Origin of the sequence: Paraburkholderia sp. BL21I4N1, assembly GCF_002973525.1 — a bacterium.
Classification (GTDB): domain Bacteria; phylum Pseudomonadota; class Gammaproteobacteria; order Burkholderiales; family Burkholderiaceae; genus Paraburkholderia.
Window position 1 is genome coordinate 1 of the sequence record NZ_PVEN01000014.1, and the last position, 57,671, is coordinate 57,671.

Annotated in this window: 37 protein-coding genes (1 of these 37 running past the window's edge); 26 read left to right on the top strand and 11 right to left on the bottom strand. The window is 64.1% G+C overall.

Features of this window, described 5'->3' with window-relative positions:
* Positions 1-246 precede the first annotated feature (246 nt).
* The 3 genes from B0G83_RS27820 to B0G83_RS27830 all read right to left on the bottom strand — a co-directional run bounded on the left by B0G83_RS27820 (position 247) and on the right by B0G83_RS27830 (position 2,938).
* The gene (locus B0G83_RS27820; RefSeq protein WP_105510609.1) at positions 247-843 is read right to left on the bottom strand and encodes a hypothetical protein; all 597 of its coding nucleotides are present in this window, start codon (positions 841-843) and stop codon (positions 247-249) included.
* 33 nt (positions 844-876) lie between these two features.
* On the bottom strand, positions 877-1,434 hold the full coding sequence (locus B0G83_RS27825; protein WP_105510610.1) for a hypothetical protein: 558 nt from the start codon (positions 1,432-1,434) through the stop codon (positions 877-879).
* Positions 1,435-2,044: 610 nt separating this feature from the next.
* Entirely contained in the window at positions 2,045-2,938 is an 894-nt protein-coding gene (locus B0G83_RS27830) for a LysR family transcriptional regulator (RefSeq protein WP_105510611.1), read from the bottom strand.
* A 126-nt stretch (positions 2,939-3,064) separates the two neighbouring features.
* Here B0G83_RS27830 and B0G83_RS27835 point away from each other — a divergent pair, with 126 nt between their 5' ends.
* Entirely contained in the window at positions 3,065-4,060 is a 996-nt protein-coding gene (locus tag B0G83_RS27835) for an alcohol dehydrogenase catalytic domain-containing protein (protein ID WP_105510612.1), read from the top strand.
* Positions 4,061-4,162: 102 nt separating this feature from the next.
* On the opposite strand, the gene B0G83_RS27840 is transcribed toward B0G83_RS27835, so the two are convergent.
* Together B0G83_RS27840 and B0G83_RS27845 are read right to left on the bottom strand one after the other, a co-directional pair.
* Entirely contained in the window at positions 4,163-5,215 is a 1,053-nt protein-coding gene (locus tag B0G83_RS27840; protein WP_105510613.1) for an AI-2E family transporter, read from the bottom strand.
* Between the two features lie 184 nt (positions 5,216-5,399).
* The gene (locus B0G83_RS27845) at positions 5,400-6,743 is read right to left on the bottom strand and encodes an epoxide hydrolase family protein (protein ID WP_105510614.1); all 1,344 of its coding nucleotides are present in this window, start codon (positions 6,741-6,743) and stop codon (positions 5,400-5,402) included.
* Between the two features lie 430 nt (positions 6,744-7,173).
* Here B0G83_RS27845 and B0G83_RS27850 point away from each other — a divergent pair, with 430 nt between their 5' ends.
* Complete coding sequence (locus B0G83_RS27850; RefSeq protein WP_105510615.1) at positions 7,174-8,085, top strand: LysR family transcriptional regulator; 912 nt, start codon at positions 7,174-7,176, stop codon at positions 8,083-8,085.
* Positions 8,086-8,097: 12 nt separating this feature from the next.
* Here B0G83_RS27850 and B0G83_RS27855 read toward each other — a convergent pair whose 3' ends face one another.
* On the bottom strand, positions 8,098-8,862 hold the full coding sequence (locus B0G83_RS27855) for a sulfite exporter TauE/SafE family protein (RefSeq protein WP_105510616.1): 765 nt from the start codon (positions 8,860-8,862) through the stop codon (positions 8,098-8,100).
* A 187-nt stretch (positions 8,863-9,049) separates the two neighbouring features.
* Between B0G83_RS27855 and B0G83_RS27860 the strand changes: the two genes are divergently transcribed.
* The 11 genes from B0G83_RS27860 to B0G83_RS27910 all read left to right on the top strand — a co-directional run bounded on the left by B0G83_RS27860 (position 9,050) and on the right by B0G83_RS27910 (position 36,970).
* Entirely contained in the window at positions 9,050-10,393 is a 1,344-nt protein-coding gene (locus B0G83_RS27860) for a PLP-dependent aminotransferase family protein (protein WP_105510617.1), read from the top strand.
* A 236-nt stretch (positions 10,394-10,629) separates the two neighbouring features.
* On the top strand, positions 10,630-12,144 hold the full coding sequence (locus B0G83_RS27865) for a sugar ABC transporter ATP-binding protein (RefSeq protein WP_105510618.1): 1,515 nt from the start codon (positions 10,630-10,632) through the stop codon (positions 12,142-12,144).
* 16 nt (positions 12,145-12,160) lie between these two features.
* Positions 12,161-13,186 carry an ABC transporter permease gene (locus B0G83_RS27870; RefSeq protein WP_105510619.1) on the top strand — a complete coding sequence of 342 codons (1,026 nt, stop codon included), beginning with the start codon at positions 12,161-12,163 and terminating at the stop codon, positions 13,184-13,186.
* Positions 13,187-13,273: 87 nt separating this feature from the next.
* A complete protein-coding gene (locus B0G83_RS27875) occupies positions 13,274-14,215 on the top strand; it encodes an ABC transporter substrate-binding protein (RefSeq protein ID WP_105510620.1) in 942 nt (313 codons plus the stop codon).
* A gap of 120 nt (positions 14,216-14,335) precedes the next feature.
* Positions 14,336-15,640, top strand: coding sequence for an L-fuconate dehydratase (locus tag B0G83_RS27880; protein ID WP_105510621.1), 1,305 nt, complete (start codon positions 14,336-14,338; stop codon positions 15,638-15,640).
* Between the two features lie 297 nt (positions 15,641-15,937).
* The gene (gene gspI / locus B0G83_RS27885) at positions 15,938-16,330 is read left to right on the top strand and encodes a type II secretion system minor pseudopilin GspI (RefSeq protein WP_258168350.1); all 393 of its coding nucleotides are present in this window, start codon (positions 15,938-15,940) and stop codon (positions 16,328-16,330) included.
* A complete protein-coding gene (locus B0G83_RS27890) occupies positions 16,314-16,976 on the top strand; it encodes a type II secretion system protein J (protein ID WP_105510623.1) in 663 nt (220 codons plus the stop codon). The genes gspI and B0G83_RS27890 overlap by 17 nt, the downstream gene beginning before the upstream one ends.
* Before the next feature lie 198 nt (positions 16,977-17,174).
* Entirely contained in the window at positions 17,175-19,421 is a 2,247-nt protein-coding gene (locus B0G83_RS27895; protein WP_105510624.1) for a tetratricopeptide repeat protein, read from the top strand.
* A gap of 51 nt (positions 19,422-19,472) precedes the next feature.
* A complete protein-coding gene (locus B0G83_RS27900; RefSeq protein WP_105510756.1) occupies positions 19,473-21,737 on the top strand; it encodes a tetratricopeptide repeat protein in 2,265 nt (754 codons plus the stop codon).
* Positions 21,734-24,097, top strand: coding sequence for a tetratricopeptide repeat protein (locus B0G83_RS27905; RefSeq protein WP_308701493.1), 2,364 nt, complete (start codon positions 21,734-21,736; stop codon positions 24,095-24,097). The genes B0G83_RS27900 and B0G83_RS27905 overlap by 4 nt, the downstream gene beginning before the upstream one ends.
* A 195-nt stretch (positions 24,098-24,292) precedes the next feature.
* Complete coding sequence (locus tag B0G83_RS27910) at positions 24,293-36,970, top strand: filamentous haemagglutinin family protein (RefSeq protein ID WP_105510626.1); 12,678 nt, start codon at positions 24,293-24,295, stop codon at positions 36,968-36,970.
* Between the two features lie 173 nt (positions 36,971-37,143).
* Here B0G83_RS27910 and B0G83_RS27915 read toward each other — a convergent pair whose 3' ends face one another.
* Both B0G83_RS27915 and B0G83_RS27920 read right to left on the bottom strand, forming a co-directional pair.
* Complete coding sequence (locus B0G83_RS27915) at positions 37,144-38,460, bottom strand: substrate-binding domain-containing protein (protein ID WP_258168352.1); 1,317 nt, start codon at positions 38,458-38,460, stop codon at positions 37,144-37,146.
* 123 nt (positions 38,461-38,583) lie between these two features.
* Positions 38,584-39,894: a substrate-binding domain-containing protein gene (locus B0G83_RS27920; protein ID WP_105510627.1), complete on the bottom strand. Its 1,311-nt coding sequence runs from the start codon at positions 39,892-39,894 to the stop codon at positions 38,584-38,586.
* 319 nt (positions 39,895-40,213) lie between these two features.
* On the opposite strand from B0G83_RS27920, the gene gspF reads away from it, so the two are divergent.
* The 5 genes from gspF (at position 40,214) to B0G83_RS27945 (ending at position 44,493) form a co-directional block, all read left to right on the top strand.
* A complete protein-coding gene (gene gspF, locus B0G83_RS27925; RefSeq protein ID WP_105510628.1) occupies positions 40,214-41,431 on the top strand; it encodes a type II secretion system inner membrane protein GspF in 1,218 nt (405 codons plus the stop codon).
* A 9-nt stretch (positions 41,432-41,440) separates the two neighbouring features.
* Positions 41,441-41,998: a type II secretion system minor pseudopilin GspH gene (gspH, locus tag B0G83_RS27930; protein WP_105510629.1), complete on the top strand. Its 558-nt coding sequence runs from the start codon at positions 41,441-41,443 to the stop codon at positions 41,996-41,998.
* Between the two features lie 174 nt (positions 41,999-42,172).
* The gene (locus tag B0G83_RS27935) at positions 42,173-42,922 is read left to right on the top strand and encodes a secretin and TonB N-terminal domain-containing protein (protein WP_105510630.1); all 750 of its coding nucleotides are present in this window, start codon (positions 42,173-42,175) and stop codon (positions 42,920-42,922) included.
* Positions 42,923-42,928: 6 nt separating this feature from the next.
* A complete protein-coding gene (locus B0G83_RS27940; RefSeq protein ID WP_105510631.1) occupies positions 42,929-43,480 on the top strand; it encodes an RNA polymerase sigma factor in 552 nt (183 codons plus the stop codon).
* Positions 43,481-43,491: 11 nt separating this feature from the next.
* Positions 43,492-44,493: a FecR domain-containing protein gene (locus B0G83_RS27945; RefSeq protein WP_105510632.1), complete on the top strand. Its 1,002-nt coding sequence runs from the start codon at positions 43,492-43,494 to the stop codon at positions 44,491-44,493.
* A gap of 204 nt (positions 44,494-44,697) precedes the next feature.
* On the opposite strand, the gene B0G83_RS27950 is transcribed toward B0G83_RS27945, so the two are convergent.
* Entirely contained in the window at positions 44,698-45,531 is an 834-nt protein-coding gene (locus B0G83_RS27950; protein WP_105510633.1) for a hypothetical protein, read from the bottom strand.
* A gap of 243 nt (positions 45,532-45,774) precedes the next feature.
* On the opposite strand from B0G83_RS27950, the gene B0G83_RS27955 reads away from it, so the two are divergent.
* A complete protein-coding gene (locus tag B0G83_RS27955) occupies positions 45,775-47,415 on the top strand; it encodes a type II toxin-antitoxin system Phd/YefM family antitoxin (RefSeq protein WP_105510634.1) in 1,641 nt (546 codons plus the stop codon).
* Between the two features lie 27 nt (positions 47,416-47,442).
* Here B0G83_RS27955 and gspK read toward each other — a convergent pair whose 3' ends face one another.
* Both gspK and B0G83_RS27965 read right to left on the bottom strand, forming a co-directional pair.
* The gene (gene gspK / locus B0G83_RS27960; protein WP_105510635.1) at positions 47,443-48,441 is read right to left on the bottom strand and encodes a type II secretion system minor pseudopilin GspK; all 999 of its coding nucleotides are present in this window, start codon (positions 48,439-48,441) and stop codon (positions 47,443-47,445) included.
* Between the two features lie 32 nt (positions 48,442-48,473).
* Positions 48,474-49,058: a hypothetical protein gene (locus B0G83_RS27965; RefSeq protein ID WP_105510636.1), complete on the bottom strand. Its 585-nt coding sequence runs from the start codon at positions 49,056-49,058 to the stop codon at positions 48,474-48,476.
* Positions 49,059-49,448: 390 nt separating this feature from the next.
* Between B0G83_RS27965 and B0G83_RS27970 the strand changes: the two genes are divergently transcribed.
* The 7 genes from B0G83_RS27970 to B0G83_RS28000 all read left to right on the top strand — a co-directional run.
* Positions 49,449-50,612, top strand: coding sequence for a TIGR03032 family protein (locus tag B0G83_RS27970; protein ID WP_258168353.1), 1,164 nt, complete (start codon positions 49,449-49,451; stop codon positions 50,610-50,612).
* Between the two features lie 387 nt (positions 50,613-50,999).
* On the top strand, positions 51,000-52,586 hold the full coding sequence (locus tag B0G83_RS27975) for a ShlB/FhaC/HecB family hemolysin secretion/activation protein (RefSeq protein ID WP_105510638.1): 1,587 nt from the start codon (positions 51,000-51,002) through the stop codon (positions 52,584-52,586).
* Positions 52,587-52,691: 105 nt separating this feature from the next.
* Positions 52,692-54,443 (top strand): DUF2341 domain-containing protein, encoded by a 1,752-nt coding sequence (locus tag B0G83_RS27980; protein WP_258168368.1) that lies wholly within the window; start codon positions 52,692-52,694, stop codon positions 54,441-54,443.
* 19 nt (positions 54,444-54,462) lie between these two features.
* Positions 54,463-54,873: a biopolymer transporter ExbD gene (locus tag B0G83_RS27985; protein ID WP_105510640.1), complete on the top strand. Its 411-nt coding sequence runs from the start codon at positions 54,463-54,465 to the stop codon at positions 54,871-54,873.
* Between the two features lie 9 nt (positions 54,874-54,882).
* Complete coding sequence (locus B0G83_RS27990; protein WP_105510641.1) at positions 54,883-55,584, top strand: energy transducer TonB; 702 nt, start codon at positions 54,883-54,885, stop codon at positions 55,582-55,584.
* A gap of 144 nt (positions 55,585-55,728) precedes the next feature.
* Positions 55,729-57,546: a putative porin gene (locus B0G83_RS27995; protein WP_105510642.1), complete on the top strand. Its 1,818-nt coding sequence runs from the start codon at positions 55,729-55,731 to the stop codon at positions 57,544-57,546.
* An 11-nt stretch (positions 57,547-57,557) separates the two neighbouring features.
* Positions 57,558-57,671, top strand: partial view of a hypothetical protein gene (locus tag B0G83_RS28000; protein WP_105510643.1) — the 5' end (the start) only. 576 nt of this gene lie beyond the right edge of the window; the window shows 114 of its 690 coding nt (coding positions 1-114); its start codon is at positions 57,558-57,560; its stop codon lies beyond the right edge, outside the window.

The following is a 57,671-nucleotide window of genomic DNA, read 5'->3' on the forward strand; positions in this document are numbered from 1 at the left end:
TTGCGGTCATCGCCTTCAACGAATCGCTTCATGAGTCACCCGATCTCAGTGCGTTGATTCAGTTTAGGCGATCAATACGTTTTCACACACTCTGGGTCGACATAAGACTGCCGACTCGAAAACTCGAGTAGCCGACCCGCGGCCAGCACTCCACTTCCAAATCCAGCTATCTCCCCCCGTTTCACAGCCACCCACGGATAGACGCCCGGTTATCCGAGCATCCCTCCATCTGTTCTCGCGCGTCGGTTACTGGCGAAGTTCAGGCGAATCCTGCATCGCCGACTGCATCTTCTGAACGGCGTCGAGGGTGGCGCGTTGAGCGGCCAGCCCGAAGTTGCGCTTGAACTCACTGAACTCGGCATGACCCGAGCCGGTTACAGCCTTCTTCGTGATGAGCTTGCCGCTCGGGTCGGTCACCGTGCATTCGAGCGTCACCGTGAAGTCGGTCGGCGGCCAGGTGAGCAGGCTAGGCGAAGACGAGGTCGTCGTGATCGTCGGCGTCACGATATAGCTCAGATTCTTCGTCTGCGAGGTCGCGGCGTCGGGCACCGAGTTCAGCTTGACGACGTCCTTGAAGAGATTGCTGAGTTCGAGGTAGATCGGCAGTTCGAGGTCGTGATAAGGCTTATAAGCGACCTTGTCGCCGCCGCCGCCCGGAGAGACAACTTCCTTGTTGCGCTCTTCATCGGTAATGATGAGACCCACCGTCTTATTGATCGGCGGAGTCGTTTTCGAAGCGAGTGCGGCGTTGTCGCCGGAGATTGTGATGTCGTGTGCGCAGCCGGAAAGAAACGCGATTACGCCAGCGGCGCATGCCGCGCGCAGTACATTGCTGAGTTTCATAACAAATGTTCCTGATTAGATTACCGTGTGGAATTAGCGGATGGCGCTGATGAACGCCGGGTCCGAATACAGTGAGCCGAGCAGCTTTTGCACGACGAGCGGATATTGTTGAGTCGCCTTCGGCACGGCGATCGCTGCCGCGAATGACGAATCCCATTCGCTACGCACGGTTTTCACCTGGTCGTAGCGCACAGTGCCGTCGCGTTTGACGACGAAACGCGCCGATATCGTCCCCACACCCGTGCCGACGCCGGCATCGACATTGTTCTGAAGGAGTACGCCGCCGATCTCGACCGATGCTGACGGTGAGAGCGTGCCGGCGAGCGTGAGCTCCTGCGTAACGGCGTTCGAAAGATAATCTGCGAAGGACTTGCCAACAGGAGAGCGCATTACGTTTGCGCGTACCTGCAATGGGTAATGGTTGTCGCCGCCATCCTGATTGCGAAAGTCACCAATACGCGCTTGCACGGGGGAAGCGTCTTTGAGCGTCTGGATGTTTTCAACCGATGGGGAGTAAGGCGTCGCGACGACCGAGCATGCGGCAAGCATAGTCAGCGGAACGAGGATCGAAAGTCTTCTCGAATAGGTCATATTGTTCTGGTCGTTATGATAGTAAATGTAGGGGGTTAGAAAGCGTGGCGCGGCGCCCCCCATTGTTATATCGGCAGCGAGTCTGGAAATTTAAGTGTCGGCTGGCGATGTTATTGAGCGGCCGCTATCGAGCAGGAAATTTCGTGGGTGTGGATACAGGTGGCCGCGGCCGTGAGATGTCGGATGCTATGTCGTCCACGCCAGCATTCGTTCTTCTAAAAGGCGGCTGACACGCGTATAAAGTATCCCGCGCAGCGTTGATTGAACGAGCGGAATGGATGCCGCTGTCGCGAGAGGCGAGAGGCACTGATCGATTTGTTCGAGAAGGTGGTCGGACGTTCAAGCTCGCCGAATGTTCATCGCTATGTACCGCTGACCGCTTCCGGGCATCCTTTGCAACCGCTCGGGAAGCGTGCGATGGCGTTTGCGATTTTGAGGAGGGCTAGGGTTGCGTATGCTGATTGAATGGGATGGTAGAAGGCGAACAGCGCCGGTCGACTTCGGGCTCAGTTCGGCCACTACGAAAAATTCGAACGGAACAAATAGACCACACGATAATTCCCCGTGTCGGCCCCGGCCCACTTACAGCCACAGCTAACGAAACTGCATTTCAAAGTGCTGAACGCGCAAACGCCGAAACAAGATATTCAATGAACACGCGAACCCTCATCGGAACCCGTCGACCCGCCGGATAAACAAGGTGAATAGGCACACGCTCAGGTTGCAAATCGTGCATTAACACCTGGATCTTGCCGGATTGGATTTCTTCCTCCATGAGCCAAAACGGCGCCTGAGCAATGCCAAGGCCGCACAGCACGGCCGCGCGAATGTGCTCCGCATCGCCAGTGAGCAGCGAGCCGTGCGGCACATAAGAGACGCGCTCCTTACCCACCCTGAGCGACCACGGGTAGCGCTCCCGGCCATTCGCAAAGACGATGCAAGTGTGATTATCGAGGTCCGCAAGCCGTGTCGGAATACCGTGAGCCGCCAGATAGCCTGGGCTCGCCGCAAGCACGAAGTCTGTCTCCGACAGCTTCCGCGCGGTGAGGGACGAGTCCACCAGTCGCCCATGACGAACCGCCAGATCGACGCCGTCGCCGACGAGGTCGACATGTCGCTCCGACACCGACAATTCGATCGCGACGTCGGGATACTGTCGGAAGAACGCTGGTAGCAGCGGCGTGATGCAAAGCCGGCCATGGGCCGGCGCCGTGTTGACCCTGACCACGCCTCGTGGCGACTGCTGGCGATCGCCTACGGACGACTCGAGCGCATCGAAGTCATCCACCAGTTGCCTCGCCGAATCGTAGAAAGTTTGTCCTGCGTCCGTGATCACCACCTGGCGCGAGGTCCGCAAAACGAGCTGCGCACCCAGATGCCGTTCCAGCGCGCCGATCTGTTTGCTGACCGCAGGCTGTCCAATCCCTTCCTCGCGCCCCACGGCGGAAAAACTGCCGCATTCGACCAGGCGTACAAACAGGCGAATCGCGTTCACTCGGTCCATAGGGGCTATCCGCATCAATTCCAGAATGGAATAGATGGTATGTCCCGAGACAGCGTTTCGGCAATGAGTGAAGTTGCTTATCGTACGGGTCATGTAATCACCGACCTGAACCAGAGGAGTTGAACGATGAAAGCAATTTGTGTAACGCCTGACCGTGAGCTTGTTGTTCGTGACATCCCGACTCCGGACACGCCTGCGCCGGGTCATGTGCTGATCGACATGGACGCGTCGGCGATCAACCACGGCGACAAAACGTTCCTGAGGATACCCACGGCAGCCGGTCAAGCCTTCGCATTGGGTCAGCATGGCGTATGGGGTGCGTCGGGGGCCGGACGCGTGGTCGCGGTGGGTGAGGGCGTGCCCGTGGAATATACGGGCAAGCAGGTGGCGATATACCGATCGCTCGACAGAAGCCCGGAGAGTATCGGGCTGTGGTGCGAACGGGCACATGTACCTTATCCGGCGTGTTTGATCCTGCCGGACCGTGTCCGTGCACGCGACTATTGTGGCTCGCTCGTCAACGTCATGACGGCTTACGCCTTTCTCGAAGAAATCGCTGACGCGGGCCACAAGGGCGTCATCGTCACCGCCGGGAATTCGGCGACCGGCCACGCGCTTGCTTCGCTTGCACGCAGCAGAAATATACCGGCGATTTTTCTGGTGCGGACCACGGCTGCGCGGGACGCGCTGCTCCGTTCGGGCGTGGAGCATGTCCTCGTCACCACCGAGGGCTTCACCGACGTCCTTGGTGTGCCGTCCACCGAACTGGGGACGACGGCGGTATTCGATGGGGTCGGCGGCGACCTGCTAACAACAATCGCGCCTGGTTTGCCGATGAATTCGACGATCTATCTCTACGGTTTTTTGGGCGCTGCAGCGCCGGTTTCCATTCAGTCCGCACTGTTCATGATGAAGAACCTGAGCATGAAGCGGTTCAGCAATTTCGAAAGCCGGACGGTGAAGGAGCCGGCGAAGCTTGTTGCCGCGCTGAAAACGCTGGAAGGCTTGATCGACGATCCGATGTTCACGACCAGAATCGGCGAGGAATTCCGTCGCGATCAGATCGAACTCGCGATGACTTACGAGTCTGCGGACGGTGCGAAAGCTGTGCTCGTCACGTGAGTGGGACGCAGACCCTCCAACGGCCATTGTAGAAAACGACGAATAGCCGATGGAGGCTTCAAACCCGGTATGACGGCGGTGGTCAATCCTTGCACCCCCGCTTCATCTGCCAGGCAATGGCGCATCCACCGCATCCGGCACGCCATCGTGCGACATCAAAATCGCTAGCCAGCGAGTACTCTCAAACTGCGCTGCGATCACCATCATCAGCACGGTCAAGGGCGTTGCGAGAATGGCGCCCGGCACGCCCCACAGAAGCGTCCAGATTCCCAGCGCGAAGATCCCGATAAGCGGGTCCGTATTGGTGCTCTTGGCCTGGACTTTCGGCAGGATGAGGTTGTGTGCGATCTGGAACACCGCCAGCACGATCACGAACACACCGAGCGGCACCGCGACCGATCCGCTGTGGATCGCCGCGAATACCGCAGGCACGACGCTCGCCACGAAAGGTCCGACCACCGGCATGAAGGCCAGAAGAAACACCGTCACCGACCAGAACGCCGTATCGGGCAATTCAGCAAAGCGGAACACCCCAGCGGAAATCGCGGCAATCGCCAGGTTGATCGCCGTCTGGGAAACCAGGTACGCCTGTACCCTGCGTGTGATTTTGGACAGCACCACGCGCTGCGAGTTTGCTCGCGCTTCGTTGGTGGTTGCCTTGATTATCTTGGGATCGGCGTCGCTTCCCGGTCCCAGCAGCATGAACACAAAGAAGAACAACGTCAGGAATGCTTTCGACACGGCGTCGCCCACGCCGGCCGCGAGACCATGCTCCAGCGCTGGGAAATCCACCAATCCCAGCACGCTCGCCAGATCGAACTTGCGGCCAAATCCCACGCTAACCGATCGAATGAGACTGTCGAGTTGAGCCGGGAGCACAGGCGCCTGTTTGATGAGGTCGCTCATGCCCTGAAGGATCACGATAAAAATGCTGTAGGCGCTGAAGCCGACAATCGCCGCGGTCGCGACGAGTATCAGCCATTTAGGCGCGCGGGGCAGCAGCCGGACAACCAGCGAGACGATGCCGGCAATCAGAATCCGGAGCAACACCGCCAGAAAGAACGGAACGAGCACCGGCCGCAAAAAATAGAGGATCGCCAGACCGGCCGCTACGCCGGTAGTGGTTTGCGCGACAGAGCCCGGTGTTGTCGTCATGATTTATCTTCTCAATGGTTCCAGCCAGCAAGCGCGCACTAGAGGTCGTGCGTCTTTTCCGTCGGCGAGGATATCAGGAATGGCCTGATAGGAGGGCGCCCGGCTGACAGCGAAAGCGCCTTCCCATGCCTCACATCCGGTTGGCCGCGCTGCGGCATGAACCATTCGACGGCGGCTTTTCTATTCAGGCATGCCGGCGCAACGGCCTGAACGCCGCGCGGAGCTCTTCGGCGAAGAGTTGCGGTTGTTCCCATGCAGCGAAGTGGCCACCTTTATTGACCTCGTGGAAATAGCTGAGCTTGCGATAACTGCGTTCGGCCCAGCTTCGCGGCGCCCGATAGATTTCGCCGGGAAACACCGTCACGGCAACCGGGACCGAGATCTCGGCGGTCTGCTGCTCTGCGGCGTTGAAATTGTTGTTGTTGTTCTCCCAGTAGAGCCGCGCCGACGAGGTCGACGTATTCGTGACCCAGTAGAGCGTGATGTCGTCGAGCATCTGGTCTTTGGTGAGTGCTCGCTCGGGGTCGCCGCCGCTATCGGTCCAGGCCGCGAATTTGTCGTACATCCAGGCGGCCTGACCCGCCGGCGAATCGGCCAGACCATAGCCTTCGGTCTGCGGACGAGTAACCATCATGGCCGCATAGCCGGCGCCTTTCTTGTACAGATCGGCGAGTGACGCATACGCCGCCTTTTCTGCATCGGAGAGTCCGGCCGGCGCCGGTTCACCGTGGTTGAGCGCCTTCGCGACGTCCGGCGGCACCGTTGCGGGCATATTGACGTGAATGCCCAGCAGCCCCACGGGAGCCTGACGCCCCATCGCGTCCGCCACCACGGAACCCCAGTCGCCGCCCTGAGACACATACTGTTTGTAACCCAGACGTTTCATCAGCACGTCCCACGCCCGCGCGATGTGGTCGGGATCCCAGCCCGTGCCGGTCGGTTTGCCGGAGAAACCGTAGCCAGGCATCGCGGGGATAACGACATCGAAGGCGTCGCCCGCGCGGCCGCCATAGGCGGTAGGGTCGGTGAGCGGACCGATGGCCTTCTCGAGTTCCAGCGGCGAGCCCGGCCAACCGTGAGTGATGATCAGCGGCAGGGCATTGCGATGACGGGATTTCACGTGGATGAACTGGATGTCGACGCCGTCGATCGTGGTTACGAACATCGGCAGCGCGTTCAGCCGTGCCTCCGTTTTACGCCAGTCGTAGTCCGTGCCCCAGTACTGCACGAGCGCCTGAATTCTGGCTTCCTGCACGCCTTGAGATTGATCGGCGACCGTTTCCTTATCGGGCCACCGCGTCGCGTCGATACGGTGGCGCAGGTCGACGAGTGTTTCGTCCGGAACGTGGATATGGAAAGGCCGGATCGAGTCGTCGTCAACCGTGGTGCGAGATGTCGCGGAAGACTGATCCGCAGGCGGTGCGGCATGCGCGTAGCTGAAGACAGCGGCCAGCAAAAGGCCGAGTATGGGCGCGGCGGCACCGGTCAGCGGACTGCACCGGGTGTGCGATGGGAAAGCGATAGGCATGATGTTTTTTCTCAAAGAAAAATGAGCGGCTTTGCAGCGCCCTTTGGGAATGTGTGCGTGATCTACGGGCATGCAGTTCTGATCAGTCTTCGTTCAGATCGCCCGGCAGTTCGGCCAGCTTCAGCTTCGCGTCGCGGGTCTGGAAGCCGCGACGCATCGCGGCCTGAATCCGGCTTTACGCCTCGGGGTTTCGTACACCCTCGCCAGACAGATCGGAATCGCGACGGAAGTCCTCGACCGGCGCCAGCCTGAACAGAACAGCCTCTTTACGGTGAACGGTGAACGGTGAGCGTGTCGAAATGCATGCGTGGACCTCAAACGTTGAGTCATGTGCCGTCGGGTGAGCCGGGCTTAAAGAACAATTTATTCCCTTCCTCATTGGCCGAATAGACGATAGATTTGAGAGGTGGCCTTCCATGAGTGAAACGCTATGGATCGACTTGAAGCTATCACCATCCTGCTTGCGGCCGTCGACAACGGAAGCCTCTCCGCAGCCAGCCGCCAGTTGCGTATTCCGCTGGCAACGGTGAGCCGCCGCGTCTCGGAACTCGAAGATCACCTCAAGATGCGCCTGCTTTTGCGCGGTAATCGGAAGCTCGCGCTCACCGAGGCGGGGCGTACTTATGTCGCGTCATGCCGCCGGATCATGGACGACCTCGCGGAAGCCGAGCGCACGGCCGCCGGCGAATACCACGCGCCGCAGGGCGAGTTGACCATCAGCGTGCCGCTCGTGATGGGACGCGCGCATGCGCTCCCGGTTATCGTCGACTTTTTGCACGCGTACCCCGACATCCGCATACGGGTGCAGTTCGTGAATCGGAACGTGAGTCTGCTGGAGGAGCAGGTGGACGTGGCCATGCGCGTCGGCGAGTTACCCGACAGCAGCATGATCGGCACGCGCGTGGGCTTGATCCGGCAGGTGCTGTGCGCGAGCCCGGCCTACCTGAAAGTCAGGGGCACGCCGAACTGCCCGGCGGATCTGATGGTTCACGACTGCGTGGGCTACGAACACTTCACGGCAGGCATGAACTGGGAGTTCCGCCACGAGGCGGGTTTCGAGACTATTCCGATCCGCTGGCGCCTCGTCGTCAATTCGATCGAGGCGGCAGTGATCGCGGCAGCCGCGGGCGCGGGCATTGCCCGAGTGTTGTCGTGTCAGATCGACGAACAGGTCAAGTCGAAAACGCTCGTGACCGTGCTGAGCAAATACGAACTGCCGCCTATTCCGGTCAGTCTGATTTATCCCAGCCAGCGCCAGGTGCCGCTGAAATTGCGAGCGTTCCTGGATTTTTCGATTCCACGCCTGAGGGAGCGGCTTGGCGCGAGAGGTCAGTCTGAATGAGCGCGATGGAAATCACGCGAGATAACCGGAAACGCCGTCCCATAGCAGCTTCAATGCGGTGACGACGAGCAGTCCGTAGCAGATGCGATAGATCTGTCGCTGGTCCAGCGAGCCGTGAAGCCGCCAACCGGACATAACGCCCGCCGGAATCGCCACGAGACACACGGCCATCAATACCCAGACGTTCGCGGTCGGCTTCACGATCAGCAGCCACGGCACCGCCTTGGTCGCGTTGCCCACGGTGAAGAACATGCTCGTCGTTCCCGCGTACATTTCCTTGCTGAGACCGAGCGGCAGCAGATACATCGCGAGCGGCGGTCCGCCCGAGTGCGCCACCATGGTCGTGATTCCGGAGGCAAGGCCGGCCGTGACGGCCTTCGGCGACGAACGCGGACGGCGGCTCAATTCCGCGCCGGCAACGAACCACAGGCCGACGAACATCAGCGTGATCACCGCCATCAGAATCTCGATGGCGCGATGGTCGAGGTAGCGGAATGCCAGGTAGCCGAAGCCGATGCCGGTCACGAGTCCCGGCAGAAGCAGCGCAAGGTCCGGCTTCGACCAGGTCGACGGCTTCCAGTAGCGCAGCGCGAACAGATCCATCGCGATGAACAGCGGGGCGAGCAGGCCGCCGGCGGTGACCGGATCCATCACGCACGACAACAGCGGAATGCCGATGATCGCGAACCCGCCGCCGAACGCGCCTCGCATGAACGCGATCAGAAAGACGCCGGCGAGGGCGACCAGGATCGTGATGAACGTCAGTTGCAGGCCCATGTTGCTTCTCCGATGGCGGTTCCATGGCGTGGCGCCGCAGCCGGGGCAGTCGGCGTTGACGCTCGTCGAGCAAAACGCGGGAGGGGGCCACGAAAGCTTTTTGAGTCCCGGTACAATCGACTCGACGTGAATAGAATGAACCGACATTTATATCGGTGCAATATAAACATTGACCTCGGTGCAATCCATGTCGAAATCCGACTATCTACAACTGGCCGACGCGATCGCCGCGCAAATCGCGGACGGCACGCTCAAGCCGGGCGACCGGCTGCCGCCGCAGCGCAAGTTCGCGGACCGGCAGAAGATCGCCGTATCGACGGCGAGCCGGGTCTACACGGAGCTATTGCGCCGTGGTCTGGTGGTCGGCGAAGTAGGCCGGGGCACCTTCATCTCGGGTGAGGCGAGACGCGGCGTGGCGGCGCCGGGTGAACCGCGCGGCGTGAGGATCGACCTCGAGTTCAATTACCCCATCCTCGCCGGGCAAAGTGCCCTGATAGCCAGGAGTCTGAAAGAGTTGCAGATGCGGACTGAACTCGACGCCGCCTTGTCGCAGGCGATCAGCGTCGGGACACCGGCACTGCGAAGCGCCGCGGCCGCGTATCTGTCGCAGGATGCATGGTCGCTTGCACCCGACCAGCTCGTGTTCACCGGCAACGGACGGCAAAGCATTGCCGCGGCCATTGGCGCGGTCGTTCCCACGGGGGCGCGCTGCGGCGTGGAGGCGTTGACCTATCCGTTCATCAAGGGCATCGCCGCGCGGCTGGGTATTTCGCTGGTGCCGCTGGCAATGGATGAAGACGGGGTACGGCCTGACTCGGTGCAGAAGGCGCATCGCGAGGCCCGGCTCTCGGCGATTTACCTTCAGCCGGCCATTCAGAATCCATTGGGCATGACGATGAACGCCGGCCGCCGGGCCGATCTGCTGCGGGTCGTCGACAAGCTCGGCATTCCCGTGATCGAAGATAACGTCTACGGCTTCCTCGACGATGAGCCGCCGCTTGCCGCGCTCGCACCGGACGCCTGCATCGTCATCGACAGTCTGTCGAAACGGGTCGCGCCTGGCCTGACCTTGGGCTTCATTGCTTCGCCGCCTCGACTACGTGAAAGCGTCATAGCCTCGGTGCGCTCAGGTGGATGGACCGCATCGGGATTTGCGATGGCGGCTGGGCAGCGGATGATGCGCGACGGCACCGTTGCCGAGCTTGCGCGACTGAAGCGCCTCGACGCGAGCGCGCGTCAGACACTGGCGGCCGACCGGCTGGCGGGTTTCGATATCCGCACCAACGGAAAATGCTATCACCTGTGGTTGACGCTGCCGGCGCACTGGCGCTCCCAAGCGCTGGTTGCTGCCGCGGCCAGGCGTGACATCGGGCTGACGCCGTCTACTACCTTCGCGGTGTCGTCCGGGCATGCACCGAACGCCGTCAGACTTGCGCTGGCAGCGCCGACCATGGATCAGCTCGACGCGGGCCTGAGCACGCTGGCTGCGATGCTGAATGCAGCCGAGGACGATTTCGATTCGACGGAGTGAACGCGGCGCCGGGTTCCCGGCTGTGGCGATGCCGCGTTAACCTCCGGGAATGCCCCGCCTTGAGCCTCCACCGCGCACCGGCGTAGAATCGTCGCACATCGATTTGGGAGCCCAGCAATGCGCCTGGTTTCTCGTTGCGATTTCCTTCACTCAACCCGGTCACAGCCGGTGTTTTCTCGACCCGCCTCTCGCGCCGAGATTCGCGGTCGTTGCGGATTTGTCGCCAGATCCGCGCCATGATCCCACTCATTTCCGTAAAAAAGCTCAGCAAGAGCTTCCCCGGCGTGCGAGCGCTTCACGAGGTTCAGCTGGAACTCGTGACCGGCGAAGTCCACGCCCTGATGGGTGAAAACGGCGCTGGCAAATCGACGCTAATGAAAATCCTCGCCGGCGTGTACACGCGCGACACCGGCGAAATCCTCGTCGACGGCGAGCCGGTCGATTTCCAAAGCCCGCGCGACGCACAAGCCGTCGGCGTCGGCATCATTCATCAGGAACTCCAACTGATGAACCATCTGAGCGTCGCGCAGAACATCTTCATCGGCCGCGAGCCGCGCGGGCGCCTCGGCATTTTCCTCGACGAAGATCGGCTCAACGCACAGGCCCGCGAGATTCTCGGCCGCATGCACGTGAGCATCGACCCGCGCGCGCTGGTCGGTTCACTGACCGTGGCCAAACAGCAAATGGTCGAGATCGCCAAGGCGTTGTCGTTCGATTCGCGCGTGCTCATCATGGACGAACCGACCTCGGCACTCAACGACGCCGAGATCGCCGAGCTGTTCCGCATCATCCGCGAACTGAAGAGCCGGGGCGTGGGCATCGTCTACATTTCCCACAAAATGGACGAACTGAAGCAGATCGCCGACCGCGTGACCGTATTACGCGACGGCGAATACGTGGCCACCGTCGCGGTCGCGGACGCCAGTGTCGAGACGATCATCGGCATGATGGTCGGGCGCACCCTGACCGACGTCGAGCCGCCCAACAACGCTGCGGACAAGGGCGACATCGCGCTCGAAGTCAAACACCTGAACGCCGGCCCGCTGGTTAGAGACGTGAGCTTCACGCTACACAATGGCGAGATTCTGGGTTTCGCCGGCCTGATGGGCGCCGGTCGCACCGAGGTCGCGCGTGCGGTGTTCGGCGCCGATCCGATCGAATCCGGCGAGATCGTCGTGCGAGGGAAGAAAGCGACGATCCGTCAGCCGAGCGATGCCGTCGCGCACGGCATCGGCTACCTGTCGGAAGACCGCAAGCGCTACGGCCTCGCGACCGGCATGGACGTCGAGTCGAACATCGTCATGTCCAATCTCGGCAAATTCCTGTCGCTCAATTTTTTCCTGCGACGTGCACGGATTCGCCGCACCGCCGGTCATTTCATCAAGCTGCTCGCGATTCGCACGCCGTCCGCGACGCAGCCGGTGCGTCTGCTATCCGGCGGCAATCAGCAGAAGGTCGTGATCGCCAAATGGCTCGAACGCGACTGCGACGTGCTGTTTTTCGACGAACCCACGCGCGGCATCGACGTCGGTGCCAAAACCGAAATTTACAAGCTGTTGCGCGCGCTTGCCGCGCAAGGCAAGGCGATCGTGATGATTTCGTCGGAACTGCCGGAAATCCTGCGCATGAGCGACCGTATCGTCGTGATGTGCGAGGGTCGCATTACCGGTGAACTCTCAGCCGCCGAAGCCTCGCAGGAAAGCATCATGCATCTCGCGACGCAGCGCGACACCCTGAAAGCAGCGGCATGAACCTCGAGAGGTCTGAATGAAGTTGCCATCGGAAACGTCGGCGTTAGCGAACGACGGACACGCCTCCGGCCTGAGAGCGCGCCTCTTCGCGCCGGCCGCGCTGCAGAAGATGCTGGCGTTCGCGAGCCTGATCCTGCTGCTGGTGTTTTTCAGTTTCGCGTCGCCGGCGTTCATGCAGATCGACAATATTCTCGGCATTCTGCAGGCCACGGCCGTCAACGGCGTGCTGGCGATTGCCTGCACGTTCATCATCATTACCGGCGGCATCGATCTGTCGGTTGGCACGTTGATGACCTTCACGGCCGTCATTTGCGGCGTGTTTCTGACCTACTGGCATCTGCCGATGTGGACCGGCGTACTCGCGGCGATCGGCGCCGGCGCGCTGTGCGGGACCATTTCCGGAACCCTCATCGCCAAGATGAAAATCCCGCCGTTCATCGCGACGCTCGGCATGATGCTGCTGCTGAAAGGGCTCTCGCTGGTGGTCTCGGCCGACAAGCCGATTTACTTCACCGACACCGAAAACTTCTATCTGATTTCGCAGGATTCGCTGATCGGTTACGTGCTGCCGAACCTGCCGGTGCCGAACGGCGTGCTGATTCTGTTCTTCCTCGCGATCGTCAGTTCGCTGACGTTGAATCGCACCGCGCTTGGCCGCTACACGTTCGCGCTCGGCAGCAATGAAGAAGCGGTGCGTCTGTCGGGTGTCAACGTCGACCGCTGGAAGATTGCCATTTATGCGCTCGGCGGCGCCATTTGCGGCATTGCCGGCTTGCTGATCGCGTCGCGGCTGAATTCCGCGCAACCGGCGCTCGGCCAGGGCTATGAACTCGAAGCGATCGCCGCCGTGGTGATCGGCGGCACCTCGCTGAGCGGCGGGGCGGGCACCATTCTCGGCACGATCATCGGCGCGTTCATCATGAGCGTGCTGACCAACGGGCTGCGCATCATGTCGGTCGCTCAGGAATGGCAGATCGTCGTGACGGGGCTGATCATCATTCTCGCGGTGTATGCCGATATCCTGCGGCGCAGCAAGCGCTGACGCGCCAGAAGACGAAATCAAAAAGGGGAGCGCGAAAGGGCTTCCTCATCAATGAAGGCGGTGGTCCACCTTAGGAGGAGAGTAGCCATGTTGAATCGAAAACTATTCGGTGTCGTGGTCGGCGTGGGCGCGCTGGTCGGCGTGACGAATCTTGCCCGCGCAGAAGAACCGTATATTCCGCTGATCTCGAAGGGCTTCCAGCATCAGTTCTGGCAAGCCGTCAAATCCGGCGCGGAGCAGGCGGCGAAGGAACAGAAAGCCCGCATCACGTTCGAAGGCCCCGAAACCGAGGCCATGGTCGACAAGCAGATCGACATGCTGTCGGCGGCGCTGGCCAAGAAACCGCAGGCGCTCGGCATCGCCGCGCTCGACAGCAAGGCAGCCATTCCGCTGCTGCGCCGCGCGCAGGCCGCGAAAATACCGGTGATCGCGTTCGACTCGGGTGTCGACAGCGACATTCCGCTCACCACCTGCGCGACCGACAATCTCGCCGCGGCCGCACTCGCCGCCGACAAGATGGCGGCGGCCATCGGCGATTCGGGTGAGGTGGGTCTGGTGGTGCACGACCAGACCAGCCGCACCGGTGTGGACCGTCGCGATGGCTTCCTGAACGAGATGAAGGCGAAGCATCCGAACATCAAGATCGTCTCCGTGCAGTACGGCGGCGGCGACCACCTGAAATCCGCGGAAATCGCCAAGGCGATGATTCAGGCCAATCCCAACCTGAAGGGAATTTTCGGCTCGAATGAAGGCTCGGCGGAAGGCGCCGCGATCGGCGTCAAGGAGTCGGGCAAGAAGCTCGTGCTGATCGGCTACGACTCCGGCAAGGAGCAGAAAGACGACATCAATTCCGGCCTGATGCTGGGTGCGATCACGCAAAACCCGGTCGGCATCGGCAAGTGCGTCGTTGATTCGGCGATGAAGGCGCTGAAGGGCGAAAAGCTGCCGAAGAAGGTCGACACCGGCTTCTACTGGTACGACAAGAGCAATATGAGCGATCCGAAGATTGCCGCCGTGCTGTATGACTGAGTTGCGCCGAAGGCGCGATGGGAGAGGCCGCGCGCGTGGCGCCGGTCTCTCTCTTTCTGGTTCCGTCGGGCGGGGTGGAACAGGCGGACATCGACAGCTGTCGCTCAGGAGCGTGCGCAAGTGACTACGATCACCAACCTGTCCGTGCGGGACATCCGCTTTCCGACCTCGCGTTCGCTGGACGGCTCCGACGCGATGAACGCGGCGCCGGATTACTCCGCCACCTACGTGACGCTCGAAACCGATTCGACGCAGCCGCAAGGGCTCACGGGTCATGGCCTGACGTTCACGATCGGACGCGGTAACGAGATCTGCGTGGCGGCGGTGAAGGCGCTGGCGCCGCTGGTGGTGGGCAGGACGCTCGAAGAGATCGCGGCGAACATGGGCGCGTTCTGGCGCGCGCTGACGTCGGACAGTCAACTGCGCTGGATCGGTCCGGACAAAGGCGCGATCCATCTGGCGACCGCCGCCGTCGTCAATGCCGCCTGGGACCTGTGGGCCAAGGCGGAAGGCAAGCCGGTGTGGAAGCTGCTGGCCGACATGAGCCCGGAAGACCTCGTGCGGTGTCTCGACTTCCGTTACGTGACCGACGCGATCACGCCGCAGGAAGCCATCGCGATGCTGCATCGTCATGCGTCGACACGCGGCGAGCGCGAAGCGGAGATGCTTGCGCAAGGCTATCCGGCGTACACGACATCGGCCGGCTGGCTCGGTTACGACGACGACAAGATTCGCCGACTCGCGCGCGAAGGCGTCGCGCAGGGCTGGACGCATTTCAAGCAGAAAGTGGGCGGCAATCTCGACGAAGACATGCGCCGCGCGCGCATTCTTCGGGAAGAGATCGGCGAAAGCCGCAAGCTGATGATGGATGCGAACCAGGTCTGGGACGTCGACGAAGCGGTGGCGAACATGCGACGCCTCGCGCAATTCGACCCGTGGTGGATCGAAGAGCCGACCAGCCCCGACGACATTCTCGGCCACGCGGCGATCCGTCAGCGGCTCAAGCCGATCGGCGTGGCGACGGGCGAGCATTGCCACAATCGGGTGATGTTCAAACAGTTGCTGCAGGCGCGGGCGATCGACTTTTGTCAGGTCGACAGTTGCCGGCTGGGCGGGTTGAACGAAGTGATCGTGGTGCTGCTGATGGCGGCGAAATTCGGCGTGCCGGTGTGTCCGCATGCGGGCGGCGTTGGTTTGTGCGAGTACGTGCAGCATATTTCGCTGTTCGACTATCTCTGCGTGTCAGCGTCGCTGGAGAATCGGGTGCTCGAGTACGTGGATCATCTGCACGAGCATTTCGTGGATCCTGTCGTGATCCGCCATGGCCGTTACATGCCGCCGCAGCGTCCGGGCTACAGCATCGAAATGCACGCGGCGTCGCTCGAGCGCTATCGTTTTCCCGACGGCGCCGCCTGGACGACCTGAGCGCGCGTTGGTCCGGCGGCCAGCTCCGCCACCTCGGCGTCAAAAATGGTCCGTAGCATTCGACACGCCGATGCCACAGGCGGCCGTTACCGTCAGCGGACTGCTTCCCGTTCCACCCTGCTGTCCGATGCGAATGCGGCATCGTCGCGCCGCCGGCGGCGCGTGACCGCTTGGCGCAAACCGGCCACGCGGCGGGGCGCGACGTGCTCGCCTGTTCCGATCGTTTCTTCTGCGGGGAATCCGATGAGTGTCCGTCCGATAGGGCACGCGCCCGTCGTCTGGTCATGGCCGCGGCCGATGCGTGCGCGCGCAACGACCGGCGAATCTGCTGGCTTTACGCTCATCGAAGTGCTGATCGCGCTGGCGATCGTCGCCATTGCGCTGGGCGCGGTGCTGCGCGCGATCGGCTCACTCGCGTCGGACACCGACAGCGCCCGCGCCCGTTTGCTAGCGCTGTGGAGCGCCGACAATGCACTGGCGGCCATTCGCATTTCATCCAGTTGGCCGCCCGTGGGACGCAGCACGTTCGCCTGTCCGCAGGGCCAGTATCCGTTCGTCTGCCGTCAGGTGGTGACGGCATTCGAAAGCCCGCTGGTGCGTCAGGTGACGGTAAGCGTGTTGCCGTCCGCGTCGAGTCGCAGCGTCCTCGCCGAAGTCGTGACCGTGGTGCAGGATGAAGCGCGCCACTAGCCCGCGCGGCGCGCCGCGAGCGAAGGGCTTCACGCTGATCGAGATGCTGGTCGCGATCACACTGCTCGCCGTGATTGCGCTGCTGTCGTGGCGCGGCCTCGACGCGACGATTCGCGGCCGCGACGACATCGCCGCGAACCTCGGGCAGACGCGGCTGATCGGCCGATACTTCGCGCAGATGCAATACGACCTGCTGAACCTCGTCACCGCCGACGAGGTGTTCGGGCCGCCTTTGCGAATCCGGCCCAATGAACTCGTGCTGGTTCGGCATCTCGGCATTGGCAGCGGGCCGACCCAGGTGCAGGTGGTGCGCTATCAGTTGAAGGGCCGCGAACTGACACGCAGCGCTTCACAGCCGCTCAGCTCGCTCGCCGATCTCGACGACGCACTGCGGCACATCGATCAATTCGCGCGCATTGTTGTCAGCGACAACGCGCGCTCCATGCAACTCGCGGTGTGGATCGCACCGGACGGCTGGACCTCCAGTCAGCCTGCCGTCGAAGCGGCGTACACGCGTTTTCTGGCGCAGCACGGCATCAGCAATATCACGTCGCTCGGCATGCCGTTGCCGCGTGGCCTCAAGTTCACCGTCGCGCTGGGTAGTCCGCCGGTCGAATTCGTGCGGATGATTCCGATCGGGCAATGAGGCGTGCATTAGCACCCGACCTCGGTTCAATGCGCCGTTGCAGCTCGCATTTCGCTCAATTCGATGCGTTAGGCATAGTCGAGGAAATGTTCCGTAACTTTCGTCATACGCCTGTTATCGCCCGTCCCTAGTCTCGGTATGAAGCAGCCGCTTTCAAAGATCGTGTCACGCGATCGACGTGAGGGCGCGTAGCGCAACATGACGAGGGGAGCGAACGTGGAGGCGGGATATTCACAAGACACGCGAGCGGGCGCGCGGGGCGACGACGCGCCGGCCACGCAGCGACCCGTGGCGAATCTGTCGCGCGCCAAGGATTGGCATGCGGCCGGGCGCTTCGACGAAGCGGCACGCGAGTACGCAACGCTTCTAACCAACGACCCCGACAACCCGGAACTGCTGCATCTCTACGGCGTGCTGCACTATCAGCGCGGCGCGGTGGGCGACGCCGAGTCGTTGCTGCGCCAGTCGATTGCGTTGGTGCCCACGGCGCGCGCGCTGTCCGACCTCGGCGCGGTGCTGGCCGAATCCGGGCGGGCCGACGCCGGCCTCGCGCAGTTCGATGCCGCGTTACGGCTCGATCCGCTCGACATCCCGACGCTGGTGCGCAAGGGCAATACGCTGACGGCGCAGCGTCGCCATGCGGCGGCGCTCGATGCGTTCGACCGCGCGCTGGCGATCTCGCCGCTCGTGCTCGACGCGTTGTGTAATCGCGGCGGCGCGTTGCGCGCGTTGGGACGGCGCGAGGAAGCGGTCGATACGTACGATCGCGCGCTGGTCGTCGATCCGGCTTCGTTCGAATCGTGGTTCAACCGTGGTCTGGTGCTGCGCGAATTGCAGCGTACCGCCGAGGCGCTGCAATGCTTCGAGCGCGCGCTTGCGATCCAGCCCGGCCATGCGGCAATGCTGTCGATGCGCGGCCAGTGCCTGGTCGACCTCGGCCGCCTGAGCGAAGCGCTCGCGGCCTTTAACGAAGCCATCGCGGCCGAGCCCGGCATGATCGAGGCGCTCTATAACAGCGCGGTCGCGCTCGACCGTCTTGGGCGATCCGAGGAAGCGATTGGCCGCTGCGCGCGGGTCTTGGCGTTGGACCCGCAACATGCGCGCGCGTTGACCTGCCGCGCCAACGCGATGCTGCAATTGAAGCGCTACGACGCGGCGTTGTCGAACTACGACCTCGCGCTGGCAATCGAGCCCGACGCGGCCGACATTCACTGCAACCGCGGTACGGCATTGCGCTATCTGAAGCGCTACGCCGACGCGCTCGCGAGTTACGACGCAGCGCTCGCGCGCGACGATCGTTTCGGCGAGGCATGGACCAATCGCAGCAATGTGCTGCAGGACCTGCATCGTTACGACGAAGCGATGAGCGCGCTCGACACGGCGATGCTTATCCGGCCGGATCACGCCACCAATTTTTTCAATCGCGGCAATCTCCACTACGACACTGGACGTCACGATGCGGCGCAAGCCGCTTACGACCGCGCGATCGAACTGAAAGCCGATTACGTCGACGCTCATTTCGCGAGGGCGTCGCTGTATCTCGCGCAAGGCGACTTCGAGCGAGGCTGGGCCGGCTACGAATGGCGTCTGCGGGACGCCGAACTGGCGCGGCACTACCGCCCGTTCACGCAACCGTTGTGGCGCGGCGACGAGCCGCTCGACGGCAAGACGATCCTGATTCACGCCGAACAAGGCTTCGGCGATACGTTGCAGTTCTGCCGCTACGCGCCGCGGTTGGCGGCGCTGGGCGCGCGCGTGGTGCTCGAAGTACAGCCGGCCTTGCGCAAGCTGATGACGACGCTGCCAGGCCCCGCGCAGGTGCTCGTGCGAGGCGAGCCGCTGCCGGCCTTCGACTATCAGTGTCCGCTGCTGAGCCTGCCGTTTGCGCTGCGCACGGAACTCGCGAGCATCCCGCGTCACACGCCGTATCTGCGCGCGGACCCGGAGCGCGCGCGGCAATTCGCCGAACGGCTCGGCAACGGGCGTCGTCCGCGTATCGGGCTGGCGTGGTCCGGTAATCCGGCGCATCGCAACGATCACAACCGGTCGATCGATTTCGCGCAACTCGCGCCGCTGTTCGCGCTGGACGTCGAGTGGATCAGCCTGCAGAAGACCGTGCGCGAGCAGGACGAAGCCTTGCTCGACGACTCGCCTCTCATCCGTCTCGACGACGAACTCGACGATTTCGCGGACACCGCGGCGCTGATCGTGTCGCTCGATCTGGTGATCTCCGTCGATTCGGCGGTCGCGCATCTGGCCGGTGCGCTCGGCCAGCCGGTCTGGGTGTTGTTGTCGGACCCGGCCGAATGGCGCTGGCTGCGCGAGCGTGCGGACAGCCCGTGGTATCCCGACGCGCGGTTGTTCCGGCAAGGCACGCCGGGGCAGTGGGGCAGCGTGATCGAAGCGGTCAGGGCGGCTATCGGCCAGTCGGACGCGGAAGACTGAACTCGACTGAAAAAAACGCCGGGCGCGAGCGCGGCAACAGGGGCTGAAACGATGACATCGAATGGGGAAGGGACGACGCTCGCGATCCAGACCGATTCCGCGCGGGCGCGAGACGAGCTCCCGAAGCCCGACGCCGCGCAGCTCGACCGTCTGTTGCAACGGGCGCGCAAGGCGCACACCGAGGGCGGCCTCGACAAAGCGGAGGCCGCGTACGCCGAACTACTGATGCTCGACCCCGCGCATGCGGAAGCGCTGCATCTGCTCGGTGCGGTGCGATTCCAGCAGGGACGGTTGGAGGAAGCCGATGCGTTGATGAGCCGCTCGATCGAGCGGCGACCGGTCGCGCTCGCGCTTGCCAATCACTCGGCCGTGCTGCTGGGTCTCGGGCGGACAGAAGACGCGCTGTCGCGGCTCGACGAAGCGCTGGCGCTGAATCCCGGTCATCAACGCGCGCTGTTTCAACGCGCCGGGTTGCTTGCGCAACTGGGCCGTCACGACGATGCGCTCGCCGCGTACGACCGCCTGCTCGACATCAATCCGGGTTCCGCCGAGGTGCTGCTCAAGCGCAGCGAATCACTGCGCGTGTTGGGGCGGTCCGACGACGCGCTGGTCTGCTGCGACCGCGCGTTGTCGATAGCCGGGCGTTCCTTCGACGTGCTGCGCGAACGTGGACGCGTGTTGCGTGAGCTAGGCCGTTTCCAGCACGCGACGGATAACTACGGTCTGGCGTTGTCGCTCGTGCCGGGCAGTGCGGAAGTGCTGTTCCTGAGAGGCGTCGCGTTTCTGGATCTGCACGAACCCGGCAACGCGCTCGCCGATTTCAACGCGGCGATCGCGGCGAGCCCGAGTTTCGTGGATGCGATCTACAACAGTTCGGTCGCGCTGGAACAGCTTGGGCGGCATCAGGAAACCCTCGCGCGTTGCGACCGCGTGCTCGCCATCGAGCCGAATCATGCGAAGGCCCACGCGAACCGGGGCAATGCGGCGTGTCATCTGGGCCGCGACGGCGAGGGCGCGCAGAGCTATGCGCGCGCTCTCGACGTCGAACCCGACAGCCTCGGCGTGCTGTGCAATTACGCCAGCGCGCTGATCGGCGTCAAGCGTTACGAGGACGCGCGGCAAGCCTGCGACCGCGCGCTTGCGCTCGAACCGGACTACGTGCCCGCGTGGTTCACGCGTGGGCGTGTGTCGCTGGAAACGCACCGTTATGAGGACGCGCTCGGCGACTTCGCGCAGGTGCTGCAAGCGACGCCGCGCGATAAGCTCGCGCATTTCCACACTGGCAATGCGCTGCGTTCCTTGCGCCGTCATGAGGAAGCGAAAGCGGCCTACGCGCAGGCTATCGAGATCGATCCGGACTACGTGCTCGCGCACTGCATGCGCGCGTTTTTGTGTCTGTCGATCGGTGATTTCGAAGCCGGGTGGAGCGAATACGAATGGCGTTGGCGCGACGCGCAACTCGACGGCAGCCGCCGCGAGTTCGTGCAGCCGAGATGGACCCACGGCATGCCGCTCGCGGGCCGCACGATCCTGTTGTATGCGGAGCAGGGTCTCGGCGACACGCTGCAATTCTGCCGTTATGTGCGGCTAGTGAAGGCGCTCGGTGCGACGGTCGTGCTCGAAGTGCAGCGTGAGTTGGCCGGGCTGCTTGAGACGCTCGATGGCGTCGATGCTCTGGTCGTGCGCGGCGGCCCGTTGCCGCCGTTCGATCTGCATTGTCCGTTGCTGAGTCTGCCGCTTGAGTTCCGCACGGAGCAGGCGTCGATTCCCGCGGAAGTGCCTTATCTACGGGCCGATCCCGCGCACGTCGCGCGTTGGGCCGAGCGGCTGGGTGTGCCGCGACGGCCGCAACGGCCACGTATTGGCCTGGTGTGGTCGGGCAATCCGCTGCATCTGAACGACCGCAACCGGTCGATGCCGCTCGCCGACCTGCTGCCGTTGCTCGACGACGCGTTCGACTGGATCAGCCTGCAAAAGGTGGTGCGCGACGAAGATCAGGCCGCGCTCGCCGCGAGTGCGATCCGTCACGTGGGCGATCAGATCGAGGACTTTGCCGATACGGCCGCGCTGACCGCGCTGATGGATTATGTGGTGAGTGTCGACACGTCGGTTGCGCATCTTGCGGGCGCGTTGGGGCGGCCGCTTGCGGTCTTGCTGCCGCATACGCCGGACTTCCGCTGGATGCTCGATCGCGACGACAACCCGTGGTATCCCGGCGCTCGACTATTCCGCCAGGCTGAGGCAGGGAAATGGCAGCCGGTCGTCGAAGCCGTGAAGGCGGCGTTTCCGGCGCTCGTGAATGGAGCGGGCCGGTGAACCGGCAGCACGCGCAAGACGCCGCCTCTCCGTTCGCGCCGGTGGCGAACGGAAGCGCGGTGCAGAAGGCTATCGCGGATTCGTTGCGCAATGCGCGCGCGCTGCTTGAGAAGAACGACCTCGGCCCGGCACAGCGTCTTTATGAAGGCGTGCTGACCCTGTCGCCCGACCACGTCGAGGCGTTGCATCTGCTGGGACTCGTCTGTCTGCGTCAGGGCGATGCGGCGCGCGCGGAACCGCTGATCGCGCGCTCGATGCGCGCGGGTTTGCGGCAAGCCTGGAACTTCACGAATCACGGGGCGGCGCTGGTCGGCGTGGGCCGTTATCGGGACGCGCTGGCCGTGCTCGACGAGGCGTTGAGACTCGATCCCGCGCATCCGCCCGCTCACACGGCGCTCGGCGACGCGTTGCTGGGACTCGAACGCTACGACGAAGCGATCGCCGCCTACGACCGTTCGCTGCAACGCGCGCCCGCGCAAGCCCAGGCGTGGAGCCGTCGCGGCGCCGCGTTACGCGCGCTGGGTCGTCCTGCCGATGCATTGATCAGCCTGGAGCGCGCGTTGAAGCTCGATGCCAACGACGCCGTCACGCATGTCGAGCGCGGTCACGCGCTGCGTGAAGTCGGCCGTCATGACGAAGCGTTGCGGCAGTATCGCCTCGCGATGGTCGTCTGTGGACGCAGCCCCGCGTTGCTGCTGGCCACAGGCATCGCGTTGACGGAACTGGGGCGTGCCGCCGAGTCGCTGACAATCCTCGACGAAGGCCTGCAACTCGCGCCGGACGACACGGCGCTGCTATACGCAAGCTGCGTCGCGCTCGACATGCTGCATGCGCGCGCGGAACTGCTGCGGCGTTGCGACCGGCTCCTCGCCATCGATCGCGAGCAGTCGACCGCCTGGGTGGGACGCGGCAATGCGCTGCTCGGACTCGATCGACATCAGGAAGCAGCCGAGGCCTACAGCGAAGCGCTCAAACGCGCCCCCGACCATATCGACGCGCTGCGCAACCACGCAGCAGCACTGCGCGCACTCGGCCGCCATGACGAAGCGCTCGACGACTACGATCGCGCGCTCGCGCTGACCGGCGCGCACGCCGAGTTGCTGTACAACCGCGCCGTCACGCTGCAACAACTCTCGCGCTACGACGAGGCGATGGACAGTCACGCGAAAGCCGCCTGCGCCCCCGCCGATACCGCGCAACATCTCTATACGCGCGCGGTCGCGTTGCAGCAGATCGGCGAACACGAAGCCGCGCTGCGCGCTTACGTGCAGGCCTGCGAACGCGATCCGCATCATGGCGCGGCGCGTCGCTCCGAGGCGTACTGCCGCTTGCTGATGGGCGACATGGAAAGCGGCTGGCCGCTGCACGAAGCGCGCTGGCACGCCACCGACGTGGCGCTGCACCGGCGTCACGCCGACCGTCCGCTGTGGCTCGGTGTCGAGCCGATTGCGGGCAAGACCGTGCTGCTGCACGCGGAGCAGGGCTACGGCGACACGCTGCAATTCTGCCGCTACGCGAGCCTCGTTCATGCGAAGGGCGCGACGGTGATCCTGCAAGCGCCGCGCGAACTGGCGACGCTGCTGGCGTCGTTGAGCAACGTGAGTGGCATCGTCAGTGAAGACGACGCGATCCCTCCGTTCGATTTTCAGGTTCCGTTGATGAGCCTGCCGCTCGCTTTCCGCACGACGCTCGACACGATTCCCGCGCCGCGCGCTTATCTGCACGCCGATGCGCGGCGGCGCGATGCATGGCGTCGCCGTGTCGATGCCATCGCCCCGCCGCACAAACTGAAAATCGGCCTCGCCTGGTCCGGCAATCCTCGCCACAACAACGACGAAAACCGCTCGCTGTCGTTGGTCGAACTCGCGCCGTTGTTCGCGCTCGATGCGACTTTCGTGAGCCTGCAGCCGCACGTGCGCGAACGCGATCGCGCCGCGCTGGCGGCGAGCGACGTCGTGTGTTTCGACAATGCGCTTGCGGATTTCGCGGACACCGCGGCGCTGATCGATGCGCTCGATGGGGTGATTTCGGTGGATACGTCGGTGGCGCATCTGGCGGGTGCGGTCGGTCGGCCGGTGTGGATTCTGCTGCCGCGCGCACCCGACTGGCGCTGGTTGCTCGAACGCGACGACAGCCCGTGGTATCCGAACGCGCGGCTGTTCCGTCAGGAGCGGCCGGGCGACTGGCCGGCGGTGATCGAACGGGTGGGCAACGCGTTGCTCGAGATGATGCAGGTGGATGACGTGGCAATGCCATGGCAACGGCACGAAAGCGAACGGCATGAGCCGCGTGGGTCGCGTGAGCGACATGAGCCGCCCACAGCAGCAAAAGCTACGGACCATTTGAAGCGGCTCAAATGATGCGTAACAGCCGCAACATCGCTGCCATGCGCGACCCGTATTTTCGATGGATTCAGGCTGGTCGGCGCGGGGTCGGCGAACAGTCGAAGGATCGAAGAATCGGGAATTCGGGTAATCGACATTCGCGGCTTCACGTGGGCGCCAGAGTGGGCGCACGCGGCGGGGTCGTCAACTTCTAAGGTTTCGGGGTGGAGCATGGCAGCACGCGCGCGCGCAGTACGACAACAACACCAGTATCGTTCGCAGACTGTCCTTATCGCCGACGTGCGGCCGCTGCGCCGCGCCGTCGCGCTGATCCTGGCGGCGGGCTTCACGACTCAGGCGCATGCCGCGGGCATCGTCAATCTGGGACAGGCCACCGCGCGTAACGCGGCGAGCGGCGCGGGCGGCTACGGCGGCGCGGGCGTGCCGAATCTCGGCGTGTCGCCGCAGCAGGCGCTGCAGGCGAGTCAACCGTCGATTCGCAACCTCGGTCACGCGGCGCAGGCGATCGCGGCGCAGATTGCCGCGCAAAGCGCGGCAGCGGCGGCCGCCGCGGCGACGGCGTCGAACGTGCCGAACGGGTTGGCGCCTGGCGGCTTGCAGGTGGCGCCGGGCGTCAGCTTCGTGAACAACGGCAAAGGCGCGCTGATCAGCCAGAACACGGATTCGACCAATCCGCTGCTGTGGATCAACGCGAACGGGCCTCAGCAAACCGTCGACAGCAGCGGCCACGTCAACGTGAACGTGACGCAGACCGGCCAGAACGCGATCCTGACCTGGCAGACGATGAACGTCGGCAAGCAGACCACGCTGAACTTCGATCAGTCGGCCGGCACGCAGACGAACGGTGCGAACAATTGGGCGGTGTTCAACCGCATCGTCGATCCGAGCGGCGCGCCGAGTCAGATTCTCGGCAACATCAACGCGCAGGGTGCGGTGTATGTGATCAACCGCAACGGGATTCTGTTCGGCGCGGGGTCGCAGGTGAATGTGCATGCGTTGGTGGCGTCGTCACTCGACCTGCTGAACATGAACGACTACAACCAGACGCTTGTGAACCGCGTGCCCGTGGCGACCGGCACGCTGGCGCAGGACGCTGCGGGGATCGTCGCGAGCAATCAGCAGTTTCTGAGCTTGCCGGCCGGCACCACAGGCGGACTCGCGCCGCGCGAGGCGGGCAATTCGCAGACGGGCGGCGTGCCGGCGAGCGGTTCCGTGCCGAACGAAGTGTTGGGCCTGGGCAACCAGGTGCAGGTGACGTCGCCCAGCCAGGTGCCGGGATGGGGCGACGTGACGATCGCGCCGGGCGCGTCGATCACGACCCACACCAACGGCACGGTGAGCGACGGCGGCCTCGTGATGATCGCCGCGCCCAACGTAAACAACGCCGGCAGCATCACGGCGAGCGGCGGTCAGGTCGTGCTGGCGGCGGGCGTCGGCGTGAGTCTCCTGCCGAACTCGGGCAACCCGCAGGTGCTGCTGCCCGAGTTGAGCGGACAGATCGTCACGACGGATTCGACCGGCAAGAAGATCGACATCACACCGGTCGGCACCCTGACGAATACCGGCATCGTGCAGGCCGCGCGCGGCAACATCAATCTGCTCGGCAGCAGCGTGCAGCAGAACGGTGTCGTGGGCGTGACCACCAGCGTCAACACGCCGGGCGCCATCACGATTTCGACCGTCGATGAATACCAGTCGAACAAGCCGACGGGCAGCGCGTACCTGGGCCTCGGCCAGGCGACCACCGGCGCTGGCGTCGCCAGCGGCGCGGGCCGCGCCGGCCTGCTCAGTTTCGGGCCGGATTCGGTGACGGCGGTGCTGCCGGACACGGACGGCCAGACGGCGACCTCGACGCCGGGCACGACGTTTACGGCCGGCAAGATCGGCATGACGGCGGGCTCGGTATGGTTCCAGGGCGGCTCGCTGATCGAGGCGCCGGGTTCGAGCGTCACGGTCAACGCGCTGACCCAGGCGGTGACCGGCTACGCGACGCCGGCCGGGCAAACCGCGGTGCCCGGCCGCATCTATCTGGACGACGGCGCGACGATCGACGTCTCGGGTCTCGCGAACGTCGAATTGCCGATGTCCAGCATCCTGCTCACGATCGGCCGGATCGGCCAGAACGAACTGGCCGATTCGCCGCTGCTGCGCGACGGTTTCCTGTTCGGCCAGACTGGCGTGGTGGTGGACAGCACGCTCACCGGCACGCGTAGCGACGGCCTGCAGTGGGTCGGCAGCCCGATCCTGAATCTGTCCGGCTACGCGAACGCGATGCCGCGCACGGTCGGCCAGTTGCTGACCAACGGCGGCACGATCACGCTGTCGGGCAACGAGGTGATGACGGCGGCCGGCTCGTCGATGAACCTGAACGGCGGCTACGTGCATTACGACGGCGGCATGGTGAACACCACGCGTCTGGTGGATGCGAGCGGCGCGATCGTGCCGATCGGTCAGGCGAGTCCGTACGACACCTTCGTCGGCATTGCCGGGCAGTTCACCGAGAGCCACCCGCGCTGGGGCGTGACAAAGACCTGGTACAACCCGTTGCAGACGGGTGGGGCCTGGCAGCCCGCGTTTATCGTCGGCGGCAATGCGGGCACGCTCGACGTGTTCGCGTCGCAGTCGATGGTGCTCGACGGCGACATCAGCGCGCAGGCGTTCGGCGGCTCGAAGCAGACGCAGGGTAACGATCTGCCCAGCGGCGGCTCGTTCAATCTCGGCGTCGATCCGAAACTCCTGGGCGCCGGAGCGTTGATCGCGCTGACGCAGAACGGCAGGGATGGCGCGCCGACAGGCGAATTCAGCTTCGTGATCCTGCAGAACGCTGCGCCGAAGCTGAGCGATCTGGCGCCGGGGTTCTCGATCGATACGCCGTTGAATATGGCGGTCCTGAACGGGCTCGCGCCGACTGATCCGAACAACGTGCTGGCGACGATCGTGGTCCCGGTCGATACGCTGAATGCCGGCGGTTTCGCGAACGTCGACATCACGAGCGACAAAAACAGCGGCAAGGGTCTGCTGGTCGCCGACGGCACGAAGCTGACCTTGCAGCCGGGCGGCTCATTCAAATTCAACGGCTCGGTGGCAGGCAGCGCAACGGTCGCGGGCCAGTTGATCGCGCCCTCGGGAACGGTATCGATTTCCGGCGGCGGCAACATCACGGTCGGTCCGGATGCGTTGATCAGCGTCGCGGGCCAGTGGGTGAACAACGACGTTCAGGCCGCGCCGGGCACGACCCCCGGCAACAGCGAGTTCATCAACGGCGGCAGCATCACGCTCGCCACCACCAGCTACAGCACCACCAGCAACAATGTGATCACCGATCGAACCGGGTCGATCCTGTTGCAGCCGGGCAGTGTGCTCGACGTGTCCGGCGGCGGCGAGTTGCAGTCCAACGGCCAGTTGCTGACGAGTAACGGCATTCCGTCCGGTCAGGGCGGCAGCCTGTCGCTGCTCACGTACGTCGCGAAAGGCGGATTCGCATTCGGCGACACGACGAACGGCGCTTTCGCGCTACCCACCCTGCAGCCGACCGGCGCACGCATCGAGATGGACGGCACGATCCGCAGCGCAGGCTTCGCGGGTGGCGGCACCTTGACCTTGCAGACGCTGGGCTTTCAGATCGGCGGCGATGCAACGCAGGCGCCGGCCTGGGATCTCGTGCTGCCGCCCAGTTTCTTCGCGACCCAGGGGTTCGGCGGTTATGTGCTCAATGCGTTTTACGACGCGACCGTGGCACCCGGCACCTTGTTGCGTGTCACCCAGCAGAATCTGATGCCGGACGCAGTCGCGTTGCAGCGCACCGCCAGCGGCGCGGATCTGTCGACAGGCAGGCTGACGACATTGGGGACGCTCGATGCGTACCACCGCCAGCCGACCAGCTTCACGATGACGGGCGGCGGCTATGCCGCGTGGACCCAGCTCGATTCGAACGGGATCGCGCAGGTGCCGGTCTACCCCGGCGTGACCGGCGGCGTGAGCGTCGGGGAGGGTGCCGCGATCGTCGCGGATGCCGGCGCCAGCATCGGGCTCGGTTCGCCCGCGCAGGTGACCGTGCTGGGCTCGCTGATCGCGCCGGGCGGCTCGATCACGCTGAACGCCGACACGAGCACGGCCTTGCATACGCTGCCTGGACAGTACCAGGCCAACACGTTCACGAGCGACAGCAAATCCGTGTGGCTCGGCGCAGACGCGCTGCTCGACGTCGCCGGCGTGGCGCTGGTCAATCCGCTCGCGGCGCCCGTCAAGAACGGCCTGACCGCCATCACGCCGAATACGGGCAAGGTGCTGGCGGGCGGCAGCGTGACACTGTCCGACGATTCGGGCTACATGGTGGCGCAGGCGGGCTCGAAGATCGACGTCTCCGGCGCATCGGCGGTCTTCGACCAGTTGCAGGCCAATGGCACGTACGCGTCGCAGCCGGTCTGGAGCAACGCCGGGTCGATTACGCTGGGCGCGTCGAGCGGCCTCTTTTTCGACGCGACGCTCGTCGCTCACGGTGGCGCGGCGCAGGCGGCGGGTGGCACGCTGACGATCCAGCCCGAGCAGAATTCGTCATCCAGCGCGTTTAAGGCCGACGGCACGCAAACGACGCTGGTCGGCGCGACCGCGCTCGTCGTGCGCGAGGACGGCACCCTCGTGCCGCAGGGTTTGGCGCCGGGGCAGAGCTTCACAACGGCCATCGATCCGACGACCGGACAGGCGCTGGGGCAGCCGAACGGCGTGCTCCAGTTCGCCGCCGATCACCTGAACGATTCGGGGATCGCGAATCTGGTGCTGGGCAATACCGCGATCGTGAGGGGCACGCCGGCGGCGCTGGCGTTCGCCGGCGACGTCAACCTCACGCTGCCCGGTTCGGTCACGCTGAACGCGGGGCGTATCGCGGCGATCGGCATGGACCAGTTGACCACGTTGCTGTCCACACCCGCGATTCAACCGACACCGCAGAATCCGACGCCCATCCCCGTGCTATCGACGCTGCTGGCCACGGCGCCGCAGAACGCGCTGGGCACAACGGTCAACATCGACGCGCCCTATGTCGCGCTGATCGGCCCCACGGTCAACAGCAATTCGAACGTGTTCAAGCCGGTCGAGACGCTTTCGAACGGCACGCTGAACGTGAATGCATCGTTCATCGATCTGGAGAACCAACTTCAGCTGAACAACTTCGGCGCGGCGAACTTCACGAGCAGCGGCGACATCCGCCTCAGTTCGAGCAATGCGTTGCAGACCGGCGGCATTGGACTGATGGCCGGCGAACTCTTCACGCCCGGTAATCTGACGTTCAAGGCGGCGGATCTGTATCCGTCGACCGGCAGCACCTTCGTGCTCGCCGCTGTCGGACCCACGAACCCGGCGACGAACCAGCCCGCGCCGACCACCATCGCGTTTGAATCGAACGGTACGGCGGGCGTGCCGCTCTCGGCGGGCGGCACGCTGTTGGTGGATGCGTCAAACATCGTGCAGGGGGGCACCGTGCGCGCACCGTCGGGCACGCTGGTGTTTGGCGTCGGCGATCCCACCAGCGTCGCCACGCAGACCCAGTTCAGCACGACCACGCTCGTCGCGACCGACTCGGTCAGGTTCGCCAACGGCAGCGTGACGTCGGTGTCGAACGATGGCCGTGTGATTCCGTACGGCACGACGGTCGATGGCGCCGAGTGGCAGTTCAACCCGATGTCCGGCGCGACGGCGCCGGATCTGACGGCGCCGCCCTCGAAATTTATCGGCGTGAACGGCGGCACCGTGGCGTTGAACAAGGGCGCGACGATCGATCTGTCGGGCGGCGGCAGTCTGCAGGCGGCTGAATGGGTGCCCGGCACCGGCGGCACGCGCGACGTGCTGTCGCAATACAACGTCAGTTATGCGAGCACCGCAAGCGGTGTCGCGTTGCCGGTGAATGCGAACGCATCGAACGTCTACGCGATCCTGCCGGGCGCGCAGACACCGGTGTCCGCGTACGACCCGACCTTCGCGCAGACGCTGCAACCTTCCACCAACGCGAACGGCACGGTGAGCACCAGCACGGCGACGCTCGGCGTCGGCCAGGCCGGCACGGGCAGCGCGCTTGGGCAGTCGGTCTATCTGAGCGGCGTGCCGGGTCTCGCGCCGGGCTACTACACGCTGCTGCCGGGTAAATATGCGACTTTGCCCGGCGCCTACCGGGTCACGGTGGCAAGCGCGGGCGGCAATCTGACGCCGGGCTCCCATAATGCGCTGGCCGACGGCACGGTGCTGACCGCCGGATACTTCGGCAACGCGATCACGGGCAGCCGCAGCGCAACGCCGACACTGTTCAGCGTGCAGTCGGGACCGGTGTGGCAGCAATACTCGCAATACACGCTGACGAACGCCGACCAGTTCTTCCCGACGCTCGCCGCGGGCAAGGGCAACGTGACGCCGCCGTTGCCGGTCGACGCGGGTCAGTTGGCGCTCGCGGCAAATCACGCGCTGACCCTCGGCGCGGTGCTGAATACCGCGGCCGGACCGGGCGGCGCGCCGGCCGAGGTCGATATCGCGTCGCAGAACATCCAGATCACCGGCAACGGCGCGCCGACGCTCGCAGGTTATCTGCAGATCAGCGCGACCGATCTCGATTCGCTGAACGCGGGCAGTCTGCTGATCGGCGGCACGCGCACCGCGACGACGACCGGCATCTCGATCAACGCGCTCGCCGACAGCGTGGTGGTCTCCAACAACGCAGCGAGCGTGCTGAGCGGACCGGAGATCCTGCTGGTCACGAAGACCGACCCGAGCGGCACGGACCCGAACGCGGCAAACGGTCTGCGCGTCGACGCGGGCGGCGCGATCAGCGCGAGCGGCAGCTATCCGGCCGCGAAGGATCAGCCGATCGCGATCGCGGGCGACGGCTCGTTGCTGCGCGTATCGAACGGCGCGATGACCACGGTCACGCGCACCGGCGCGACCGGCACAGGGCTGCTTACCGTCGGCGCGAACGCGACGCTGAACGGCGGCCAGGCATTGACGCTGGATTCGTCCGGCAACCTGAAAGTGGACCCGAGCGCGACGCTGTCGGCGAAGGCGATCACGGTGGATGGTTCCGCCATTACCTTCACGAACCAGGGCGGGGCGGCGGCTGCGAACCTGCCGGGCTTCGTGCTCGACCCGGCTGGGCTTGCACAACTCGCGAACGCGCAGCAGGTGATTCTGCGCAGCGCGGGCGCGATGAATTTCATCGGCAATGTCGATGCGACGTTCGGCAACAGCATCGATTTGAGCGCGGGGACGTTCACGAGCGACGGCGGCAATGTCGTGCTCAACGGTCAGCAGGTCGCCTTCACGAACGAGGCGGGCGCGCCGTTGTCGAGCGCGGCGGCGGGCAATGGGACGCTGACGGTCAACGCGAAGGAAATCGACTTCGGCAGTGGCGACAAGATCGTCAACGGCTTCGGCTCGGTGACGATGAATGCGCAGAACGGCATCGTCGGGCAGCATACCGGCACGTTCGATTTCGGCGCGTTGCCGGTGACGCTGAATGCGCCCGTGTACCTCACCGATACGAGTTCGTCGACGACCGTGAAGACGACCGGCTTGCTGACCTTGAACGGCGCGGCGGGGACTGCATTGACGCGGACCGCGGTCGGCGGCGCGTTGACGCTCATCGGCGGCACGCTGACGGATAACGGTGCGACGATCGCCGCGCCGGCCGGCAATGTCAGTCTCGAAGCGACCAGCGGCAATCTGACCATCGGCAACGGTTCGACGGTGAGCGCGGCGGGCGTGGCGAAACAGTTCTTCGACGTCGCGGCGTTCGCGCCGGCCGGTTCGATCACGTTGACCGCCGACACAGGCACGGTCGACGTGCAGTCCGGTTCGACGCTGGATTTTTCCGCCGCGAAGGGCGGCGGCGCGGCAGGCAGTCTGACGGTGTCGGCGCAGCAGCAGGGCGTGAACCTGAACGGCACGCTGAAGGGCGGCGCGGCTAGCGGCTTCGCAGGCGGTTCGATCTCGCTCGCTACCGGCATTGGGTTCAACCTGGACGCGCTCGCGCAGACGCTGGCATCGAGCGGCGTGAACAACGCGATCTCGATCCGGACGAAGTCGGGCAACCTCACGCTGTCGGCGGCCAATACGCTGACTGCGCATCAGGTTGCTTTGACCGCGGACGGCGGAGCGGGCGGGCAGGACCCGAACAACGGCAACGTGCGGATTCTCGGCACCATCGACGCGTCCGGCGTGGCTGGTGGCCAGATCGGTTTGTACGGCCGCAGCGGAGTCGATGTCGAAGGCACGCTGAGCGCGAAAGGGTCGAGCGCGACGCAGCGCGGCGGCGCCGTCGTGATCGATACGACCGGCACGCCGGGCAGCGTGGTCACGGTGAATCCGACCTACGGCTACGAAAATATTTCGGCGGCGAATTCGGGCGTGATCAAGCTCGGCAACCAGGCGGTAATCGATGTGTCGGGCGGTACCGCGGGCGGCCTGTCGGGCGGCACGGTCGGCTTTCGCGCGCCTTTGCTCGATGACGGCGGCGTGAACGTGACGCTGCAACCCGGCGCGCAGATCAAGGGCGCGCGTAGCGTCAATCTCGAAGCGTACGCGGTGTGGAGCACGAGCGATCCGAGCACGGGCGCGAAGCATTTCGACGGCATCGTCGATCCTGCCGGCTGGTACAACAACAGCGTGGCAGGCGCGTCGCAGCCGGGCATGGTCGCGGGCACATGGACCGATCAGACAGGCAACACGCTGGCCGCGCCGACCACGCCCGCGCAATTGACGAACTATCTGACCAGCGACTTCTTTACACCGGCGCAGGCCAATACGGATCATCAGGGTTTCTATGGTTATCTGAACGGCGACGCGAATGCCGCCGTACCAGGCACGTTGATGAGCTATGTCGAGAACGGCGTGAGCGGCGTGGCGGCGCAATTCGCCGGCACCGGTATCGCGAATTTCCACGTGGTGCCGGGCATCGAGCTGGACAATCCGGGCACGGCGATCAACAACGGCAACATCTCCGTGTTGACGAACTGGAATCTCGGCGCGGGCACGTCCCCGACCAATCTCGCGTTCCGTTTTAACGGCCAGGCGCCTGTTATCACTTTTCGGGCCGACAACAACGTCAAGGTCGACGCCAGTCTGACGGACGGTTTTTTCCAGATCGCGAATCCGGTGGGTAACGGCATCACGGCGGCGATTCCGCCTGCATCGACCTTCGGTACGGTGGAAGCGGCGTGGGCGACGACCACGATTGGCGCGGGCTACATACTCGCCAACTACGAATACGCTGGGCTGACAGCTCCAGCCAACTGGACTTCGGGCGATGCCGGCGAGATTGCCCAGTATTACGGGATGTATCAGCAGTACGCGCAATACCTGTCGTCGCAGGATGCTAGCGGGCAATACATCTTTGCCGGTTCGCTGCCCTTTTCTCAAGCTGCTCCTGTCGCGCCGGGCCAACCCGTGCTCGGCGTCGCGGCGCCGACCATCGCGGATGAGCAGGCCGACCCGACTGCGTATCCCCGCTATCTTGCGCTCTACGAAACCTATCGCGTCCAACTGCTTAGATGGCAGCAGGCGAACCCCGCCATCACCGCGCACGTCGATCAGTTGCAGGCGCCGCCTGTCACGCTGGTGACGGTCATTACCCAGCCTATCGTCGTGCAGGCGGCGCCGACGGACAATTCGCCGTCGCCGGTTGCGTCGGCCGGCAATGGTTTGCCGTTACTTTCCGCAGGGCTCGTCAAAGGCCCCAGCAGTTCGTACCGGATCGTGGCGGGAGCCGACCTGTCCAGCGCCGATCCGCTGTCCGTGCAGGCTGCGCCGGCGTTTTCGACAGCCGCCGCGCCGTCGCTGGCAGGCGGCGGCAACGTGACGATGGGCGGCTACTTCGCTTACGCGAACTCCAACAATCCCAACAACCCGGACAACCTGGTGCTGCTGGCGCCGACGATGATTCGCACGGGCATGGGCTCGATCGATGTCGTCGCGGGTAACGGCGTATCGTTCTTCGATCCGGCCGTGACGCCGAAGAACAACCCGAATGTGCTGGTCGTGCCCGGCGTGATCTATACCGCCGGCGTGCCCGCCGCGGACGCGCCGCCGGTGACGGGTAACGGCGCCGTCATGAGCGGCGGCGCCGGTCATCAGGACATCCTGGTTTCGCCCACCGTGAATCCGGATTCCGCCGGGGACATCACGATTCGCGCGCAGGGCGACATCAACTCCGTCGAATACATGACGGACGCACAAGGGACGGTGACAGGCGTACGCGGCTCGAACATCAGCCAGTTCTGGTGGCAGTGGATGCAGATCACGCCGAACCTGATGCTGGTGAATGACGCGATTGTCAACCTCCTGACCCGCACGTCGATCGATTTCGGTGCGTTCGATCAGGGGGTGATGAGTGTCGGCGGAAACGTTTCGATCAACGCGGGCGGCAATATTTCCGATCTGTCGGTATCGCTGCCGACAACGTGGTATCTGAACGGCAATACGCCGGTAACGGTGGGCGGCGGCAATCTGGGCGTGCACGCGGACGGCAATATTCTGAGCGGCGATTATTTCGTTGCGAAAGGCACCGGGACGATCAGTGCGGGCGGCAGCATCGGCGCGGATCTGTCCATTCCTTCTCCGATTGCCAGTCCTGTACCTCTTCCTCTTTCAACGGTGCTTGCGGCGCAGGACGGCATCTTCAACGTGACGGCGCAGCAGGGCGTGGATATCGGTGCGGTGCTCGACCCGTCGTATTCGAGCAGCTTCTTCGCGACGGGCGGCGCAGGCAGTAACAACCTCACGAACTACCGCCAGTACGCCGATAGCCAGGGATACTCGGCGAGTTCGTCGGTGAATATCCTGTCCACCACGGGCGACATAGTCATGGGGGAATTGGGTTCGACTCTGACGGGCGCCAACGGCACGTTGCCGGCCAGCCTCAATCTCACCGCGCTCAACGGCGGTATCGGCGTGCAGTCGGGCGGATTGCTGTATCCGTCCACGGTCGGGCAGTTGAACCTGATCGCGGATCAAACGGTGACGCTTTCCGCGGGATTGTCCGACCAGTTCGGCATGAGCGACGCCGATCCGGCGCAGATGCCCTCGCCGACGCAACCGACGGCCACGCCAGCCCCTCACGCGGCCAGCCCGCTGCATGCCGACGATACGACGCCTGCACGAATCTATAGCCTGAACGGCAGCATCGTGGACGGCATGCTCGCGACGACCGGCGGCGCGGCGGGTTTCTACAATCATCTTGTCACGGTCTCGACCGACAAGCCGACGCTGATTCAGGCCGGACAGGACATCGTGAACCTCGCGTTCAACGGTCAGAACCTGCGTGGTTCCGACGTAACGCGTATCCTGGCGGGGCGCGATATCTTCGATGCTCCGATTCCGCATTTCGGTGCTGGAATCATCCCCGCGCTCGTGCTTGGCGGCCCGGGCACATTCGATGTCGAGGCTGGTCGCAATATCGGTCCGCTGACCAGCCAGCAGCAGGCATTTATCGCGTTGGGCTCCGCGTATCCCGCGGGAACGATCTTGCCGACCGGCATCGACGCGGTGGGTAATGCTAACAATCCGAACCTGCCGCATGAAAGCGCCGCTATCAACGTACTGTTCGGTATCGGACCCGGCGTCAATCTCGCGACATTCATCTCGACCTACATCGCGCCGGGCAACGCAATTCCTGGCGTATCGGGCACGACAGCGGCGCTGGTGGCATTCATGCAGCAATACGATGAAGGTCTCGGAGTCGATACCGGTCTGAAAAACGACAAGGACGCCGCGCAGAAACGTGTAGGTACGCTGTCCGCAGGCGACGCCTGGGCGCAGTTTCAGGCGCTTCCATCTTACGTACAGCAGCTTTTTGCCGAGCAGGTGTTGTTCAACGTGCTGACTCAGGTCGGCACCGACTACAACAATCCCGCCAGTCCGTATTACCAAAAGTATGCGCGCGGCTACGAGGCCATCAATACGCTGTTTACCGCCTCGTTTGGCTATACGGCGAACAATCTGGCCGGTGGCAGCAACGGCGCCAATCAGACGGCCAATACCGGCAACCTCGACATCCGGAGCACGACGATCCAGACACAGCAGGGCGGCAACATCTCGATACTGGGCCCCGGCGGGCAAGCGCTCGTCGGCAGTACGAACGCGCCGCCCGAGATCGTCGGCAGCAACGGCAAGGTGGTGGCGGGTCCCGGTACGATGGGTATCCTCACGTTCGAACAGGGTGACATCAATATCTTTACCGACCAGAGCGTGCTGCTTGCGCAAAGCCGGATTTTCACCGAGCAGGGCGGCAACCTGACGATCTGGAGTTCAAACGGCGATATCAATGCCGGCAAGGGAGCGAAGTCGTCGGCCGATACGCCGGCGCCGCAATACACGTGCGACATCAATCATTACTGCACGGTCGACGCGCGCGGCGAAGTGACCGGGGCCGGCATTGCGACCTTGCAGTCGCTGCCGGGCTCGCCGCCGGGCGATGCCAATCTGATCGCGCCGCGCGGTACGGTGGATGCAGGAGACGCCGGCATCCGCGTGTCAGGCAATCTGAACGTGGCCGCGCTGCACGTCGCGAACGCCGACAACATCCAGGTACAGGGTAGCTCGTTGGGTATTCCGGTCGGGCAGTCGGTCAACACGGGCGCGCTGAGCGCCGCCAGTTCGGCGGCGTCCGCGGCGAGTCAAATGGCGCAGGACATCGCGAAGAACAACGCGACGGGCGGCGCGGCGCGTCGCTGGACCATTTCCGTACAGGTGGAAGGTTTCGGCGACCCGACGGACGACGGCAAAAAACGCCGGCGCGAGCAGCTCGGCTACGACTCGTCCAGCGCGGTGTCGATCGTTGGGTTCGGACAGGTGGGACCGACGCAGCGGGCCGTGCTCAGCGAGCAGGAGCGCGACAGGCTGGGCAAGATCTGAACGAAGCGGGGCGCGCCCGATAGTGTGATCCGGGCGCTTCGTTCGAGTGTGTGGAATGCCTGATGTTCACCGCTCGATGTTTGACGGAAACGGCAGTATAAAAAAACCGCACTTCGTTGACCGAGGTGCGGTTTTGCATTTTGGGCACCGTCAACAATTGGCCATGGCCGGCTTTATCGGCCCGTCACTGTTCCGGAACAAGCGCTTGCATTGCCGATGTCCAGGTTCCAGCCCCTTGGGTTGCTCAGGAAATCGTTCGATATAGGGGCTTGAAAGCTTTCCGGAACCGGGTCGAAACCGTAACCACGAATCAAGGCCGCGAACGCGGGGTTCGTGTAGTGGTCGTTCAGAAAATCATGTACAGCGGTCGTAATGCCTGGATCGGTATAACACTGGCTAAGGATAATCTGGCTTGTACCCGACACAGGATAGCCCCAATGTGGATTCGAGAGCTCCATATAAGCCCTCCCCGAGGTTGGCACCCAGTTCGCCGGCTTAGCGGCGGCAAGCCTGATGACCGGCATGTTTAACAAGCCTACGGCCGTCGTCGCGTTAGGCCCTGTCGGCGCATAGTAAATCAGGTTTCTCGAATTAAGGAGGCTTGCCACTTGCAACTGGAATGAGGCCGACGCGCTCGACGGTGCGAGGAAGGTATTCGTGTACGCAGGGCTCAGGTAAGCGACTGCGGCGGTGCCGGCCCCGAGATTGGAAATTAACTGCCGCTGGACACCGCTGCTACTCGTCGCCGCGACGAAATTTGACGGCATCCCGTTCGGAAAGGAACTCGCGAGCATCATCGAGTCGACGAACGTAATACCGGCCTTCGTGTAGCTCGATGCCGGGCAAACGGCTGCGAGGTGCCGCGTCATTAACTCGGTTGTACCACTGGCTTGCGCGGGGTAGACAACCTGGATCGCGGCCGTCGGATATCGGGTCAACTTTTCTGGATCCATGACCTGATTCCAGTTGGATAAGCTGCCAGAAAAAATCCCGCACAGATCGTCATCGTTCAGAGCAATACTGTGAGCCTGACCCGGCGTCGTTTGAGGCGTCGTCGCGCTTGTTACTGCAGGTGCGTTGACCATTGCAATCGCGATCGGCGTAATGAGGTACGGAATCTGGATCAGCGGACCGCTGGTCGCGCCCAAGGCGTTTTGATATGACGTGATCTGCGCGGTGGTAAGGGCCGCGTCGCTGTTTGCGAAATAAACCGAACCCGTCAACTGCGGATTGAGGAACGATGGCTGGTTGCGGAAGAACGCCTCTTGACCTGAGCCCGAACCGACCGGGTAATAACTGAAGTTCGCTTCGCTGGTGCCAAAGAGACCGATCTCGGTAGCCGGCTGAATGGCGGTGCCGAGAAGTGGTTGCACAAGCGACGATCCGCCGCCTTGCACTAGCGGACCGGCGGCCATCGTCGTCGTTGTGCCCATACCTGAAAGCACCAGGGCCAATAGCTGATGAAGTTTTCTCTGTCGATTGCGTTTCATGCGGTCATCCGTTGAAAACGGGACAGGTTGAATGCCCGGTTTGACCAAAAAAACCGCGCCTCCGGTATCGCTCCGGAGGCGCGGTTGATGGAAATGACGCTGTGGTCAGCTAGCGGGCAAGACTTAACGACCCGTGACCGTACCCGTGCAAACGCTCGCGTTGCCGATGTCGAGGTTCCAGCTCTTCGCGTTGCTCAGGAACTCGTTCGAGATCGCCGTTTGATAGGTGGAAGGAACCGTGTCGAAACCGTTGCCGTGAACCACTGCCGCGAACGTGCTGCTCGTGAAGTGATCGTTCAGGAAGTCATGCACAGCCGTCGTGACAGCCGCGCTGGCGTAGCACTGGCTCAGGATGATCTGGCTCGTGCCCGACACCGGATAGCCCGAAGCCGGATTGGCGAGCGCCGTGTAAGTAGCGCCGGAGGTCGGCACCCAGTTGGCCGGGCTCGATGCGAGACCCTTCGTGGCCGGCGGCGCAACCGAGCCCAGCGCCGTCGTCGCGTTAGCCGACGTCGGTGCGTAGTACGTGCTGTTCTTCGCGTTCAGCAGGCTGGCCACCTGAAGCTGCGCCGAAGCCGACGAGCTCGACGGTGCGAGGAACGTGTTCGTGTAGTCAGGGCTCAGGTAAGCCACCGCTGCCGTGCCGGCTGCGAGGTACGAGGTCAGTTGGGTCTTCACGCCGCCGCTGCCCGTCGCTGCCACGAAGTTCGCGGGCACGCCGCTCGGGAAGGAGTTCGAGAACGTCAGCGAGTCGACGAACGTCACGCCGGCCTTGGTGGCGCTCGATGCCGGGCAGACGGCTGCCAGGTGGCGCGTCAGCAGTTCGCTCGTGCCGCTGCTATCCGCGCGGTACACGACCTTGATCGCGCCAGCCGGGTAGAGGGTCTTCTTTTCCGGATCCGTGACCTGGCTCCAGTCGGTGAAGTTGCCTGAGAAGATACCGCACAGATCGTCGTCGTTCAGCGCAATGCTGTGTGCCTGACCCGGCGTGGTTTGCGGCGTCGTCGTGCTCGTCACGGCCGGCGCGTTGATCACCGGGAACGTGATCGGCGTGACGATGTACGGAATTTGGATCAGCGGACCATTGGTGGTGCCCAGGCCAGCTTGATACGACGTGATCTGCGCGGTGGTCAGCGCTGCATCGCTATTGGCGAAATCGACCGTGCCCGTCAGGCCCGGCGCAAAGAACGTCGGCTGGTTGCCGAGGAATGCGTTCTGGCCTGCGCCCGAACCGACCGAGTAGTACGTGAAGGTGGCTTCGCTGGTGCCGAACAGACCGATTTCGGTGTTGGCCTGGCTGACGCTGCCGATCGTCGGCGCGACGAGCGACGAGCCGCCGCCTTGAACCAGGGGAACCGCCATTGCCGCCGATGCGCCTACGCCCGACACGACGAGAGCCAGAATTTGACAGATCTTGCGCTTGCTGGATTTCATGAGATTTCCTTGCACGAAGAAAAAGAGTGAACCTGCCGATGCAGCCGGAACGATGTCGTTGACCGCGCAGCTACTTTAGGATGAACGTCGTCTTGATCTCGTGAATTTTTCATAACGAAAGGTACGCAACATTTCGGCATCCTTCGTTTGAGCCTGATATCTCAATCTGGGAATAAAACGTCTATTCCGCCGCATTGGCGTCGCGCAAAAAAGGTAGCCCACCATTCGTCACAAAACTGCGCCGGTTCACTGTCTAGTCTCTTCCAACGCAGCAACGCAGCAACGCGTCACGCACATAGACGAAGGGGAGATCAACAACGTGTCCGCATTCCGGTACGAAGCCATCGACATGGCGGGCAAGACGCTGAAGGGCGTACTCGAGGCGGACAGCGCGCGCGCCGGGCGCACGCAGTTGCGCGGTCTGGGGCTCACGCCGCTGGTCGTCGAACTGGCCGCGTCGCGGCTGCAAGGCGAGCGCAGCCGGCGGCTCGGCGCGGGGCGCAAGCTGTCGCAACGTGAGCAGGCCATCCTCACGCGGCAACTGGCGAGTCTGCTGATCGCGGGTCTGCCGCTCAACGAAACGCTCTCGGTACTCAGCGAACAGGCCGAACGCGATTACATCCGCGAATTGATGGCATCGATTCGCGGAGAAGTGGTCGGCGGTCATTCGTTCGCGAATGCGTTGACGCAGCACCCGCGCGATTTTCCGGACATCTATCGCGCGCTGGTCGCCGCGGGCGAACACACCGGCAAGCTCGGCATCGTGCTGTCGCGTCTCGCGGACTACATCGAGCAAAGCAATGCGCTCCGGCAGAAAATCCTGCTGGCGTTTACCTATCCGGCCGTCGTCACGTTCATCGCGTTCGGCATCGTCACGTTTCTGCTGAGCTACGTGGTGCCGCAAGTGGCGAACGTGTTCACCAGCACGAAACAGGCGCTGCCGTTTCTGACGGTGGCGATGCTCGCGTTATCGGACTACGTGCGGCACTGGTGGTGGGCGACGCTCATCGCAGTCGGCGTGATCGTGTGGATCGTGCGCGGTGTGCTTGCGCGGCCAGGGCCGCGTCTTTCGTTCGACCGCTGGCTGCTCACCGCGCCGCTCGCGGGAAGGATCGTGCGCGGCTACAACACGGTGTGTTTCGCCAGCACGCTGGGCATTCTCACGGCAGCCGGCGTGCCGATTCTGCGAGCGTTGCAGGCGGCCGGCGAAACGCTCAGCAATCGCGCGATGCTCGCCAATATCCAGGACGCGATCGTGCGCGTGAGGGAAGGCACGTCGCTGTCGCGTGCGCTCGGCAATACGAAGACGTTTCCGCCGGTGCTGGTGCATCTGATCCGCTCGGGCGAAGCGACCGGCGACGTGACGACGATGCTCGACCGCGCGTCCGACGGCGAGTCGCGCGAACTCGAACGGCGCACGATGTTTCTGACCAGCCTGCTCGAACCGCTGCTGATTCTGGCGATGGGCGGTGTCGTGCTGGTGATCGTGCTGGCGGTGATGATGCCGATCATCGAGTTGAACAACATGGTGCAGTGAGCGATGCGAATGCGAACGCGCAAGCAAACGCAAACGCAGCAGCGGAACGAAGCGGGTCACGCTGCGCGACCTCTCGCTGCTAAACGACGCACGCGCCCGGCTCGTCACACGCAGCGCGGCTTCACGCTGCTCGAGATGATGGTGGTGCTGTTGATCGTCGGCCTGCTGGTCACGGTCGTCGCGTTGGCGCCCTCGCGTAACCGCCGCACCGATCTCGCCGAAGAAGCGCAGCGTCTCGCGAGCCTGCTCGAATCCGCCGGCGACGAAGCGCAAGTCCGCTCGACGCCGATGGCCTGGCAACCCATCGCCGGCGGCTACAGGTTCTATCGGCGTAGCGAAGACGGCGCGTGGAAGCCCGTCGCGGACGATCTGTTCAGCCCGCATCGCTGGTCGACCGAAGTGACCGGCGTGTCGGTCCGTTACACCGGCAGCAACGAGCCGGTATCGCGCGTCGTATTCGGCGACGAAAGCATCGGCGTGCCGGTCACGATCACGCTGTCCTCGGCGGGCGTGCGGCTTCTCGTAGTCGGCACGGGCATCGGCAACTTCGTCGTGCGACGCCCCTGAACTCGCCGGGTCCGACTCCGGGCCCGCACTCATCGAACGTCGATACAAACCGCATCCCTATGCGGATTCACCTAAGTGTCACAGTGATTCCCTACGATGCGATGTTCGCTTGCTTCGGGGCGGCTCTGGGCCGCTGCGTCGAAGTCCTGTGCAAAACATTTCCGGCATTGATAGATGACACGTTCACGGGCGCCGACCGGTGTCCTGGCGTTGACGGCATGTCTGCTGTTGCTGGCGTTCGTCATGCGTTGCGCCAAGGCCCAGGACGCGGGAGAGGCCAGCCGTCCGGTCGCACGCGCGGCGCATTTCGAACTGCCCGCCCAGCCGCTCGCGCAGGCCTTGCAGGCGTTCGCACGGACCACCGAGCTGATCGTGCTGGCGCCCGCGCCCCTGCTCGACGGTCATATGAGCGCGCCGGTCCAGGGCGATTATTCGCCGCGCGAAGCACTTGAGAGGGTGCTCGCGGGAACCGGATTGAAGGCGGAGTTCACCGGCACGGACGAGGCGATCATCGTCGCGCAGCCCGTTGCGCCCGAAGCGCCACCCGTCGCGGCGGAGGCGCCGGCGAACCCGGCACTACCGGTCGACGGCCTGGGCGACGACGCCGACGCGCAAGCGTACGCCGCGCAGTTGCAGGCGCGCATGACCCAGGTGCTGTGCGCGCTGCCCACGGCCATGCCGGGCGGCTACCGGCTGGCGGCACAGTTGCGTATCGACGATAAGGGGGCGGTGGTGGCGGTGAATATGGTCGCTTCAAGTGGTCAGGCTTCGCGTGACGCGGCCATCGTGCGCGCGCTGCGCTCGCTGAGGCTCGATTCGCCGCCGCCGGGCAGCTTGCCCGAGCCCGTCACGATTCTGCTGCGGCCCACCGGCAACGGTGTGCATCTGCATTGCCCAACGACAACTACAGACGGTCGGAACTAGGCGCTTATGCCGGACACGAGCCGCACCCAACTCAAACAGATCCTGGCCACGCGCTACGCGTACCTCGTCAGGCGGCTGGAGCGCATCACGGGATCGAAGGAAGGGGCGACCGACGCATTGCACGAAACCTGGCTGCGTCTGGACAAGGCGAACGTGTCCACCCAGGTCGCCAATGCCGACGCGTACATTCTCGGCATGGCGAGCAACGTCGCGATCGACCAGCATCGCCACGAGCGCCGTCATGCGCACGAGGACGACGTCGACGTGCTGCTCGGCGTGCCCGACGAACTGGCCGATCCCGAGCGGATCCTGACGGCGCGCCGCAAGATCGATAGCCTGAAAGACGTGCTGCGCGGCCTGACGCCCAGGCGCCGGGCCATCCTGCTGGCCGCGCGGGTGGATGGCCAGTTGAATCGCGAAATCGCCGAACGTTTCGGGATTTCCCTGAGGCTGGTAGAGAGTGAATTGAGTGCGGCAATGAAGTATTGTCTTCAGCGTATGCAGGAAGCCGGCGATCCGTACACGGATTCACGCAGCAGTGGGCCACGCAAATTTTGAACATCCCGACAATGAGGAAAGCTGAGGCCGTTACCGCGGACCACGCCCTGGAAGAAGCCCAGGCGTGGCTCGTGCGCCTGCGTTCGGGCAGCATGAGCCGGGCCGAAACGGAGTCCTTCCAGCGCTGGAGCGAGGAGCATCCGCAGACCGCGGCGCTGCTGCGCGATACGTGGAACCTGCTGCGTACGGCGGCCGCCGAACTGGCCGATGAAACCCCGGCAGCGGCCAACGATGAATGGCTGGCCGAAGCGCGTCGCGATAAAACGATGCGCACGGGCCGCCGCGCGTTCGTCGGCTTTGCGGTGGCGGCGGGGGCGTCGTGGCTCGCGTTGCGTCCGCCGCTGGAACTGTGGCCGTCGCTCACCGACCTCACCGCCGACTACCGCACCGGCACCGGTGAACAACGGAGCGTGGTGCTGTCGGATCGCGTCGTGGTCGAGATGAATACGCAGACGCGCCTCGACGTGCTGCCGGTCCAGGCCGCCGCGCGCGGGATCGATCTGCTGGCGGGCGAGGCGGAGATCGACGCGAAGGCGTCCACGGCGCTGGGCGACGCGCTGTTGCGGCAGGTGACGGTCGTCGCCGGGAAAGGGCGCATGCAGGCCGTCACGGCGCGCTTCAATGTGCGCCGCGGCGGCGGATCGGTCTGCGTCACCTGCCTGTCGGGTTCGCTCGCGCTCGATCATCCCAGCGCGCGACTCACGTTGCGCGCGAACGACCAGGTGGTCTACGACGACCGCAAGGTCGAGCCGGTTTCGCGCGTCGATCCGAGCGGCTTCGTGGCGTGGCGGCGCGGTGTGCTGGTGTTCAACGGCGTGCCGCTCGCCGAGGTCGTCGACGAAATCAATCGCTACCGTCCGGGAAAAATCATTCTCAGAAACGCGGCCCTGGGGCGCAACCGGATGCAGGCGCAGTTTCCGATTACGCGGCTCGACGATGTGATCGATCTGCTGGGGCGCCTGTACGGCGCGCGCATCACGCGCTTGCCGGGGAATCTGGTTCTGCTGAGCTGAGCGGCGCAGGAGGCGTAGGCCATCGCGACCGCTTCAAGCTTTCCTGATCTATTCATTTCTCATAGCCTGCGTTTCCACGCAGGCGAATGCGCTCGTGCGCACGGCCGACCTTTACCGACACTTAAAAAGAAAATCTGCGGGTTAGGGCGGCTCGCTTCGACCTAGTTTAAGAAGGCCGCATTTTTTGGCATCGAGCCGCGGCACTTACGAGGTCGCCGCATCGCCGTCGGCGCGCGCGCTTGCGCGGGCGGCATCCCAGCTGGCATCGAGGGGATCGGCAGCGTGGCGATAAGGCTCGAGCAGAAACGGACAACGCTCGACGAACGAGGCGGATTTTTGCAAGGCCACGATATGGTTGACCATCCATTGCAGCAGATCGCTACCCTGGCGGATCTGTTCGGCACGCCACGGCGGCATCGTCGCGAACAGCGCGGCGAAACGATCCCAGCGGGAGTCGCGATCGCTCGTGGTGGGGCGGATATAGGTGTTCAGGCAGATGTCGTTGCTGTCGTTCAACGCGCCGACGAACAGACCCGCGGCCGTCGGCACGCCGACCTGCCGCCAGTTGCCGGCGAGTGCGAGCGGACGTATCACGCGGGCCAGGACGAACGCGGCGCCGGTTTCCGTCTCGATCTCCGCGAGCGACACGACGCCGTTGCGCTGCATGCAGCGTGCGACGGCGTGCGGGCGGATCGTGCTCGACGCAAAACTGCGCAACACCAGGTCCGGCACGCTCAGTTGCAACTGGAATTCGCGCAGCCCGTGCTCGGCGCTCATGGTCGCGAAATTGACGAACAGGCCTTCGGTTGTGCCGAGCGCGCCGACGTAGGGTTCGAGTCCGAGCCGCGCGAGTTTCGGTGCGACCTGGCGTTCGAGCAGCCGCAGCAGATTGCGCCGGTTGCGCAGGCCCGTGAAGTTGTCGAGGCTGGTCGTGACGACGTCGCTAATCTCCCAGCGGCGTTCTTCGGCAAACAGGCGCGGGGATCGGTTCAGATCGTATCTGGCTCGGCCGTGCGCGACGCGCGGGTCGACAAACATGGCGGGTCCTTGTGGATGCCGTCCGGGGGACTGACGCGACGCTGCGTCAGCCGGCCCCTTTCTCGTCACATTCGATGGTCCGACGTCGGAAAAAGTTCGTCAAGCGGTTCGACAGGAGTGGCACGTGTCGATCGTGAGCGGCGACAGCCGTGAGCCTCTGGTCTCTTCCGCACGCGACGCAAACCCGAACGCTGGACGCGGTCTGTCAAAACGATAACGAGGTGGCCTTTGATACGCACAGTCATGGAACGCTTTGTCGAGCATAGCCCGATGGCGGTAATGGCGCGGCTCGTCATGCAATGGGCGCTCCACGCGGAGTCGCTGGACGATCCGCTCGGCAAGGAAGAGGCGGATGGCGACGGCGAACCGCCGCGCGAATTGCTGCTCTCCATGATCGTGCAGGCGATGACGCAGATCGCCGCGCGCCTGAACCGCTCGCGCGACGGGTTGGCCGAAGCGCCCGAAGACACCGCCGCGCAACTGACCGCATTGCACGACCGGATGAGCCGTGTGCGCCCGCAATGGGGCCGTTCCCTGGTGCGCGATAGCGCGGGGCTGTTGCTGCCGGTGGCGCCTCCGCCCTCGGAGTTGCGCTCGCAGGCGGGCGGCGATTTGCGGGTGCGCGTGCTGGACGGCGTGTCGATGTCGGCGGCCATGCGCTGCATGCCGGGACCGGCGCGCTGCGTCCACGTGATCGCCTCGGCCGACGCTCAGGCGGGCGCCATGGACGGTCCTTGCGTGCTGCCGGTCTATGACCCGGAGCGTGCGCTGATCGTCGATCTGTTGCCCTACGAACGGGGTCTCGTCCACGAGCGGGCTTTTGCTGCACAACTGGTGGAATCGGTGCGGCCGGGTGAACTGTGGATTCTCGACGGGCATTTCAATCCGGCCGCGATACTCGCCGGCTGGCCCAGCGACGGCAGCCTGTTCATCATGCAGGAACACGGTTGTGCGCCCGCGTATCGCGTACTCGGCGAGTCGAGCGAAGCGGGCTGGCTCGACGGCACGCCGGTCCGCGAGCAGGCCATCGGCCTGCCCGCGGAGTGTGGCGCGTCGCCGGTGTTCCGGCGTATCGAATGGCATCGGCACGACGCGCAAGGCGATACGCCGAGACGCGTCGCGATCCTGACGAACGTGCCCGCGACGACACGCGACGCGCTGCAAATCGTCCAGCTCGCCGCCCGCACGTGGCGCGACACGCTGCCGTTGCCGCTCGACGCCGTTCGCGAGGCCGCCGCGTTCGGCGTTATCGCGGCGCGGGCAGCGCCGCTCGCGTCGGGCATCGTCGCATTGGCGTACAACGTGTTCAGCGCGATGATCGGCGTCGTGAAAAATGCGCTCGACCTCGACGAGCGTGATAGCGAGCGCTTGCCGCAGCACATGGCGAGCGGCATAGAGGGCGCGTACGGCGGCATGATGATCGCGCTGCCGCCCGACAACTGGCGGCGTTACGACCGGCTCCCGGATGCGGCGCTGCGCGAGATCGCCCGTCATCTCGCGGTGCATGTCGACCCGCGCAGCATGCGCAGAAAGCGGCGCGATCACAAGGTGTCGGCGAAATCGCAGGCACGTCTGCTCGCGACGACGTTGGAGCATCTGTTGCGCGAAGACGCGGAACTGGCGGCGGCGGGCTTCTCCAGATTGCGCACCATCGCGATGGCGACCCGCGACTTCAGCAGCAATCCGTCGCGCGCGTTACGTCATGCGAGTGATGCCCTCGTGATGGTGACGAAATACAACCGGCCGGTCGCGTTGCTGGTGTCGATCGACGACTGGAACCGCTTGATCGGCCAGGTGCGCGAAACGAATTTCGACCGGCTGTCGATCGACTACGCGTCGCTGGTGCCGATGAGCGGCGAGACGGTGGTCAGCGATCTGCATTGAATTGACGCCGGCTGGCCGATCAGCCGATCAGCCGGTGATCCGATGGACCCAGATCACCGAGGTCCAGCTGAAATTGCCGACCCCGTAGCGAGCCACCAGCGTGTCGATGCGGCTATTGATCCGGGCGGAACGAATCCGGCAATGCACGATGAAATAGCCGCTGTTGACGCCGATCATCGACCCGTCGGGCAAGGTCGCGCTGCTTTGCGTCGGCGCCAGCACTTCGGCGATATCGCCGGTACTGACGAAGTACGCCGTGTTGCGTCGCTCAACGAGCCGGTGCGCGAGCACGCGCGTCAGCGTCGGAATCGCGGCGACCAGCACGGGCTCCGACGCGGTGTTCGCATTGATCGTGGTCAGGTCGGGCAGGATCGTGACGTACGGCGCGAGCGCCGCGCTCGTGCTCTCGTCGTAGCCGGCCGCGCGCGCCAGATCGGCCACCGTAACGAGTTGCAAAGGCCAGCCGTCGGGACCGTTGGTTTCGCGTAGCGATTTCAGCATGTACGCGGCGGTTTGCTTCGCGAGCGACGGATCGAGCGACAGTTCGCCGAGCAGCCGCCGATAGGCGAGCAGACCTTCGGCGTTGGTCTGCCAGGGCTGGCCGGGCGCGGCGCGCGACACGAGGTTCATCAGGTTGAAGCGGGCCTGCGCGTCTTCCACGCTACCCGAGATCGAGGCGCGCGCGAGCTCACCGTTGAGCGCGGCGGCGCTCGACCCCGGCGCGAGGAAACTGCCCAGTTGCATGTCGCTTACGGGCGCGGACCACGGCTGACCCACGTACGCCACGTTCGATATCACCGCCTGAGCACGCAACGTCGCGCGTGCCCATTCGACGGCGGCGCGCTCGGCCCACATCGTTTCCACCGCGAGGCGCTGGTTCCCCACGTCGCGCAAGGCGACCTGCTGGCGCCATAACACGCTCGCCGCGAGCGTGGCCGCCAGCGCGACGACGAGCAGCACCATCACGATGGCAATGCCGCGTTGCCGCGAGGCGTTCGCGTGGCGGCCTGGTTTTCGAAGGCGCATAGAGTCGGTTCCGCGCGGAGCGTAGAGAGGGTTCAGGCCAGAAAGGCGAGCCACACGTGCAGGATGCTCGCATGCAGAGATGACGATATGCCGAACGCGGCGACGAGACCTGTCATCCACAGCGCGAGCGCGGCGGGGTGCGAGCCTGGCGTGACGATGGCGAGCGGCGCGATCAGGTCGTCGATGGCATGCGTGCCCCACAACAGCAGCATCACGAGCACGCAGGTCAATGCCATGCTGCGCTGAAAATAATAGAGCGCCGCGGCGCGATGACTGCGGAACGGCGCGCGGTAATGTTGCTGATTGGTCAGCACGATGGTGACCCCGCCGGCCAGCGGCACGATCGCCATCAGTGCATTCCAGAAGAACGGCTGATCGCTGTGCGGATTGATGACCTGCAGCGCGCCGATCGCCCAGAAGGGCGGCGCGAGCAACGTCAGCGACACCCACGACAGCGTTTGCCACGCAAGCCACGGCATGCGCCAGCGCAGGCGCCGCGAACTCACGGCGTCGCTGCCGGCCTGCGGATCGCCCGGCGCCCCGCGCTGCGCCGTCTCGCCGCGCGCGCCGGTCAGTCTGGCGACAAGTCGTCGCAGAAGCATGGTGGTGATCAACATGGCTCTCCTCGTCGATGTCGTCCCTGTATTGGATAAGACGTTGCGATGCGGTCTATCCCGCAGGTTGTGTCGCGTTTCGTGGGGCATCGAGGATTCCTTCACACGAATGTTCCGCGGATGTCACAAAAAATTACGGTTCCGCGAGCGACGATGGACTGTGTTCAAACATTAATATGCATGCCGCATTTTTCACGCGCCCCCACGTGCAAGAAAAATAGTTTGCGGGATTGGCCGGTCGTTTCCGTCTAGGAGTAAGGAACGCTCGAAGGGATCTCGACGCCGGTGTCGGCCGATCACATGAAGCGACGAATCCGTACGGGTGGCGATGCCTGCGCGCGCATCCCGATGGGTCTTTATAAAAAAGCAACGCGAGAGCTTGGGATAAATAACGTGGAACGCCTCGGGGAACATCAGTCAGAAGGTGAGTCGGATCCGGTGGGCGAGCCGACGCCGCCCGCCGCCGCGACGGACGCCGACTCGCCGTTCATCAATCTGCGCGATACGGGGCGCTTTCTCGACGTGCTCGCGTCGCTGCAATGTTCTCTCGCGATCAGCCGCCGGCCCTCGGGCGTGGCGTTGCTCGGCGTGGAAAACGGCGCGCCCACGTTGTCCGCGTGTCTGCTGCCGCGTTCGATGGGCATGGCGGTGAGCGGCAACCGGCTCGCCGTGGCGACGATGCACGAGTTGATGGTGTTCGCCAATCTGCCGTCGCTCGCGCCGCTTTATCCGGTTCGTCCCGATCACTACGACGCGATCTTCGTGCCGCGCATGACGTACTACACCGGCGATCTCGATCTGCACGACATGGTGTTCGACAAGCAGATCGTGCTCGCGGTCAATACGCGCTACTCGTGCATTAGCGTGATCGACGGTTATTTCAACTTCACGCCGATATGGCAGCCGCCTTTCGTCACGGAGTTCGGTCCGGACGATCGCTGCCATCTGAACGGGATGGCCTTTCACGACGGCAAGGTGCGTTACGCGACCGCGCTCGGCCACACCAGCACGCCGTTCGGTTGGCGCGCGGGCATGGCGGGCGGCGGTATCGTGATGGAAGTGCCGTCGGGGCGGATCGTCGCGTCGGGACTGTCGATGCCGCACTCGCCGCGTCTGATCGACGGCCGCCTTTTTGTGCTGGAGGGCGGCCGGGGACAAGTCCTCGAAATCGATGTCCACAGCGGCGCGCGACGCGTCGTGGTGACCTTGCCCGGCTTCGCGCACGGTCTGGCCGAATACCGTGGCGTGATGTTCGTGGGTCTGTCGAAACTGCGCGATAAGCGCGGGCCGCAGGGCTTGCCGATCGAGAGCGGGACGGATGAACTGGTAGCCGGCGTGGCGGCGCTGGATAGCCGCAGCGGCGACGTGCTGGGGATCATGAAATTCTTCAACGGCGTGGACGAAGTGTTCGATGTCCAGGTGCTGCCCAATATTCGGCGCGCCGAGATTCTGAGTCCGCGCGAGTGGGCCGACACGCCGTCCATCGCGACGATGCAAGGCGGCTTCTGGCAGACGCGGCCACGCGAGGAAGACGAAGCGCAGGCGCGTGAAGGCTAAATCGCGAAATTTTCGACTATGCCCTGCGGGTTAGGCGCGCTCGTTTCGTCTTGATGATAGGGACGCGCGATAAAGAGCGGCTTTATTCGTTCGGGCGCCGAGGATTGATTTGATGGATTGAAGAAACATCGCGACGGAGACCAGTAGTACAAGCCGTACGATTAGGATGGCCAACTAAAAGTAACATTTCTGAAATGAAACTGTGCTAGCCGGCCCGATGAAGCAGGGCTCGCCAATGCGGCAACGAGCTGAATGAAAAAAGGGGAATGGCGCATGCCGCCAAGAGTTAACGGGATGGGGATGTCACCCGAGGGTTCGAGCGGGGAGTCCAACGGGGCATTGGCTCAACGCAGAGGCGCTACGCGGCGGCGCTGCTTGTCTGGCGCGATGAGCGTGGCGTTCGTCGGCGGCTTGGGTCTCGCGGGCGGCGTGCATGCGCAGAACGCCGCGGCGGCGACGTCCGCATCGGCCGCGCCGCAAACCTTCGACCTGAATGAGTTTATCGTGCGCGGCAATACGACCTTGCCGAGCCTCGATATCGAAAAAGCGGTCTATCCGTTCGAAGGTCCGGGCAAGACGCTGGCGGACGTCAACGCGGCGCGCGATGCGTTGCAGAAGGTCTATCAGGATCGCGGCTATCAATCGGTGGTTGTCGAGTTGCCGCAGCAGCAGGTAAAAAACGGCGTGATCGTGTTGCAGGTCGTCGAAGCGAAAGTGGGCCGGCTGCGCGTGGAAGGCGCGCAGTACACCTCGCCGCAGAACATTCGCGACGCAGTGCCGGCGCTCGCGGAAGGCAGTGTCCCCGACTTCGGCGTTGCACAGCAACAGCTTACCGATCTGAACCGTACGGCGGACCGTCAGGTGATTCCGGTGCTCAAGCCCGGCGCTCTGCCGCAAACCGTGGACGTCGATCTGAAAGTGGACGATCACAGTCCGCTGCACGGCACGCTCGACCTGAACAACGACAACAGCCCGGGCACCTCGCTGCTGCGCACCAGCGCCACGCTGAGCTATTCGAACCTGTGGCAGCTGGGCCACGTGCTCTCGGGCACCTACGTGATCGCGCCGCAGCATCCCGACGACGCGCGCGTGTACTCGTTCTCGTATCTGGCGCCGCTGAAGGATTCGCACTGGAGCCTGCTGGCCACGGTGGTTCACTCGGACAGCAACGTGGCGTCGATCGGCGGCACCAACGTGCTCGGCAAGGGCACCACCTACGGCTTCACCGCGACCTACGCGTTGCCCGCGACGGACACCTACGCGCAGTCGGTGAGCATCGAGATCGACCGCAAGCATTACGACGAGAACGTCAGCCTGGGCGGAGCGATGTCCATGTCGCCGCTGACCTACGTGCCGGTGACGTTGTCGTACACCGGCCAGCTCAGCCTGAAGAACTCGCAGACGGCGTTTTCCGCGTCGCTGACCACGAATATCCGCGGTATCGGCAGCGACGCCGGTGCGTGGGACAACAAGCGCTACAACGCGACCCCCGACTTCCTCTACGCCAAATTCGACGTCAATCACACGCAGCATTTCGCCAACGACATGCAGGCCAATGCGCACGTCACCGCGCAACTGGCCAACTCGCCGCTGGTGTCGAGCGAGCAGTTCGCGGCCGGCGGCATGAACAGCGTGCGCGGCTACATGCAGGCGGAAGACACGGCGGATAGCGGTGTGATCGGCTCGCTCGAATTGCGCAGCCCGTCGCTGACGAAATACCTCGGCGGCGCGGCCGGCAGCCGCATCAACGAATGGCGTTTTCATGCGTTCGTCGACGCGGCGCACCTGTGGTTGCTCAGCCCGCTGCCGGAGCAGACCGCGAGCTTCAACCTGCTGAGCGTCGGCGTGGGAACACGGGTGCAACTGTTCAAGTATGCGAGCGCGGATTTCGAAGCGGGCTGGCCGTTGAAAGCCGGCGTCTACACGAAGCAATACAGCCCGCGCTTTGATTTCTATGTGCGCCTCGGTTTCTGAAGGATCTTTTCTGTTCGTGCCTTGCCGCGTTGCCGGCACGGTTCATTTGGGGAGTGGATTGTGAAGCGAGCCTTGTTTCTCCTGTTACTGACGCTGCTGGGCGTGATGCCCGGCGTCGCCAACGCGTGGTGGCAAAACGACTGGTCGTACCGCAAGGCGATCACGATCGACGCCGGTCCGAAGGGAGCCAACCTGACGGAGTCGGCCGGTCGCGTGCCGCTGCTGATCCGGCTGCATTCGGGCAATTTCCAGTTCGACGGACTGGCCGACAACGGTGCGGACATCCGCTTCGTCGCGGCCGACGACAAGACGCCGTTGAACTTCGAAATCGAACAGTACGACGCGGTGCTGGGCGTCGCGCTCATCTGGGTCGATATCACGAAGATGCCGGCCGGTTCGGCCGAATCGATCTGGATGTACTACGGCAACAAGAAAGCGCCTGACGGCAGCAAACCGTCGCAGACTTTCGATCCGGACTACACGCTGGTGTATCACTTCGATAGCCCGTCCGGCGCGCCGCCGAAAGACGCGACCGCGTACGCGAACAATGCGCAAAACGCGCCGCTGCGAACCGTCGAGGACGGGATCGTCGGCAAGGGCGCGCAGTTCGACGGCAGCACCGCGCTGAATCTGCCGGCCACGCCGTCGCTGAACGTCGGCACGGGCGGCAGCTTCACGTTCAGCGTGTGGGTCAAGCCCGCGGCGCTGGCGGCCAACACGCTGCTGTACAGCCGCCGCGACGGCGCGAACGCCTTGCTGATCGGCCTTGACAACGGCGTGCCGTTCGCCGGGATCGACGGGGCCGCAGCGCCGGTTCGCACGCCCGCCGCGCCTGCGTTGACGGCCAATCAATGGACCCATCTCGCCGTCACTGCCGACGGCAAGAATCTCACTGTGTACGTGAACGGCAAGCAAGCGGCTCAGATCGCCGCGACATTGCCCGCGCTGACCAGCGCGGCATCGGTGGCCGGCGACGTCACCGGCGCGCCCGCGGGCTTCGCCAACTTCAAGGGTTCGCTCGACGAGTTGCGTCTGTCGAAGATCGCCCGCTCGCCGGAACTGATCGCACTCGACGCGCTGGCGCAAGGCTCGGAATCGAAGCTGATCAATTACGGCGCGGATGAAAAGCAGTCGGGATTCGGCTTCGGCTACTTCGGCGTGATCGTGCAGTCGGTGACGGTCGACGCGTGGGTGGTGATCGGCATTCTGCTCGCCATGGCTGTCGTCTCGTGGGTCGTGATGTGGAACAAGGGGCGCTACGTCGGCCTCGTCGACCGTGCCAACAACTACTTCGTCGAGCGCTTTCGCGAAGTGGCGGGCCGTCATCTGGTCGGCCTCGCGCATGTGAAGGAAACCAGCGAGGAGGGGCAGCGCCTGCGTCAGTCGTCGCTGTACCGGTTGTATCGCGCGGGTGTCGCCGAAATTCATAGCCGCGTCGACGACAACGGCCGCACGGTGATCACCAGCGAGTCGATCGAGGCGATCCGCGCGTCGATGGACGCCACCCTCGTGCGCGAAAACCAGCGTCTGTCGAAGTCGATGGTGCTGCTGACCATTGCCATTTCCGGCGGCCCGTTCCTCGGGCTGCTCGGCACGGTGGTCGGCGTGATGATCACCTTCGCCGCGATCGCGGCCGCCGGCGACGTCAACGTCAACGCGATCGCGCCGGGTATCGCCGCCGCGCTGCTGGCCACGGTCACGGGTCTGTTCGTCGCGATTCCCGCGCTGTTTGGCTACAACTACCTGCTGATTCGCAACAAGAACGTGACCGCGAACATGCAGGTGTTCGTCGACGAATTCGTCACGCGGCTGGCCGAGGCGCATCGCAGTCCGGACCACGCGCTGCTGGCCGACTGAACGCACACGGGAGATCACCATGCAGGTTCAGGACGACGACAAGCCGTACGACGACATCAACATCACGCCGATGCTCGATCTGGCTTACGTGCTGTTGATCATCTTCATCATCATGACGACCGCTTCGGTGCAGGGCATCAAGGTGGATCTGCCCAAGGCGAGCTCGTCGGCGAGTCTCGCCAAGCCGAAGACCAAGGCGATCACCGTGTCCGATTCGGGACAGATTTTTCTGGATGCGTACCCCGTGTCGATGGACGAACTGGAGAGCCGGCTGCGCACCGAGAAAGCGAGCAATCCGGATGTGCCGATCGTCCTCAAAGGCGATTCCGCCGTGGCGTATCAGCGGGTCATGGATGTCCTCGATCTGCTCAGGCGTCTCGATCTGTCGCAGGTCGGTCTGGTGACCGGCAAAGCGAAGCAGGGCGGCTAGGGCGACGCGATGGAAATGACCTATAACGGCGGCCCTTCCGGCAAGGGGCCGGGCCGCTTCATCAAGCCGGTCGCGCTCGTGCTGGCGCTGGTAGCGCTCGGCGTGCTGATCTGGCATTTCGCCGGCGATACGACGGGCGTGAAGCGTATCAGCGCGCCGCAGGTGACGACGGTCATTCCGTTGCCGCCACCACCGCCGCCTCCGCGGCAGAAACCGCCGCCGGAGAAAGTGAAGGAAGAGGCGAAGACGCCAGTGGATAAGCCGACCGTCGCGCCTAAACCGTCGGAGACGCCCAAGCCGTCGGACAACCAGCCGAAGCAGATGACGATGAACGCGCCGGCGCAGGCAGGCACCGACAGTTTCAACATCGGCGCGGGCGACGGCTCGGGGAACGTCGGCAGCGGCGGCAACGTTGGACGCTTCGGCAACGCGAGTTACGCGCAGTACATGGTCTACACGCTGCAGCGTGCGGTTGAGCAGGACAAGGGCGTACAGGACGTCGGCGGCGTGCGCTTCACCGGCAGCCTGAATCTGTGGATGGAGCCGTCGGGACGCATCACGAAGGTGACGATCGCGCAGAGCACCGGCGATCCGAAGATCGACGCCGCCGTCGTCGCGGCGATCGAGGCGCTCGGCAAGGTCGACGAGCCGCCGCCGCCCGCCACGGCGTATCCGGTGCTGGTGAAGCTGCAGGGGCGCAAGCCGGGATAGCGGGCGCAAAAAAGCCGCAAACGGCACGGGCAAGGACAAGGTTCAGACACGCACGCACACACGCGGCGCAAGCAAAGCAAACACGTGGCAGGTCCCCACACGGACGATGCCGGCAAAAGAACAGCGGTTACGCGGAGAGCATTGATGATTCGGAAAATGAAGCTACGGGGTCGCGGCTACGGCGGCGGAGGATCGACGGCGACCGGCTCGCGCCTAAGTGTGGCGCTCGTCACGCTGGGCCTGTCGTGCGCGACCGGCGCGCACGCGCAGTCGCTCGACACGCAGGCCGCCACGGGCACGGCGGCGCCGACCGAGAGCACGGTGATCAACCTGATCAACCTGCTCGTCAAACGCGGCGTGCTGACGCAGCAGAATGCCAACGATCTGATTCGCGAAGCGCGCGCCGAAACGGCCCAGGCAAAGGCATCGTCGGGGCGGCCGCTGGCGGCAGGCGCCGCGGGCATGGCGGTCGTCAATGCGCCGACACAGCCGGGCGACGTCGCGGTGCCGTACGTGCCGCAGGTCGTGCGCGATCAGATCCGCGATCAGGTGAAGCAGGAAGTGGTCGCGCAAGCGAAGGCGGAGAACTGGGCGCAACCCAACACGTTCCCCGACTGGGTGTCGCGCATCAAGCTGGACGGCGATCTGCGCGTGCGTGACGAATTCCATTTCTACGGCAGCCGCAACGCCAACAATGTGACGAACTTCGCGGCGATCAATCAGGGCGGCGGCTTCGATATCAACGGCAATACCAACACCACGCAATTGCCGACGCAGAACACGACGCAGAACCGCAACAATCTCGAACGCTATCGCGCGCGTCTCGGCATCACCGCGTTGCTGTCGGACGAATTCAGCGCCGGTATCCAGCTCGCGAGCGGCAACGACAACGGCCCGGTGTCCACCACCGCCACCGCGGGCGGCGGCTTCGCGAAGAAGAACATCTGGCTGAACAAGGCATTTTTCCGCTATCAGCCGAACTCGTGGCTGAACGTCGTGGCGGGGCGCTTCGACAATCCGTTCTTTACGTCGGATCTGCTGTTTTCGAACGATCTGGAAATGGACGGTCTGGCCGCAAGCTTCCGTCACGCATTACCGGTCAATCCGGATGTGACGCTGTTCGGCACTTTCGGTGTGTTCCCGATCCAGTACACGTCGGAGAATTTCCCGTCGAACAGCACCAGCAAGGTGGGGAGCGATACCAAGTGGATGTTCGGCGCGCAGGTCGGGGCCGAATGGAAGATCGACCAGCAGAACCGCCTGAAGGGCGCGCTGGCCTACTACGACTATCAGAACATGCGAGGCACGCTGTCGTCTCCTTGCGCGCTGTACCTTGGCGCCACGAATTGCAGCACCGACAACGAAGCGCCCGCATTCCTGCAGGGCGGCAACACGCTGGTGGCGTTGCGCAACATCGTGCAGAACCCGAATCTCGCACCGGGCATGACGCCTGAGCCGCAACTCTTCGGGCTCGCATATAACTACCGGCTGCTCGACATCAAGGCGCAATGGGACACGGTTCTGGCCGACCGCGTCAAGGTGAGACTGGACGGCGAGTTCGTCCGCAACCTGGCCTACAACACCAACAAGGCGTTCAGCGCGGCCTCGCTGCCGGTCAACAACTACGAGGCGACCACGGTCAATGCGAGCCAGTCCGACTATCGCAGCGGCCCGAACGGCTACCTCGCGAAAGTGACCTTCGGCGAGCCGGATCCGAGCACCAAGGGTCAGTGGAATTTCTCGGTTGCGTACAAGTATCTGCAACCGGACGCGACGCTCGACGCGTTCAACGATCCCGACTTCCATCTGGGCGGCACCAATGCGCGCGGCTACATTCTCGGCGCGGCGTATGCGGTGGCGCGCGACACGTGGCTGTCGGCACGCTATCTCAGCGCGAAAGAAGTCTACGGGCCGCCGGTATCGATCGACGTGCTGCAGATCGAGCTCAACGCGCGCTTCTGACGGGAGTCGGGATGAAAACAGTTCGTTATGGCCTGGTTGCCGCGATGCTCGGCGGCGCTGTCCTGTTCCTGAATGGCACTGCCGACGCACAGAGCATCGAAGACAAGTTGCGTACGCAATTACGT

What these genes read in the sequence shown, in the direction of transcription:
- B0G83_RS27920 (WP_105510627.1), bottom strand. Translation starts at nt 39,894, where the DNA reads ATGAAATCCAGCAAGCGCAAGATCTGTCAAATTCTGGCTCTCGTCGTG.
- B0G83_RS27955 (WP_105510634.1), top strand. Translation starts at nt 45,775, where the DNA reads ATGGAACGCTTTGTCGAGCATAGCCCGATGGCGGTAATGGCGCGGCTC.
- B0G83_RS27980 (WP_258168368.1), top strand. Translation starts at nt 52,692, where the DNA reads ATGCCCGGCGTCGCCAACGCGTGGTGGCAAAACGACTGGTCGTACCGC.
- gspI (WP_258168350.1), top strand. Translation starts at nt 15,938, where the DNA reads ATGCGTGCGCGCGCAACGACCGGCGAATCTGCTGGCTTTACGCTCATC.
- B0G83_RS27940 (WP_105510631.1), top strand. Translation starts at nt 42,929, where the DNA reads ATGCCGGACACGAGCCGCACCCAACTCAAACAGATCCTGGCCACGCGC.
- B0G83_RS27855 (WP_105510616.1), bottom strand. Translation starts at nt 8,862, where the DNA reads ATGGGCCTGCAACTGACGTTCATCACGATCCTGGTCGCCCTCGCCGGC.
- B0G83_RS27965 (WP_105510636.1), bottom strand. Translation starts at nt 49,058, where the DNA reads ATGTTGATCACCACCATGCTTCTGCGACGACTTGTCGCCAGACTGACC.
- B0G83_RS27985 (WP_105510640.1), top strand. Translation starts at nt 54,463, where the DNA reads ATGCAGGTTCAGGACGACGACAAGCCGTACGACGACATCAACATCACG.
- B0G83_RS27830 (WP_105510611.1), bottom strand. Translation starts at nt 2,938, where the DNA reads ATGGACCGAGTGAACGCGATTCGCCTGTTTGTACGCCTGGTCGAATGC.
- B0G83_RS27820 (WP_105510609.1), bottom strand. Translation starts at nt 843, where the DNA reads ATGAAACTCAGCAATGTACTGCGCGCGGCATGCGCCGCTGGCGTAATC.
- B0G83_RS27900 (WP_105510756.1), top strand. Translation starts at nt 19,473, where the DNA reads ATGACATCGAATGGGGAAGGGACGACGCTCGCGATCCAGACCGATTCC.
- B0G83_RS27840 (WP_105510613.1), bottom strand. Translation starts at nt 5,215, where the DNA reads ATGACGACAACACCGGGCTCTGTCGCGCAAACCACTACCGGCGTAGCG.
- gspK (WP_105510635.1), bottom strand. Translation starts at nt 48,441, where the DNA reads ATGCGCCTTCGAAAACCAGGCCGCCACGCGAACGCCTCGCGGCAACGC.
- B0G83_RS27865 (WP_105510618.1), top strand. Translation starts at nt 10,630, where the DNA reads ATGATCCCACTCATTTCCGTAAAAAAGCTCAGCAAGAGCTTCCCCGGC.
- B0G83_RS27910 (WP_105510626.1), top strand. Translation starts at nt 24,293, where the DNA reads ATGGCAGCACGCGCGCGCGCAGTACGACAACAACACCAGTATCGTTCG.
- B0G83_RS27850 (WP_105510615.1), top strand. Translation starts at nt 7,174, where the DNA reads ATGGATCGACTTGAAGCTATCACCATCCTGCTTGCGGCCGTCGACAAC.
- B0G83_RS27870 (WP_105510619.1), top strand. Translation starts at nt 12,161, where the DNA reads ATGAAGTTGCCATCGGAAACGTCGGCGTTAGCGAACGACGGACACGCC.
- B0G83_RS27990 (WP_105510641.1), top strand. Translation starts at nt 54,883, where the DNA reads ATGGAAATGACCTATAACGGCGGCCCTTCCGGCAAGGGGCCGGGCCGC.
- B0G83_RS27860 (WP_105510617.1), top strand. Translation starts at nt 9,050, where the DNA reads ATGTCGAAATCCGACTATCTACAACTGGCCGACGCGATCGCCGCGCAA.
- gspH (WP_105510629.1), top strand. Translation starts at nt 41,441, where the DNA reads ATGCGAACGCGCAAGCAAACGCAAACGCAGCAGCGGAACGAAGCGGGT.
- B0G83_RS27995 (WP_105510642.1), top strand. Translation starts at nt 55,729, where the DNA reads ATGATTCGGAAAATGAAGCTACGGGGTCGCGGCTACGGCGGCGGAGGA.
- B0G83_RS27935 (WP_105510630.1), top strand. Translation starts at nt 42,173, where the DNA reads ATGACACGTTCACGGGCGCCGACCGGTGTCCTGGCGTTGACGGCATGT.
- B0G83_RS27825 (WP_105510610.1), bottom strand. Translation starts at nt 1,434, where the DNA reads ATGACCTATTCGAGAAGACTTTCGATCCTCGTTCCGCTGACTATGCTT.
- B0G83_RS27915 (WP_258168352.1), bottom strand. Translation starts at nt 38,460, where the DNA reads ATGAAACGCAATCGACAGAGAAAACTTCATCAGCTATTGGCCCTGGTG.
- B0G83_RS27875 (WP_105510620.1), top strand. Translation starts at nt 13,274, where the DNA reads ATGTTGAATCGAAAACTATTCGGTGTCGTGGTCGGCGTGGGCGCGCTG.
- B0G83_RS27950 (WP_105510633.1), bottom strand. Translation starts at nt 45,531, where the DNA reads ATGTTTGTCGACCCGCGCGTCGCGCACGGCCGAGCCAGATACGATCTG.
- B0G83_RS27945 (WP_105510632.1), top strand. Translation starts at nt 43,492, where the DNA reads ATGAGGAAAGCTGAGGCCGTTACCGCGGACCACGCCCTGGAAGAAGCC.
- B0G83_RS27895 (WP_105510624.1), top strand. Translation starts at nt 17,175, where the DNA reads ATGACGAGGGGAGCGAACGTGGAGGCGGGATATTCACAAGACACGCGA.
- B0G83_RS27890 (WP_105510623.1), top strand. Translation starts at nt 16,314, where the DNA reads ATGAAGCGCGCCACTAGCCCGCGCGGCGCGCCGCGAGCGAAGGGCTTC.
- B0G83_RS27975 (WP_105510638.1), top strand. Translation starts at nt 51,000, where the DNA reads ATGAGCGTGGCGTTCGTCGGCGGCTTGGGTCTCGCGGGCGGCGTGCAT.
- B0G83_RS27835 (WP_105510612.1), top strand. Translation starts at nt 3,065, where the DNA reads ATGAAAGCAATTTGTGTAACGCCTGACCGTGAGCTTGTTGTTCGTGAC.
- B0G83_RS27845 (WP_105510614.1), bottom strand. Translation starts at nt 6,743, where the DNA reads ATGCCTATCGCTTTCCCATCGCACACCCGGTGCAGTCCGCTGACCGGT.